The sequence below is a fragment of the Myxococcus llanfairpwllgwyngyllgogerychwyrndrobwllllantysiliogogogochensis genome, assembly GCF_006636215.1.
In the GTDB taxonomy this organism is placed as follows: Bacteria; Myxococcota; Myxococcia; order Myxococcales; family Myxococcaceae; genus Myxococcus; species Myxococcus llanfairpwllgwyngyllgogerychwyrndrobwllllantysiliogogogochensis.
This window is the reverse complement of record NZ_VIFM01000069.1, coordinates 1-46,379: the sequence shown is the minus strand read 5'-3', so window position 1 is coordinate 46,379 and position 46,379 is coordinate 1. Positions and strand designations below refer to the sequence as shown.

Annotated in this window: 37 protein-coding genes and 2 pseudogenes; 12 read left to right on the top strand and 27 right to left on the bottom strand. The window is 69.3% G+C overall.

The features are described from left to right. The 3 genes and pseudogenes from FJV41_RS18885 to FJV41_RS54615 all read right to left on the bottom strand — a co-directional run. Positions 1-360, bottom strand: a pseudogene (locus FJV41_RS18885) (hypothetical protein); the annotation flags it as partial. Positions 361-513: 153 nt separating this feature from the next. Next, positions 514-771 (bottom strand): hypothetical protein, encoded by a 258-nt coding sequence (locus tag FJV41_RS18880; protein WP_141643904.1) that lies wholly within the window; start codon positions 769-771, stop codon positions 514-516. Between the two features lie 165 nt (positions 772-936). Then, positions 937-3,774 (bottom strand): fused MFS/spermidine synthase, encoded by a 2,838-nt coding sequence (locus FJV41_RS54615; RefSeq protein WP_281291448.1) that lies wholly within the window; start codon positions 3,772-3,774, stop codon positions 937-939. A gap of 78 nt (positions 3,775-3,852) precedes the next feature. Here FJV41_RS54615 and FJV41_RS18870 point away from each other — a divergent pair, with 78 nt between their 5' ends. The 3 genes from FJV41_RS18870 (at position 3,853) to mrpC (ending at position 7,303) form a co-directional block, all read left to right on the top strand. Then, positions 3,853-4,827, top strand: a complete 975-nt coding sequence (locus FJV41_RS18870; protein ID WP_141643902.1) for a sensor histidine kinase — start codon at positions 3,853-3,855, stop codon at positions 4,825-4,827. A 13-nt stretch (positions 4,828-4,840) separates the two neighbouring features. After that, the gene (locus tag FJV41_RS18865; protein ID WP_141643906.1) at positions 4,841-6,292 is read left to right on the top strand and encodes a sigma-54-dependent transcriptional regulator; all 1,452 of its coding nucleotides are present in this window, start codon (positions 4,841-4,843) and stop codon (positions 6,290-6,292) included. Between the two features lie 264 nt (positions 6,293-6,556). After that, positions 6,557-7,303, top strand: a complete 747-nt coding sequence (gene mrpC / locus FJV41_RS18860; RefSeq protein ID WP_015351149.1) for a Crp/Fnr family transcriptional regulator MrpC — start codon at positions 6,557-6,559, stop codon at positions 7,301-7,303. A gap of 175 nt (positions 7,304-7,478) precedes the next feature. Here the strand turns inward: mrpC and FJV41_RS18855 are convergent, their stop codons facing one another. Continuing rightward, a complete protein-coding gene (locus tag FJV41_RS18855; RefSeq protein ID WP_141643901.1) occupies positions 7,479-9,050 on the bottom strand; it encodes an aromatic amino acid hydroxylase in 1,572 nt (523 codons plus the stop codon). A gap of 106 nt (positions 9,051-9,156) precedes the next feature. Beyond that, positions 9,157-10,065, bottom strand: coding sequence for a LysR family transcriptional regulator (locus FJV41_RS18850; RefSeq protein WP_141643900.1), 909 nt, complete (start codon positions 10,063-10,065; stop codon positions 9,157-9,159). Positions 10,066-10,302: 237 nt separating this feature from the next. Between FJV41_RS18850 and FJV41_RS18845 the strand changes: the two genes are divergently transcribed. After that, positions 10,303-12,219, top strand: coding sequence for a sulfatase-like hydrolase/transferase (locus tag FJV41_RS18845; protein ID WP_141643899.1), 1,917 nt, complete (start codon positions 10,303-10,305; stop codon positions 12,217-12,219). Positions 12,220-12,276: 57 nt separating this feature from the next. Here FJV41_RS18845 and FJV41_RS18840 read toward each other — a convergent pair whose 3' ends face one another. The 3 genes from FJV41_RS18840 to FJV41_RS18830 all read right to left on the bottom strand — a co-directional run bounded on the left by FJV41_RS18840 (position 12,277) and on the right by FJV41_RS18830 (position 14,921). Next, on the bottom strand, positions 12,277-12,870 hold the full coding sequence (locus FJV41_RS18840; protein ID WP_141643898.1) for a hypothetical protein: 594 nt from the start codon (positions 12,868-12,870) through the stop codon (positions 12,277-12,279). Further along, a complete protein-coding gene (locus FJV41_RS18835; protein ID WP_141643897.1) occupies positions 12,870-13,646 on the bottom strand; it encodes a metallophosphoesterase family protein in 777 nt (258 codons plus the stop codon). The genes FJV41_RS18840 and FJV41_RS18835 overlap by 1 nt, the downstream gene beginning before the upstream one ends. A gap of 180 nt (positions 13,647-13,826) precedes the next feature. Continuing rightward, a complete protein-coding gene (locus FJV41_RS18830) occupies positions 13,827-14,921 on the bottom strand; it encodes a vWA domain-containing protein (RefSeq protein WP_141643896.1) in 1,095 nt (364 codons plus the stop codon). 208 nt (positions 14,922-15,129) lie between these two features. Here FJV41_RS18830 and dgcN point away from each other — a divergent pair, with 208 nt between their 5' ends. The 3 genes from dgcN (at position 15,130) to FJV41_RS18815 (ending at position 19,399) form a co-directional block, all read left to right on the top strand. Next, positions 15,130-16,146 (top strand): N-acetyltransferase DgcN, encoded by a 1,017-nt coding sequence (gene dgcN, locus FJV41_RS18825; protein ID WP_141643895.1) that lies wholly within the window; start codon positions 15,130-15,132, stop codon positions 16,144-16,146. A 6-nt stretch (positions 16,147-16,152) separates the two neighbouring features. Next, positions 16,153-17,139 (top strand): N-acetyl-D-Glu racemase DgcA, encoded by a 987-nt coding sequence (gene dgcA / locus FJV41_RS18820; protein ID WP_141643894.1) that lies wholly within the window; start codon positions 16,153-16,155, stop codon positions 17,137-17,139. A gap of 418 nt (positions 17,140-17,557) precedes the next feature. Then, positions 17,558-19,399: a MutS-related protein gene (locus tag FJV41_RS18815; RefSeq protein WP_141643893.1), complete on the top strand. Its 1,842-nt coding sequence runs from the start codon at positions 17,558-17,560 to the stop codon at positions 19,397-19,399. A 103-nt stretch (positions 19,400-19,502) separates the two neighbouring features. Here FJV41_RS18815 and FJV41_RS18810 read toward each other — a convergent pair whose 3' ends face one another. Beyond that, positions 19,503-20,675 (bottom strand): thiolase family protein, encoded by a 1,173-nt coding sequence (locus FJV41_RS18810; protein ID WP_141643892.1) that lies wholly within the window; start codon positions 20,673-20,675, stop codon positions 19,503-19,505. Between the two features lie 77 nt (positions 20,676-20,752). Further along, entirely contained in the window at positions 20,753-23,143 is a 2,391-nt protein-coding gene (locus FJV41_RS18805; protein WP_141643891.1) for a 3-hydroxyacyl-CoA dehydrogenase/enoyl-CoA hydratase family protein, read from the bottom strand. Between the two features lie 125 nt (positions 23,144-23,268). Here FJV41_RS18805 and FJV41_RS18800 point away from each other — a divergent pair, with 125 nt between their 5' ends. Next, a complete protein-coding gene (locus tag FJV41_RS18800; protein WP_141643890.1) occupies positions 23,269-25,023 on the top strand; it encodes a M1 family metallopeptidase in 1,755 nt (584 codons plus the stop codon). A 30-nt stretch (positions 25,024-25,053) separates the two neighbouring features. Here FJV41_RS18800 and FJV41_RS18795 read toward each other — a convergent pair whose 3' ends face one another. The 13 genes from FJV41_RS18795 to FJV41_RS18735 form a co-directional block, all read right to left on the bottom strand. Continuing rightward, complete coding sequence (locus FJV41_RS18795; RefSeq protein WP_141643889.1) at positions 25,054-25,935, bottom strand: DNA-methyltransferase; 882 nt, start codon at positions 25,933-25,935, stop codon at positions 25,054-25,056. A 212-nt stretch (positions 25,936-26,147) separates the two neighbouring features. Then, positions 26,148-26,426: a 50S ribosomal protein L31 gene (gene rpmE / locus FJV41_RS18790; protein WP_141643888.1), complete on the bottom strand. Its 279-nt coding sequence runs from the start codon at positions 26,424-26,426 to the stop codon at positions 26,148-26,150. A 109-nt stretch (positions 26,427-26,535) separates the two neighbouring features. Next, entirely contained in the window at positions 26,536-27,471 is a 936-nt protein-coding gene (locus FJV41_RS18785) for a metallophosphoesterase family protein (RefSeq protein ID WP_181790753.1), read from the bottom strand. 78 nt (positions 27,472-27,549) lie between these two features. After that, complete coding sequence (locus tag FJV41_RS54610) at positions 27,550-27,681, bottom strand: hypothetical protein (RefSeq protein ID WP_256433693.1); 132 nt, start codon at positions 27,679-27,681, stop codon at positions 27,550-27,552. After that, positions 27,678-28,523: a tetratricopeptide repeat protein gene (locus FJV41_RS18780; RefSeq protein WP_141643886.1), complete on the bottom strand. Its 846-nt coding sequence runs from the start codon at positions 28,521-28,523 to the stop codon at positions 27,678-27,680. The genes FJV41_RS54610 and FJV41_RS18780 overlap by 4 nt, the downstream gene beginning before the upstream one ends. A gap of 83 nt (positions 28,524-28,606) precedes the next feature. Next, positions 28,607-30,406 (bottom strand): CheR family methyltransferase, encoded by a 1,800-nt coding sequence (locus FJV41_RS53735; protein ID WP_246137274.1) that lies wholly within the window; start codon positions 30,404-30,406, stop codon positions 28,607-28,609. Positions 30,407-30,443: 37 nt separating this feature from the next. Further along, a complete protein-coding gene (gene cheB / locus FJV41_RS18765; protein WP_141643885.1) occupies positions 30,444-31,502 on the bottom strand; it encodes a chemotaxis-specific protein-glutamate methyltransferase CheB in 1,059 nt (352 codons plus the stop codon). A 79-nt stretch (positions 31,503-31,581) separates the two neighbouring features. Next, positions 31,582-34,338: a response regulator gene (locus tag FJV41_RS18760; protein WP_141643884.1), complete on the bottom strand. Its 2,757-nt coding sequence runs from the start codon at positions 34,336-34,338 to the stop codon at positions 31,582-31,584. After that, complete coding sequence (locus FJV41_RS18755; RefSeq protein ID WP_141643883.1) at positions 34,335-36,152, bottom strand: methyl-accepting chemotaxis protein; 1,818 nt, start codon at positions 36,150-36,152, stop codon at positions 34,335-34,337. The genes FJV41_RS18760 and FJV41_RS18755 overlap by 4 nt, the downstream gene beginning before the upstream one ends. Beyond that, a complete protein-coding gene (locus FJV41_RS18750; RefSeq protein ID WP_141643882.1) occupies positions 36,149-37,939 on the bottom strand; it encodes a methyl-accepting chemotaxis protein in 1,791 nt (596 codons plus the stop codon). Before FJV41_RS18750 ends, FJV41_RS18755 begins: the two co-directional genes overlap by 4 nt. After that, positions 37,936-38,310: a protein CrdC gene (locus FJV41_RS18745; RefSeq protein WP_141643881.1), complete on the bottom strand. Its 375-nt coding sequence runs from the start codon at positions 38,308-38,310 to the stop codon at positions 37,936-37,938. Before FJV41_RS18745 ends, FJV41_RS18750 begins: the two co-directional genes overlap by 4 nt. 3 nt (positions 38,311-38,313) lie before the next feature. Further along, the gene (locus FJV41_RS18740; RefSeq protein WP_141643880.1) at positions 38,314-38,748 is read right to left on the bottom strand and encodes a chemotaxis protein CheW; all 435 of its coding nucleotides are present in this window, start codon (positions 38,746-38,748) and stop codon (positions 38,314-38,316) included. Between the two features lie 27 nt (positions 38,749-38,775). Continuing rightward, positions 38,776-39,528: an OmpA family protein gene (locus FJV41_RS18735; protein ID WP_141643905.1), complete on the bottom strand. Its 753-nt coding sequence runs from the start codon at positions 39,526-39,528 to the stop codon at positions 38,776-38,778. 219 nt (positions 39,529-39,747) lie between these two features. Between FJV41_RS18735 and FJV41_RS18730 the strand changes: the two genes are divergently transcribed. Then, positions 39,748-41,250: a sigma-54-dependent transcriptional regulator gene (locus FJV41_RS18730; protein ID WP_141643879.1), complete on the top strand. Its 1,503-nt coding sequence runs from the start codon at positions 39,748-39,750 to the stop codon at positions 41,248-41,250. Positions 41,251-41,316: 66 nt separating this feature from the next. Here the strand turns inward: FJV41_RS18730 and FJV41_RS18725 are convergent, their stop codons facing one another. After that, a complete protein-coding gene (locus tag FJV41_RS18725) occupies positions 41,317-42,417 on the bottom strand; it encodes a helix-turn-helix transcriptional regulator (RefSeq protein ID WP_141643878.1) in 1,101 nt (366 codons plus the stop codon). 759 nt (positions 42,418-43,176) lie between these two features. Between FJV41_RS18725 and FJV41_RS18720 the strand changes: the two genes are divergently transcribed. Both FJV41_RS18720 and FJV41_RS54605 read left to right on the top strand, forming a co-directional pair. Beyond that, positions 43,177-43,491 carry a DUF6289 family protein gene (locus tag FJV41_RS18720; RefSeq protein ID WP_141643877.1) on the top strand — a complete coding sequence of 105 codons (315 nt, stop codon included), beginning with the start codon at positions 43,177-43,179 and terminating at the stop codon, positions 43,489-43,491. Positions 43,492-43,611: 120 nt separating this feature from the next. Further along, a complete protein-coding gene (locus FJV41_RS54605; protein WP_256433093.1) occupies positions 43,612-43,737 on the top strand; it encodes a hypothetical protein in 126 nt (41 codons plus the stop codon). Positions 43,738-43,770: 33 nt separating this feature from the next. On the opposite strand, the gene FJV41_RS18715 is transcribed toward FJV41_RS54605, so the two are convergent. Next, on the bottom strand, positions 43,771-45,192 hold the full coding sequence (locus FJV41_RS18715) for a hypothetical protein (RefSeq protein ID WP_141643876.1): 1,422 nt from the start codon (positions 45,190-45,192) through the stop codon (positions 43,771-43,773). Positions 45,193-45,487: 295 nt separating this feature from the next. On the opposite strand from FJV41_RS18715, the gene FJV41_RS18710 reads away from it, so the two are divergent. After that, positions 45,488-45,751 carry a hypothetical protein gene (locus tag FJV41_RS18710; protein WP_141643875.1) on the top strand — a complete coding sequence of 88 codons (264 nt, stop codon included), beginning with the start codon at positions 45,488-45,490 and terminating at the stop codon, positions 45,749-45,751. A 51-nt stretch (positions 45,752-45,802) separates the two neighbouring features. On the opposite strand, the gene FJV41_RS18705 is transcribed toward FJV41_RS18710, so the two are convergent. Then, entirely contained in the window at positions 45,803-46,111 is a 309-nt protein-coding gene (locus FJV41_RS18705) for an AzlD domain-containing protein (RefSeq protein ID WP_141643874.1), read from the bottom strand. Beyond that, positions 46,108-46,379 (bottom strand): annotated as a pseudogene (locus tag FJV41_RS18700) (AzlC family ABC transporter permease); the annotation flags it as partial. The gene FJV41_RS18705 and the pseudogene FJV41_RS18700, both read right to left, overlap by 4 nt.

The window sequence follows — 46,379 nt, the reverse complement described above, 5'->3', positions numbered from 1 at the left end:
CCCCCAGATTTGATGCACCTCCGCCTGCCCCGCGACGATGACGGTGGCCTCATGCGTCCGGCGGTGGATGTGCAGCGGACACGCCTGCCCGCGCCCCATGACGTGCAGATGCACCGTGGCGCTGTCCGAGAAGAAGAAGGTGTCGGAGATGTCCGCCGCGTCGGGGTTCTTCTTCGCCAGCGACTCGAAGACGGCGGGCACGTCGAAGACCTCGACCTCCGGGTCCTCGGGCACCGTCATCGCCCGCTTCACGGCGAACAACACGCCCAGCAAGGACACCGTCAGCACCAGCGACAGCACCCGGTACAGCACCACCCGGCGACGCAGCAGCAAGAGGTCCGCGGAGGTGGGCTCGGTCACGGGGGCATCCTGGACTTCGCGCCGCGCCCCGGCCACCTGCCCTGCCGCCGAGCACGAGCGCACAAAGAAACATGGCGGGGCCCTCGATGAAGAGGACACCCGCCACGTGAGTAGAGGCACCGCCGTAAGGCGATGCATCCAAGACACGAAAGCTTAGTAGGCGTTGTTCTCGCCGAAGCTCTTCATGGTCTTCTTGTTCAGGGCGACGTTGGAGCTCTGGCCGTCGTTGGCGACGTTGGAGTTACCCGCCAGGGCCGCCGCGGAGGCGCCGAACAGCTTGCGAATGTTGTCGCCGAACAGCGTCACAACGCCGATGGCGGCGATCGCGATGAGGGCAACGATGATGATGTACTCGGTCATGCCCTGACCACGAGCCTTGCGGAGCTGGTTCTTCTTCGAGATCGCCTTCATGGGAAGTCTCCTGGGGTTCAGAACGGGAAAGACACCCTGTTACTCGGGGTTGAAAAGCACAGTACGGGAGATCCCACCTGCACCTCCATCCGTCATCGGGAGGATGGGGCCAATCCCCTGTAATTCCCGGCGGATAGCTCTTTTTCTCAGAGACTGGAAGGCCGCTCAGGGGCCAACCGGGGCTGCGACAGGCGTCTTCGAGGGGGCGCACGCCGAGGCGGGGAGAGCATCGCACAGGTTTCGCACGGCGCGTGCGAGTTCCGCGTCAGCGGGGAACTCGGAGGCCACCTGCCGGCCCAGCGCCAGCGCGGGGGCCGCGTCCACGGGGGTCCACACCGTCCGGGTCGCCCAGGCCCGCTCGGCGACGAGCTTCAGGTAGGCGGCGACCAGCTCCGGCTCACGCCCGCCCTTCGCCACCTCCGGCTCCAGGAGGGAAGCAGCCAGCGTCAAATCCTTCTGGGCCAGGGCGGCCTTGCCCAGCGCCACCGTCGCCTCGCGGCTGTCGGGCGCCACCGAGCGCCACAGCGTGGCCACGCCGCGCACCAGTGGATCATTCGCCGCGTGGTAGCGCTCCATGTTGCGGTACAGCCGCGCGGCCTCCTCGGCCGTGGGCGGGTGCTGGCGCAGGTAGTCCTCCAGGAACAGCCGCGAGCCGCCTTCGGGAGAGCGGCGCTCGTCCTTCACGCGCACGTCGATGTTCGCGACGAAGAACGCGATGGGCGAGGCGTACTCCAGCAGGTTGTGGTCATCCGTGTTGATGGGGCCCGGACCCGCGAAGGCGAGCTGCCCGTCCTCGCTGTGCACCTGCTTGGACAGGAGCGCGAAGACGTCCGTCAGCCCCACGCGCCCCATGTCCGCGCGAACCTCCGGCACCGCCATCCGCTGGGCCAGGCGCTCCGCGTCGAAGGCCAGCGGCTTGCGGCTGGCCACGAGCACCAGGTCATGCGGCCCCAGCCACGTCGTGGCATGCGGGAAGGTGTCGCGCAGCGTGCGGACCACCAGCCGGATGAGTTCGTCGTTGCTCTCGTAGGTGTGGATCCACTGCACCAGCACGCCGTCATCCGCGAGGTGGCGGTCCACCGTCTGGAAGAAGTCCCGCGTGAAGAGGCCTGACACGCCCGCCACCCATGGGTTGGAGGGCACGCTCACCACCAGGTCGTACTTGCGCTCGGCCAGCGCCATGAACGTCTTCGCGTCGTCGATGTGGACGCGCGTGCGGGGGTCATCCACCGCGTTGCGGTTGTCCTCCTTGAACAGGCGCGCGGCGTCGATGACCGCAGGAGCAATCTCCACCATGTCCAGCCGCTCCACCGGATGCGCCAGCACGCTGCCCGCGGTAATCGCCGCCCCCGCGCCCACGAGGAGCACATTCTTGGGCTCGCGCGGGTGCAGCAGCGCGCCCAGGTGTCCGGCAATCACCTGCGTCTCCACGTCGCTGCCGTTGGAGGCGTCAATCTTGCCGTTGAGCTTCATGAAGCGCAGGTGGTCCTGCGGGTAGTCGGCCACCATCACCGTGGCGAAGGTGTCGTCGCGGTAGAAGATGGGGTGGATGTTCTTCTCCGTCTCCTCCACCAGCTTCGCGTAGCTCTCCGGGGGCTTCTGGTGGGAGCGGATGGAGGCGATGCCCGACAGCCGGACGGACCAGCCGCTCATGCCGCCCAGCACCACCGCCGCCAGCAAGGCCACGGCGCCCACCGGCCACAGCGCTCGCACGGGGCTTGAGGGACGGCCCGGCAGCGCGTGGAAAGCCAGCGCGGCGGCGGCGAGGTTCGCCACCACGCCCGCCACGAAGTTGCCCTCCATGCCCCACCACGGCATCAGCACCAGGCCGCCCAGCGCGGAGCCCGTAATCGTGCCCACCGTGTTCCACAGGTACACGCCGCCCAGCTCACGGCCGACCTCGGACACCTTCGCCGTGGCCACGCGCGCCGCCGCCGGGAAGGCCGCGCCCATGAAGAACGTGGGCACCAGCAGGACGAGGCAGCAGAAGCCAAACGTCAACAACTGGAACAATGGCCAGGTGTCCACCGAGCGCGTCATCATCCACTGCGCCGAGCGGAACAGGTGCGGCAGCCGCACGTACAGCGGCAGGGCCACGCAGAGGCTGGCCACCAGCGCCACCTGCATCTGCCCGTACAGCTTCAGCGGGTCCGACTTCTGGGCGCGCGTCATCAGCCAGAAGCTGCCCAGGCCGATGCCCAGGATGAACGCGGTGAGGATGAGCGTGAAGGCGTACGTGGACGCGCCCAGGACGATGGACAAGAGCCGGATCCACGTCACCTGGTACAGCATGGACGTGAAGCCCGACAGCGCCACGCCCACCAGCGCCGCGCGCACCGCCACGCGGGGATAGGCCAGGTTCGCCGTGCTCTCGGACACTGGCGCGGCCTGTCCCGGCGCCAGGGCGGGAGGATGCCTGCGCGCGAGCAGCAGCGCCGCGACGGCCAGGAGCAGGTTGAGCCCCGCGGCCAGCTTCGCGGAAGCGGACAGGCCCAGCACCGGCACCAGCTTCGTGCCCGCGATGAAGACGCCCAGCGCCGCGCCCAGGCTGTTGACGGCGTACAGCCGCGCCAGCTCCCGCTGCACCCCGGAGAGGCTGTCCGCGAAGTGCCGCACCAGCGCCGGCAACGTGCCGCCCATCAGCAGCGTGGGCACCACCAGCGACACCGCCGCCACCAGCAGCCGGGGCCCCACCCGCCACCCTTCCGGCACGCCGGGCGCGACGGCCAGCCACAGGGCCCCCAGGGCATCCAGCACGTACGGGAAGGCCAGCGCGTACAGCGCCACGCCCAACTCGAGCACTCCGTACAAGGCCAGCGGGCTCTTCACCCGGTCCGCTGTCCTCCCGAAGACAGATGCACCGAGCGCCAGGCCGCCCATGAAGGTGGCGAGCACCACCGCGTGCGCCTGCCCACTGTTGCCCAGGACGTTCCCGAGATACTTGGACCAGACCAACTCGTAGACCAGTGCCGTACCTCCTGAAAGGAAGAGGAGGGCCGACACAAGGTTCTTCGGGAAACGCGCGATGAGGGACATAAGGGGACAGCGCGGAACCTTACTCGTTATGTTCGGGACCCACCAATGAACGCCCACCTCCTGCAAGCCGCATTGCTCGCCTGGTCTCCAGGCCTGCGGGTGACCCGCGCGCAGGGTGACTGCGCCGCCGTGCTCCGCCGCCCCGTCGAGGAGCTGCTCGACCGTCCTCTCCACCAGGTCCTCGGTGTCTCCGCCGAGCGCGCCCGCGAGCTGGACGCACGGGCCCGCGAGGACCGCCGCGCCGTGGAGTTCATCTCCTCGGCGCTGGGGAACGAGGACGCCACGCCCCTGCGGCTGACGCTCGGCCTGGACGAGGGCGAGGCCGGAGCGTGCGCCCAGGACCTCAACGTCCTGTTGGAAGGCGCCCCGCCGGTGCAGATCTCCCGACTGTCGAGCTCCCTCAGCCACGAGATTCGCAACCCCCTGTCCTCCGTGAAGATGGCGGTGCAGACGCTGGCCCGGAACACGGGCCTGTCGGACCGGGACAGGCGGCGGCTGACCATCGCCAACCGCGAGATTCGCACCATGGAGCGCATGCTCTGGCTCCTGTCCGAGTATGGCCGCGACACCACGCCCAACCTGGACGCGCACGTGCTGCGCTCGGTGATTCAAGAGGCCACGGGCATGGTGGCGCCCGAACTGGCCGAGCGCCGCATCGAGGTGCGCGTGGACGAGGAGGCGGAGCTGCCTCGCGTGCGGGTGGACCCCAACCGCCTGCGGCCCGTGCTGGCCCAGGTGCTGCTCAACGTGGCCATGGGTCGACCCGAGGACAGTCCGGTGGAGGTGGCCCTTCGCCGGGGCCCGCCGGGCCGCGTGCTGATGGTACTCAAGGACCCCGCCGCCGCCCTGCCTCCGGAGGAGAACGGCACCCTCTTCGAGCCCTTCGGCTCGAGGCTGGCGCGCGGCGCGGGACTGTCACTCGCCGCGCTGCGCCGGGTGATGATGGGACAAGGAGGGGACGTCGCCGCCGAAGGCAGCGCCGAGCCCGGCATGGTCTTCACGCTCACATTCGCCACCTGAGAAGGAAGCCATGATGGAGACCCTTCTCATCGTCGATGACGACGTGTCGCTCCTCGAGACGTTGAAGATGCACTTCGAGGAGATCGAACACGACGGCCAGCCACGCTACCAGGTGGCCACCGCCACCAGCGCCGCGGCGGGGCTGCGCGCGGCGCAGGACTCCATGCCCAGCGTGGTCATCCTCGACATGATGCTGCCGGACCGCACCGGTCTGGAGATCATCGAGGAGATGAAGGGGCTGTGCGGCGACGCGCGCATCATCCTCGTCACCGCCTACCACGACATGGAGACCACCATCCGGGCGATGAAGGCGGGGGCCTTCGACTACATCCACAAGCCCTTCCCGGACCCGGCCGCGTTGGACCTCGTCGTCGAGCGCGCGCTGGAGTACCGCCAGCTGTCACGCCGCGCGGACGAGGTGAACCGGGAGAACGCCGCGGTGCGCCTGGGCGACATCGTCGGCACCAGCCCCTCCATGCAGCAGTTGGTGAAGGAGATTGGCAAGGTGACGGGCAGCCACGCCACCGTGCTGATTACGGGTGAGAGCGGCACCGGCAAGGAGCTCATCGCCCGCGTCATCCACAACTACTCGTACGACGAGCCCCGGCCCTTCATCGGCATCAACTGCTCGGCCATCGTCGACACGCTGCTGGAGAGCGAGCTGTTCGGCCACGAGAAGGGCGCCTTCACCGGCGCGACGGCGGGCAAGCCCGGCAAGTTCGAGCTGGCCGAGGAAGGCACCGTCTTCCTCGACGAGATTGGCGACATGTCGATGATGCTCCAGGCCAAGCTCTTGCGCGTGCTCCAGGAGCGCGAGTTCGAGCGCGTGGGCGGCGTCAAGCGCATCAAGCTGCGCGCCCGCGTCATCGCCGCCACCCACCGCAACCTCTCCGAGGAGGTGGAGAACCTCCGCTTCCGCGAGGACCTCTACCAGCGCCTCAAGGTGATTACCCTCCTGATTCCCCCGCTGCGCGAGCGGCGCGAGGACATCCAGTTGCTCGTCAAGCACCTGCTCGAGCGCATCAACGAGAAGGTGCACAAGCGCGTCACCCGCGTGCCCACCGAAGTCATGGAGCGCCTGACGCGCCTGCCCTGGCGGGGCAACGTGCGCGAGCTGGAGAACGTGCTCACCCGCGCCGTGGTGCTCGCGCCGGGCGATGTGTTGCGCGGGGATGACCTGCCCACGCTGGACATCCCGCCCTCCCCGGAGTCGGGCCGCGTCGCCAGCAATACCCTCATGTTCACCGCCCCCGCGGTGGATGACGCCAGCCTCATCCCCACGCTCGAGGAAGCTGAACGGATGCTCATCGCCCGTGCCATGGCCGTCACAAAGGGGCACAAGGGTCGCACCTGCCAGATTCTTAAAATCAGTCGCCCCACCCTCGAGCGCAAACTGCAGAAGTACAATCTTTCACAGGGACAGAACCCTCTAGGGCACGGGTTCACCGTGAAAGACGACCCCTGAACACTGTCCGGGCCACGACAAAGGGCCCCACCCTTTGAACGTTTCGTTCAACATGATCAGACTGTTTGAACGTTCTGTTTCAGGTTTCGGACACAGACAGGTGGGTGCTACGGGCCTCTAGCGCTAAGTACCCGGCATTCTTGGATGTGTTCCCCCCGGAGCACTTCATTCCCCACTGGCACGTTCCTTGGAAAAGGTAAGCCCCGTTGCCGCTGAAGCAGGCGGCCGGTCCTACCCCCGATTGCTTTCCACGGAGTGAATGCCATGCACGGTTTCAATCGCCCCCTCGGCCCTATCGGTTCCAACGTCGTGGCGCCGCTCCAGGCAACCAGCTCCGGGATGATGGTCACCGCGAACAAGCTTGTTCCGGGGCAGGAGGCCATCGACTTCAAGGGCTACTTCAAGGTCGAGTCCTTCCCGCACAACTCGACCATCTACCGTCCTGGCGACAACACGGACCGCGTCTATCTGCTCAAGTCCGGCCGCGTCCGGCTGATGCGCATCGGGAAGAATGGCACCCGCTCGGTGGTGTCCATCCTCCGCCCCGGCGACTTGTTCGGCGAGCTGTTCCGCCCCGAGGGGACGCCGATTGAAGAGATGGCCATCGCCGCGGGCGAGGCCGAGGTGTGGAGCATCGAGGGCCGCGACTTCCGCGCGCAGCTCGAGGCCCGGCCGGCGCTGGCGGTGGACGTGGTGCGCGCCTACGCCGAGCGCGTGCGTGCCCTGCGCAAGCGCGTGCTGGGGCTGACCTTCAAGGAAGTTCCCGCGCGGCTGGCGGACACCCTGCTGACGCTGGTGGAGGCGCACGGTGAGCGCTGCCCCCACGGCGGTGAGACGGACCTGCGCGGAATCACGCAGCAGGACCTGGCGGACCTGGTGGGCGCGTCGCGCTCGTTCGTGTCCACGCTCATCAACGAGATGAAGCGCGAGGGCGTGCTCGGCAATGTCGGCCGCATCCTCTGCGTGAGGGACCAGAAGGCGCTGCGGAAGATTGCCTCCAAGGAGAAGTGAGCACGGCGGTCGTCCCCCGCGGATGTCGCGGGAGCACTGACGTCAACGACGGGCCTGACCACGTGACTCCTACGTGGTCGGGCCCGCGTCGTTTTCACGGGTGACGGCAAGCGAGGAGCGGCCACGCGGGGAGGCGCGGCGCTCGATGGAACGTTTCACTCCCCGGGACGCGACCTCAGGCCCGGGCCTTCAGCTCGTCGACCTCGGCGCGCAGCAGCCAGTCGTCCTGGAAGTCCGTCGCGGCGGCGGCGATCTGCGCCAGACGCTCCGGCTTCGCCTTCCCCGAGTCGCGCAGACCGCGCACCTCCCGGTAGAGCGCCGCGAGCGACGGGTGCAGGGCCAGCGCCTTGCGCTCGCGCGCCTTCGACTCGCCGTCACCTTCCGCGAACGCCCCCAGCTCGCCGAACCACCGGTCCCACGTCTCCGGGTCCGCCGGCCCACCCGCTACCGAGGGCAGGTGCGTGGTGACGAAGAGCTTCGTCACCGCGGGCACGTCCAGCGCGCGGCCCGCGAGCCGAGCCCGCAGCGCCAGCACCTCGCCTCCGCCCGCCGCGAAGCCCTCCAGCTCCAGCCCGCTGGCCAGTGACAACTTGAACGTTCCTCGCTCCGGGAGGCTGCCCGCACCGAAGGCCACCAGCGCCGGACCGTTCCACGGCCGACTCCCATCCCCCTTGCCACCGCGCGAGGTGAGGACCGGACCCTCCATCCGCACCAGCGCGGTGGTGAGCCCCGGGGCCACCTCGGCGGGCGCGGCCACCGTTTCCAGGACGCGCCCCGTCACCTCGCGGCCATCCGCCAGCACCAGGTGATTCACCGTGCGCGCCTGCCGGGCCACCTCCAGCCCGAAGTCGCCGCCGCGCTTCCACGCCAGCGTGGACTCGAACTCCGACAGCACCTCGAACAGGTGCTCGAAGTCCCGCGCCACGAAGAGCTGCGGCTGCATCCGGGTGATATCGAAGTCCATGTCCGCGCACGCCACGCCGAGCGGCAGCTTCCGCACGGCCGGCGTCAGACAGAGTGCCGCCTCGCCGATGCTCGACAGCAGCCCCGCGCCGTAGATGCGCGGCGACTCCAGGCCCCCGACGAGGCCGTACTCCGCGGTCCACCAGTACAGCCGCGTCGCCCGCGTGCTCTCACTCACGTACCGACGGCTGGCGCTCGCCGCCTCCAGTCGCGCCTCTGAGTGAGCGACCTCTTCCGGGCTCGCGTCCGGGTCTTCCTTCACCACCGACAGGTTGCGGATGGCCTCGAAGACGGCCTGGTCCTCCACGCTCGCGATGGACTTGAAGCCCACGAGGCCGCACGCCTTCAGGTACTCCGCGTACCGCCGGTTGGCGATGATGGGCGCGTGCCCCGCGCTCTCATGGACGATGTCCGGCGCGGGCGTGTACTCGATGTGCTCGTGCGTGCGGATGTCCGAGGCGATGGCCAAAACTCCCATCGACTGGAGTTCGGTGAAGACCGCCGGCGGAATGAAGCCGCGCACGCCCACGCACGCCCAGCCCAGCCGCGACAGCCGCTCGTTCATCTCGTCCAGGCTGGGGATGGACTCCAGGTTGATGCCCGTCGCCGACAACCCCTCCAGATAGACGGAGTGCGCCCGCTCCCCGAGGTGCCCGCGCAGCTTGCCCAGGATGTGCCGCCAGACGGCGTGGTCTCTCGGCGTATACGCGTCGTAGTCCTGGCTCACCACGTAGCGCCGCAGATGCGCGGGCAGGCGGGATATCGTCAGTTCCGTTGGCGTCATATCCGGGCACTCCTGGTGAAAACTTTCAGCCCAGAGAAGATACAGGCGCAGGAGGCTCCGGAAAACCGGCAGAATTCGACGTCTTCGTCGATTTAACGACGAGTATTCATACGCGCTGACGCAGTCCGTCGAGGACGGTGGAGGCACCGGGACTGAGCGCGCCGGAGGGCCAGAGGGCCACGACTTCCACGGCCTGGGGCTCATCCTCCTTGAGGGGCCAGGCGTGCATGTCGGGGGGAAAGGGGTGCATCGGCCGCAGGTCGGGCGTAATCGCGCAGGCGCTGAAGGCGCGCAGCAGTTCGTAGAGCAGCAGGAAGCTTTCGACTCGGGCCACCTCGGCCACCTTGACCCCATGGGCGGCGAAGCGCGCGCTGTTGGCGCCGCCGTAGGGGTCGTCTCGCAGCCAGTCCACGAAGGGCTGACCGTCCAGGTCCTTCACGTGCAGCGTCCGCCGGGACGAGGCCATGCTCGCCAGCGCGTTCCCCGGGCCGGCGAGCACGACGAAGGACATGCGCAGCAGGGACTCGGACTCCACGCCTTCGTGGGGCGGCAGCGGGGTGAAGTCCAGCGCCAGGTCGAGCTGTCGCGTCTGCACCTGCCGCGTCAATTCGTGCGGTCCGCCGAAGCTGAGCACCAGCTTGAGTCCGGTGGCGGCGGCGTCGCGGGCGACCTTCCCGAGCAAGGAGATGGACAGGGTGGGATTGAGGCCCAGGCGCACCACGGGCTCCGCGCTGGCCAGGTCGCGCAGCCGCTTCATGTCGAGTTGGTGCAGGGGCGTCTGGGTGCCAGCGAAAAGACGCTCTCCCCGAGCGGTGAGCTGGAGGCGTCGGCCGGGTCCTCGCTCCAGCAGCGTGGCGCCCTCCGCCAGCGCCATCTCCAGCGCGCGGATGTGCTCGCTCACCACGGAGCGGGCCACACCCAGGTGCTCGGCGGCGGATTCAATGCTGCCCGCCTCCACCGCCGCGGTGAAGGACTCCAGCCAGACGAGGTGTCGCACGAGCTTGCGTGGCGGCATGCTCCCATCCTGGCACCGCCGAGCCATCGGACACGAGACATGAGGTGCGGCTCCACCCGGCACCTCGTGCACGTGGCGCTTCACCTCCGCTCCCGGCACCGCTAAGCCGCCGGACACGAGACATGTGAGGCTCTATCCGACGCGTCGCGTGAGTGGGCGTGCATCCACTGCGAGGGGGCGGCCGGGCGTTCCTGTCTTCCTTGAACATCAGCCTGCGGCGGGCTAGCAGGAGGCGCGATGTCTCGGATGCCTCCCGCCACCGTCACTCCCGCCGAGAGGCTCCGCCCGCGCTTGGCCGACGCCCTGCCTTTGCTCGGCCCCGCGCTGCTCTGGTGCACGCTGCATGGGCTGCTCGCGCTGCTCTTCTTCGGTGCCCCCCTGCTCGACTCCGTGGGGAGGCTGGCCAGCTCCTTGCGTCCCGTGCTGCTGGTGGGCGGCATCGTCCAGGCGCTGTTCCTGGGGCTGCTCACCTTCGTGGCCACCCTGCCCCTGATACTGCTCGGGCGGCGCTATGCGCTGGCCCTGCCGGTGATGGTGGCGCTGGGCGTGGCCATGCTCGGCGTGGACGCGCTCGTCCTGTCCTCCCTGGGCTTCCACATCAACGGGCTGGTGCTAGCGGTGGCCATGCAGCCGCGCGCGCTCGCGGAGACGGGGCTTGCTCCCCATGAGCTGGCGCTCCTGGGCGCGGCGACGCTGGGCGTCCTCGCGCTCGATGTCTGGGCGGGCGTCCACTTCCTGCGGCGAGTCCCCCGTCCGCGCCACGTCGCCCGGCTCATCGCCATCCTCGTCCTCGTCACCGCGGTGGAGCGACTGACGAGCGCATGGCTCGTCTTCGCCCATGGTGGCGCCGTGCTGCACGCGGCCACCACCCTGCCCCTGCAACCCCCCGTGCGCATGAACACCCTGCTCACGCGGCTGACGGACAGGCCCCCCGCGTCTGGACTGCGGCTGGGCGTGAGCCCCGAGGCCGGCGTCCCCGCGTCGACCATCGACCCCGCCTCGGTGCGCTTCACGCGCCGGCCCGACATCGTCCTCATCCTCGTGGAGAGTCTGCGCGACGACTTCTTCCGCCCGGACGTCATGCCCCACCTCTGGCGCAGGGCGGAGCACGGCACACGCTTCCTCCATCACCACAGCGCGGCGAGCTCCACGGACTACTCGCTCTTCAGCCTCTTCTTCGGACTGGAAGCACAGCGCCGCGACGCGGTGGTCGGCGCCGGGCGCTCGCCCCTGCTCTTCCCGGCGCTCCGGGAGAATGGCTATCGCCAGGCCTTCTTCGCCGCGTCCTCCGTGGACTGGATGGGCTTGAAGGACACCGTGTTCCGCGACGTGCATGGCGGCCTGCGCACGGACTACGAGGGCCGCAGCCACCTGCGAGACACCGCCATGGTGAAGGATGCGCTGGACATGGCGCGCACGACACCCAAGGACACGCCGCTCTTCACCTTCGTGTTCTTCGCGGGCACGCACTTCGACTACGACTACCCGCCGCGCTCGGCGGTGTTCACCCCCGCCTGGGACGGCAAGGGAGGCCTGGCCACCGCGCGAGTCCCCGCCGAGCACCTCAAGGCCCGCGCCTGGAACTCCGCCTACGAGGTGGACACCAAGGTGGAAGAGCTCTTGAGCCAGTGGGAGGCCACACGCGGAACGCGCCCCCTGGTCATCTTCACTGGCGACCATGGCGAGGAGTTCCGCGAGCACGGCCGGGTCGGCCACGCCAGCGACGTCACCGAGCTGCAGCTCCATGTCCCCATGCTCGTCTTCGACGAGAAGCTTCCGACTGGGCAGGTCGAGGCCGTCACCGGCCACATCGACCTGGTGCCCACCCTGTTCGACCTGCTGGGTGACACCCACTCACCGGAGCAGCTCGGTGACGGGATTCCCATGAGCCGCCCAGACCCTCGGCGCTACCTGCTCACCACCATTGGCTGGGAGGCGCGCTATGCGCTCATCGGCCGGGACTTGAAGGTGCGCTTCGGCGCGGGACTCCCCGGCACGGAGCTCAGCGACCTGTGGGACCGCCCCCTTCCGGACGCCCAGGAACGCTTCGCCGCCGAAGCCCCGCGCATCCTGCGTCGGCTCCGGGGCGGTGGCGCGCAGACCGAGGCCGAGCCGACCTCACCTCCCGCCACGGCGACGCAGCCTCCACGCTGAAGGCCGCATCCACGCTGAAGGCCGCATCCACGCGGCCGCCGCTTCACACCGCGCGCTTCAGAAGCGGACCCGCGCACCGAGCGCGAGCGTGAACAGGCCCGTCTTCACGGTGCTCGGGTTCTGGAGGAACTGGACGATGCGGTAGTCCGTGGCCACCAACTCGTAGTACCCCTCCAGGTGCCTCAGTCCCAGCGACGGCACGGGCCGGCCCGCGCTCCCGCCCAGCAACAGCGCGGGCCTCAGCGCCGTCTTGAACCAGTAGTAGCCGGAGACATAGCGGTCCGGCAGCGTGAGGAAGTAGTCGTCGCCAAAGGTGTAGCTGAAGGCCGCTCCCACGGTGAACGGACGAAAGCTCCACTCGCGGTGGGTAACGTGGAACGGATGCCACTGGCCCTTGAGCGTCAGGGTGACGAAGTCCGCCCCCGCCACCGCCCGAGGCGCCCAGCCCACCAGCACCTCCAGCTCCAACTGCTCGTCCAGGAAGGCCCACCCTGGCCCCGCGGCCAACATGCCAATGGAGCCGGCGAACTGGAGCGCCGCGTGGTCCGGCACGTACCACGGCGCCCCCGCCTCCCTCGGCGCCGCGCGCACGGGATGCGCCGCGAGCAGCATCGACGCCAGCAGTCCACCCACGAGCCAGGAGCGCGCCATCAGAAGAAGACCTGCTCGACAGCCACGGACTCGCCCTCGACGGTGACGAGCAGGTAGCTGTGAAGCTCTATGGAGTCCGCGATGAAGTAGCGCACGCCCCGCCGCGCGTCGGTGCTGAAGCGGTGGGTGTGGCCGTGAAACGAAACCGTGACTCCGTGCTCCGCCTGGAGCTGCTCCAGCGGTTCCGTCAGCGACCCATCGAAGTCCGGGTGTCCGGGTGGCACATGCGAGAAGGTGAACAGGTGCCCGCCACCCGGCGCTTCGCCCAGTGCCGAGCGCAGTTGCTCCAGGTCCGGCACGTTGCCCGGGAACCCGTACTCACGGGAGTTGGAGTCGAAGAGGACGAACCGGCTCCCCCCATGCTCGAAGGCCAGGAACGTCGGCCCGAAGCGGTGGAGGTAGAGTTCCCGCCCCTTGCCGAGCAGGTCATGGTTGCCGATGACCGCCAGCGCGGGCACTGACGCATCCTCGAGCAGCCCCGCCACCCAGTCGTACTCCTGGGCGGAGCTGAACTCCGTCAGGTCCCCCATCTGCACGACGAAGTCGACATCGCGCCGCGCGAGGTCCTTCACGGCGTCGACGGAATCGTCCTGGTAGACGCCAATGTCTCCCAGCACCGCGAAGCGGAAGGACCCGCCGCTGACGTTCCGCTGAAGCCGCTCGAGCGCCCGGGCATTCGTGTCGCGCACGCCCCCTCGAATCTCATAGGGGTGCAGCTCGAAGACGTCGCAGCTGACGCAAAGCAACAGCAGCAGACATGGGACCCAGGACCTCACGGTCGTCCGAGGTAACGACGTGGTGCCACCTCTTCAACCCTTGGGTCGGGCGCTCCATGGCGCATGAAACATCCGCTCATGGAGTTCATCACGTGACCAACAGTCGACACGCACGCAACGAGAACCCCAGGCCGTTGACGCTGTTGTCTCCTTCGCCCTCGGCCCGTTTCGCCGGAGCACTCAGGCCGCGAGGGACTTGGCCCCGTCCCAGTCCTCCACCTCGTAGAGGAACTTCGACCCCTTCACGAGCTTGCGATTCGCCGAGGTGCTCTGCACGAAGACGACGTATTTCTCCAGGCTGGCGGGACGGATGCGCACCGTCTCCCCCGGCGGCAGCCCGAGCATCTCCCGCGCCCGCTCGCCGCTGTAGAAGTCGCCCGTCTTGCGGTCCATCAGCACCACTTCCTTGTGCCCCTGGATGGTCTCCGTCTTGGTGAACTCGTAGAAGCCCCGTCCCGTCTTGAAGCCCAGCCCGTTCTCCTGGACGAAGGCCTTGATGGGCATGTCATCGTCCACCTCCAGCGACTGGAACCGGCCGGGAGCCACGGCGCGCAGGTCCGTCTCCGCGTAATCCGACGACGTCTTTCGCTGGAGCATGGTGCTGAACATGGCGTTCAGCCCGCGGCTCATCCGCCCCTCCTTCGCGACCTCCGTCTCGTAGGCCTGGAGCCGCGCGTCGGACGACTGCTTGTAACAGACGGCCAGCAGCATGTCGGTGACGTGCGCGAACTGGTCCAGGCTCAGATGGAAGCCGCCCGACTTCTCCGCCAGCTCCTTGTAGAACGGCGTCGCATGGCGCCGCGCCAGCGCCTGCACCCCGTACACCGGGACGCCCATCCTACCCAGCGCGTCCACTTCCTTGCGCCAGTCCAGGCGCTTCGGGTTGTCCGACGGCGCATGCGGCACGTCATCACCAATCAGCACGAAGGCCCGCGTGTAGCCCACCGTCCATGACAGGGATTGCGCTTCGCGCAGCACCAGCTCATAGCACTCCGGCGCGTCACCGCCGCCCGTCTGACCCACCTTGTCCACGAACCGCACCACGGCCTTCGCATCGTCCGTGAGGTCCAGAATCTTCGTCACGTACGTCGAGCGCGCGTCGCAGTAGTCGCCGTGCGCGATGACGCCGATGCGGATGCCCGGAATCTCCTTCATCAATCGGGACACGGTGCCATGCAGCTTCTTTCGCACCTGCGCGAGACACGGATACATGCTGCCGGTGGTGTCGAAGCTGAAGACAATCTCGACGCGATTATCAATCACTGACGCGGCCATTTTTCGTTCCCCTCGTGTGCGGCGACGGAGAGAAGAATACGGGGCGGGTCTGACATTTTCGGGCCTCCCGGAGGGCCTACGCGTGGGGTGGTTCCAAGGGGTTGGAAGAAACCCTCCCAGCAGGCTTCAGCGATGTCCTTGCGGGCCTGTCGGGGGCGTGCTGAAAAGCCTCGCCACAGCCCCAGACCGGGGCGCGGGGAGGACCTTGGTGGAGATCCAGAAGCCCTACCTGTTGTTCCTGGGGGATGTACCCGACCAGCTCGCGGCGAAGACGGCCCACGGCATCGTCGACTGGCGGCCCGAGTGGTGCGTGGGCCAGCTCCGACTGCCGGGCTGCGGGGCGGACTGCGGCCTGACGGACCTGGACATCGCCCAGGCCAGGGCCCGGGGCGCCCAGACGCTCATCGTCGGCGTGGCCAACGCGGGCGGCGTGCTCCCCGAGCACTGGGTGAGCAAGCTGGTGGAGGCCCTGGACGCGGGAATGGACGTCGCCACGGGGTTGCACAAGCGCCTGTCCTCCTTCCCCGCCATCGCCGAGGCCGCCGCGCGCAATGGCCGCAAGCTGCACGACGTGCGCATCCCCGACATGGACTTCGCCACCGGCAAGGGCACGAAGCGCCAGGGATTGCGCCTGCTGACGGTGGGCACGGATTGCTCGGTGGGCAAGAAGTACACGGCGCTCGCGCTGGAGAAGGAGATGCGCGAGCGGGGACTCAAGGCGGACTTCCGCGCCACGGGACAGACGGGCATCTTCATCTCCGGCCGGGGTGTGGCCATCGACGCGGTGGTGTCTGACTTCGTCGCGGGCGCGGCGGAATGGCTGTCACCCGCCAATGACGCGGACCATTGGGACCTGGTGGAAGGCCAGGGCTCGCTGTTCCATCCCTCGTTCGCGGGCGTGACGCTCGGTCTGCTGCACGGTGCGCAGCCCGACTCCTTCATCGTCTGCCACGAGCCCACCCGTACGAAGATGCGCGGCGTCCAGCACGCCCTGCCCTCCATCCAGGCCGTCATCGACCGCACGGTGCTGGAGGGGCAGCTCACGAACCCGGGCATCCAATGCACCGGGCTCGCCATCAACACCGAGCACCTGGAGGAGAAGGACGCCCTCGCGCTGCTGGAGCGGACCGGCCGCGAGTACGGCCTGCCCTGTGTCGACCCCATCCGCACCGGTGTCGGCCCGCTGGTCGACGAGCTGGTGCGCCGCTTCCCGGCGAAGGGCTGACCGCGCATGCGCAAGCTCACCGTCAAGCACGAGAGCTGGCCCATCGCGGGCAGCTTCACCATCTCCCGAGGCTCGAAGACCATCGCCGAAGTGGTGGTCGTCACGCTGGAGGAAGGCGGCGCCGTGGGGCGCGGCGAGTGTGTCCCCTATGGTCGCTATGGGGAGACGGTCGACGGCGTGCTGAGGGCACTGGAAGCCGCGCGTCCGCGCATCGAGGGCGGGCTGGGACGCGACGAGGTCCCGGAGGCGCTGGAGCCGAGGGCCGCGCGCAACGCGCTGGACTGTGCGCTGTGGGACCTGGAGGCGAAGAAGACCGGCAAGCCCATCTGGGAGCTGCTCGGCATGTCGGAGCCCCAGCCGCTGGTCACCGCATACACGCTGAGCCTGGACACCGCCGAGGCCATGGGCCGGGCCGCCGAGAAGTCCTCGCACCGGCCACTGCTCAAGGTGAAGCTGGGACGCGGGAGCGAGGGTGACATCGAGCGCCTGCGCGCCATCCGCCTCGGAGCGCCGGCCAGTCGCCTCATCGTGGACGCCAACGAGGGCTGGAAGCCCGACGAGCTCCCGTCACTGCTCGCGGCCTGCGCCGAGCTGGGCGTGGTGATGGTGGAGCAGCCGCTGCCCGCGTCGGATGACGAGGCCCTGCGAGGCCTGCGGCGCCCCGTGGCTGTCTGCGCCGACGAGTCCGCGCACGACAGGCACGGGCTGGCCACCCTCGTCGGCAAGTACGACGCCCTCAACATCAAGCTCGACAAGACGGGAGGGCTCACCGAGGCCCTGGCCCTGGCGCGCGATGCACGTGGGCACGGGCTTCAACTCATGGTCGGCTGCATGGTGGCGACCTCGCTGTCCATGGCCCCGGCCGCCCTGGTGGCCCAAGGCGCGGAGGTGGTGGACCTGGACGGCCCCCTGCTGCTCGCGAAGGACCGTGAGCCTGGCATCCACTTCGAGGGCAACACCCTCTTCTGGCCGCCTCGCGAACTCTGGGGCTGACCCGCCATCACGGGCCTCGTGGCGGTTACGCGTCGCGTGACATCGAGCCACGGCACACCGGTGGAGGAACCGACGTTTCCTCCACCAGTGCCGCCCACGCGAGGAACGACTCTTGGTCGCGAGTGTCCTCGCCGGGGCCGGGTTCGACATGGACGCGAAACTCTCGGGAACACCCTCCCGCCGGTTCAACTCAGGGGTGAACCACCGGGATGGCCTTGGGCCGTTCTACCTCGTTGGCCCCCCACCCTCCGCTGACCCATGAAGCGCCCGCCCCGGAGGGCCTCGCCTCGGGCCTGCGCACCAGAGGCCACCGCCCCCTCGGGCAACGACTCCCAGCCCACCTCCGTCATCCCGACACCATCTGAAGACAGGCGGCCCTTGCCCTGAACGGGCCGGAGGCACAGCATGCGCGGCCACAGTGTCCGCGAACGCCCCGAGCCCGAATCCCCACCACACGTACACCGAGCGCCGTGCCGCCGCTGAGGCGGAGCTGGCCGCCCTGGACCGCGTCAGCGCCCGCTACGCCAACCTGCGCACCCTGGCCTTCCTCGTCGCGGCCGTCGTCTCGGGGCTCATCGTCACAGGCAGACTGCCCAAGACCTGGTGGTGGGGCACGGTGGCCGCCGTCGTCGTCTACGGCCTCCTCGCGGTCCTCCACCACCAGATCTTCCGCCGCGAGGCGCGTCAGCGGCTGTACGTCACGCTCAACGAGCGGGGCCTCGCGCGCCTGGGCCACGGCTGGCACGAGTTCACCGAGCGCGGCGAACGTTTCGCCTCCCCCGCCCACCTCTACACGCCGGACCTGGACGTCTTCGGACAGGGCAGCCTCTTCCAGCTCCTGAACGAGACGGCCACCCGCGCGGGCGAGGAGCGACTCGCCGCGTGGCTGTCAGCGCCTGCTCCGGTGGACGTGGTGCAAGCACGTCAGGGCGCGGCGCGTGAGCTGGCACCGCTCGTGGACTTCCGACAGGACCTCTGCGTGGAAGCGCGCACGGTGGCGAAGGAGAAGGCCGACCCGAGCCTCTTCATCCAGTGGTCGGAAGCCGGGCCCGCGTTGGACTCCATCCGCTGGTCCCTCCCGCTCGCCATCATCCTGCCGCCGGTGACGCTGACGCTCTTCATCCTGGGCGAAGTCGGCGTGCTGCCCGGCGCCTCGGTGTGGGCGGGACTTGCCGCGCAGCTCGCGGTGGCCGTGGCCACCCGTCGCACGCTGCGGAAGATGGACGAGGGCGTGGAGAAGGGCGAGCAGGGCTTCGTCCGCTACGCGCCCATCTTCGAGCGCGTGGAGGGCCAGCGCTTCGAGCATCCCCTCCTGCGTCAGCTCCAGTCGGGCCTCCAGCAGCAGGGCGAGCCGCCCGTCTCGAAACACTTCCAGCGCTTCAGCCGACTGTTCTCGCTCATCGAGTTCAAGCGGCACCAGTTCCACCCGCTGGTGCACTGGCTCACGCTCTGGGACATCCATGCGCTGTTCGCACTGGAGCGCTGGCGCGCGAAGCATGGCACGCAGGTGCGGCACTGGTTCGAAGCGCTCGCGGAGATGGAGGCCCTCTCCTGCGTGGCGGGCCTCGCGCATGACCGACCCGCCTTCGCCTGGCCCACGCTGGAAGCGACGGGGCCCCTCGTCGAGGCGAAGGTCATGGGCCATCCGCTGCTGGATGCCCCCGTGCCCAATGACGTGTCCCTGCCGGGCCCCCGACAGGCACTGCTCATCACCGGCTCCAACATGAGCGGCAAGACGACGCTGATGCGAGCGCTGGGCACCAACGCGGTGCTGGCGCTCGCCGGAGCGCCGGTGTCCGCGGCGTCGTTCCGCCTGTCTCCGCTGCATGTGCTCACCAGCATGCGGGTGAAGGACTCGCTGGAGCGCGGCGTGTCGTACTTCTACGCGGAGGTGCAGCGCATCAAGGCGGTGCTGGACGCGGCGCGCGCGGCGAACGGGCAGGCGCTGTTCCTGCTCGACGAAATCCTCCTCGGCACCAACACGCGAGAGCGGCAGCTCGCCTCGCGCGAGGTGCTCCGGCTGCTGCTGTCCACCGGGGCCTCGGGCGCGGTGACGACGCACGACTTGTCGCTGACGTCGCTGGCGGAAGAGACGCGTGACGCGCACGTCCGCAACGTCCACTTCAGGGACCACCTGGAAGCTGGGGAGATGGTGTTCGACTACAAGCTGCGCGAGGGCGTGGTGGACACGACCAACGCGCTGCGAGTCCTGCGCCTCGCCGGTGTCCCCGTGGACGACCCCGAAGCCCCCGTCTCCTGACGTCGAGCATGAAGGGCCGGCGCCTGGCCGAGCCCCGCAACGACACGGGCCCCGGGAAGGACTTCCCCGGGGCCCGCGAACTTTCAGTCGGTGAAGCGGGCGACTACTTCGCCAGCTCGATGAGCGCCGCGGCACCCATGCCGCCACCGATGCACATGGTGACGACGCCGTAGCGGCCGTTGCGGCGCTTCAGCTCGCGCAGAATCGTCGCGACCAGACGCGCACCGGACACGCCCAGCGGGTGGCCCAGGGCGATGGCGCCGCCGTTCGGGTTCACCTTGTCCATGGGGATGCCCAGCTCACGGATGCAGTACAGCGCCTGCGGAGCGAAGGCCTCGTTCAGCTCGAAGACGTCGATGTCCTTCACCTCGAGCTTGTTCTTCGCCAGCAGCTTGCGCACCGCCGGAACCGGGCCGATGCCCATGACTTCCGGAGCCACACCCGCGACGGCGAAGTCCACGAAGTAGCCCAGCGGCTTGACGCCCAGCTCCTTCGCCTTCTCCTCGCTCATCACCACCGCCGCCGCCGCGCCGTCCGTCAGCGGCGACGCGTTGCCGGCCGTCACCACGCCCTTGGCGTTGAACGCCGGGCGCAGCTTGCCCAGGCCCTCGGCCGTCGTCTCCGGACGCAGGATGGTGTCCACGGACACCGTCACCGTCTGCGCCTTGCCCTCCTCGTCGTAGACGGTGGTGGTGACGGGGACGATCTCCTCGCTGAACTTGCCCGTCTCCCGCGCGGACGCCGCGCGGCGCTGGCTCTCCGCGGCGAACTTGTCGGAGTCCTCACGCGACACGTTGTGACGGGAGGCGATGTTCTCCGCCGTCACACCCATGGACGAGTAGATCTCCGGGTGGTTCGCCATGATGTCCGGGTTGGCGCTGACCTTGTTGCCACCCATGGGCACCATCGTCATCGACTCGGTACCACCGCCGATGCCGACCTGGATGTGCCCCGCCTGGATGGCCGCGGCAATCTGGGCAATCGCCTGCGTCCCGGAGGAACAGAAGCGGTTGATGGTCATCGCCGGTACTTCCACCGGCAGCCCCGCCAGGAGCGTGGCCTGACGGGCCACGTTCATCCCCTGCTCGGCTTCCGGCATGGCACAGCCCAGGACGACGTCTTCCACGTCCGACGGCTTGAGGCCGGGGACCTGGGCAACGGCCTCCTTGATGGCGATGGCGGCCAGCGTATCCGGCCGGGTGTCCTTGAACTCTCCCTTGTGAGCGCGGGTGAACGGCGTGCGGACCGCGCTGGCAATCACGACTCGACCAGGCATCTTGATGTCTCCTTGCCCGGGGAGCACCCGGGCATGCAGCGAAATTTATGTCGTAGCCAATGGATACCGGCCGGCCGTCAATTCCGCAGCGGCTTGCCCTTCTCGATCATGAACGTCAGGCGGTCCTGGGTCTTCTCCTCGCCGCACAGGCTCAGGAAGGCCTCGGCCTCCAGCTCCAGCAGCTTCTCCTCGGTGACGAGCGCCGAGGTGCTGGTGTCGCCGCCGGTGAGCACGCGCGCGAGCTTCTGACCAATCTTGCGGTCGTGCGCGCTGACCTGCCCGTTCATCTCCATGTCGTACAGCATCATGTCGATGGTGGCGTAGCCGCTGGGGCCGCCCAGGCGGAAGCGCGTGGGACGCGGCGCGCGGAAGCCCGCGTCCGCCATGCCCAGCACCCGAGCCTTCGCGTCCGACAGCAGGAAGTCCCGGTTGGCGCTGATGCCGTCCGTCAGGGACAGGAAGCCCAGCTCTCGCGCCTCCTCGGCGCTGGTGGCGACCTTCGCCGTACCGATGGCCAGGAACACCTTCTTGAGGAAGGGCAGCGGATCGAAATCCTTGTCCGTGGAGTACGCGCCGTAGACGTTGCGGAGCAGCTGCATGTTGCCGCCGCCGCCGGGGATGAGGCCCACGCCGACCTCGACGAGGCCCATGTACAGCTCCGCGCTCGCCTGCACCGCGTTGCCGCCCATCGTCACCTCTGAGCCGCCGCCCAGGGTGAGGTTGAAGGGCGCCGTCACCACCGGCACCGGGCTGTAGCGCATGCGCTGGTTCACCGCCTGGAAGCCGGTGACGAGCTTGCGGATGTCCTCGTACTGGCCGCTCTTCGCCGCCCACACCAGCGCGACGATGTTGGCGCCCGCGGAGAAGTTCGAGCCGTCGTTGCCGATGACCAGGCCCTTGAAGTTCTTCTCCGTCTCGTCCAGCGCCGTGTTCATCATCTCGATGATCTGGTCATCGATGGAGTTCATCTTCGTGTGGAACTCCAGCAGCGTGGCGCCGTCGCCCAAGTCCCACAGGGTGGCGGAGTCGTTGCCGGCCACCTTCTTGTTGCCGCGCTTGAGGTACTCCACGCGCTGCGTGCGGGCGTTCTCCGGCACCACCTTCACGGACTTCGTGGGGATGTCCCAGTACGTGTCCTTGCCGCCCTCCACGCCGTAGAAGGACTCGCGGCCCGTGGCCACCATGTCCTCCACCCACTTCGCCGGCTTGAGGCCCAACTCCTTCATCCGCGCCAGGCCCTTCTTCACGCCGTACGCGTCCCAGACCTCGAAGGGCCCCAGGTCCCAACCGAAGCCCCAGCGCACGCCGCGGTCCACGTTGACCACGTCGTCGGCAATCTCGGGGATGCGGCGGCTGGTGTACGCCAGTACGTCCAGCGTCACCTGCTCGGCGAACTTCGCGGCCTTGTCCGTGCCGTTCAGCACGACGGCGACGCGCTCCTTGACGTTCTCGACTTCGCGGGCGGCGCCGAGCGACTCGAAGCGCACCTTGCCCTGCGCGCGGTACTCCAGCGTCTTCAGGTCGAGCGCGAGGATTTCCTTCCCGCCGCTGCTCTTGTCCTTCTTGTAGAAGCCGCCGCCGCTCTTGTCGCCGAGCATGCCCTTCTCCACCATCTTCTGGAGGAAGCCGGGGATGGCGAAGACCTCACGCTCCTCGTCCTGCGTCAGCGTGTCGTAACAGTTCTTCGACACGTGGACGAAGGTGTCCAGACCGACGATGTCCGCGGTGCGGAACACGGCCGACTTGGGACGGCCCATGGCCGGACCAAAAATCTTGTCCACCTCTTCGATGGACAGCTCCGCGGGGCCCATGGCGGCGATGGTCCGCATCATCCCGTACACGCCGATGCGGTTCGCGATGAAGTTGGTGGTGTCCTTGCCGTAGACGATGCCCTTGCCGAGCACTTCCTCGCCAAAGCGGTGGATGGTCTTCATCACCGCCGGGTCCGTCTCCGTGCCGGCGACCAGCTCCAACAGCTTCATGTAGCGGACGGGGTTGAAGAAGTGCGTGACGAGGAAGTTCTTCTTGAACGCCGCGCCCCGGCCCTGCGTCATCCCGACAATCGACATGCCGGAGGTGTTGGAGGAGATGATGGCGTCCTTGCGGGCGTGCTTCTCCACCTTCTCGAAGAGGGCCTGCTTGACGGTCAGGTCCTCCTTCACGACTTCGATGACCCAATCGCAGTCGGCGATCTTCGCCATGTCGTCATCGAAGTTGCCCACCTCGATGGCGGTGAACACCTGCTCGGACATGATGGGGCTGGGCTTCTGCTTGCGCATGTTGGCCAGCGCCCCGAGGGCGAACTTGTTGCGGAAGGCCTTGGTCGAAGTGTCTTCGCCCGGTGCGGCCTTCGGCGGAACGATGTCCAGGAGGAGCGCGCGCACGCCCGAGTTGGCCAGATGGGCGGCGATGCCGCTGCCCATCACTCCGGCGCCCAGCACAGCTACCTTGCGGATCCGCGTCGTCATTGGAAGAGGCTCCCTTGAGGGAAGAAGGGACTGCACAAATGTAGGCGATTGACCCGAAAGTCAATCTGTTCGGAAGGTGGGAGCACTCGCCATGGGTCGTCCCAAGGACTACAAACCGGACCTCCATGGCTCGCCCCGACCCGCACTCCTACAACGACAGCACGCAGCCTGAGACGGAAACCCTGGACTGGAAGGCTCGCGTCGACTTCCGGACCCGCCGCCTGCACGCGGAGGCCACCCTGACGCTGAAGGAAGCGTCCGCGGGTCCCCTGGACCTGGACACGCGGGATTTGGAGATTCTCAGAGTCGTAGACGGCAATGGTCGCCCCTTGCCCTACATGCTCGCCCCACCAGAGCCGATTCTGGGCAGTCGGCTGAGGGTGGAGCTGCCCTCGGGGGTGCGACAGCTCACGGTGCACTACCGCACCTCGCCCACGGCGAGCGCGCTGCAGTGGCTGACGCCCTCGCAGACGGCGGGCGGGCAGCACCCGTTCCTGTACAGCCAATGCCAGGCCATCCACGCGCGCAGCGTGGTGCCGCTGCAGGACACGCCTCGCATCCGCATCCGCTACCGCGCGTCGCTGCGAGTGCCCAAGGCGCTCAAGGCCGTCATGGCGGCCAGCTTCGTGCGCCGCGAGGAGCACGGCGTGGAGGCGGAGGAGCACTACGAGATGCCGCAGCCGGTGCCTCCATATCTCCTGGCCTTCGCGGTGGGCAGCCTGGCGCCCAAGGAGCTGGGCCCCCGCTCGCGCGTATGGGCGGAGCCGGAGCTGCTGGAGGACGCGGCCGAGGAGTTCTCCGGCGTGGACGACATGCTGCGCGCCGCCGAGTCGCTCTTCGGGCCGTACGACTGGGAGCGGTTCGATTTGCTCACCATGCCTCCGTCCTTCCCGTACGGCGGCATGGAGAACCCGAGGCTGACGTTCCTCACGCCCACGTTGATTGCCGGGGACAAGAGCCTGGTCAACGTGGTGGCGCACGAGCTGGCGCACTCGTGGACGGGCAACCTCGTGACGAATGCGTCCGCGGAGCACTTCTGGCTCAACGAGGGCTTCACCGTCTTCGCCGAGCGCCGCATCCTGGAGGCGCTGGCGGGGCCGGAGGTCGCCGCGCTGAACGCGGCCCTGGGGCGGCGGGCGCTGGACGAGGCGCTGCACCACTTCCGCGAGCACCCGCACCTGACGGCGCTGCGCACGCACCTGACGGGCGTGGACCCGGACGAGGCCTTCTCCCAGATTCCGTACGAGAAGGGCTACCTGTTCCTCCGGGCCATGGAGGACGCCGTGGGGCGCGAGGCCTTCGACGGCTTCCTGCGCCGCTATCTGGCCACGTACCGCTTCCGCGCCCTCACCACCGAGGAGTTCATCGCCTTCACCGAGCGGGAGCTGCCCGGGGTGCTGGCGAAGGTCGACGCGGAGGCCTATCTGCAGCGGCCCGGCGTGCCCGCGAGCGCGCCCTCGCCGCGCTCCAGCCGGCTGGAGGCCTTGCAGCGCGCCCGGGGCACGGTGCCATCGGTGGAGGCGGCCAAGGACTGGACGCCCGCGGAGTGGCAGCTCTTCCTGGAGTGGATGCCCTCGGACGCGCCCAAGGACTTGTTCCGTCAGCTCGACGAGCGCTTCGCCTTCACGCGCAGCCGTAACTCGGAGGTGCTGGTGGCGTGGCTGGTGGCGGCGCTGCGCGCGGGCTGGGAGCCGGCGGTGGGGCGCACCGAGGCGTTCCTGGGCGAGGTGGGGCGCATGAAGTACCTCAAGCCCCTGTACGGAGTGCTCGCCGCGTCCCGGGAGCACCGGGCCCTGGCGCGCTCGCTCTTCAAGCAGTACGGAGAGCGCTACCACCCCATCGCCCGTCAGGGCGTGGAGCTCATCTTGTCCCGCGCCTGAGAAGCGGCGCGGGGACTCGCGGCACGGGGACTACTTCGCCGACTGCGCCACGAGGCGCTTCTCGGCGAGGTCCAGGTACTTCTCGTCCATGTCGATGCCCACGTAGCGGCGGCCCAGCTTGAGGGCCGCCACGCCCGTGGTGCCGCTGCCGTTGAAGGGGTCCAGAATCAGCGCGTCCTCGGGGGTGCTCGCCTCGATGATGCGCTCCAGCAGGGCCACGGGCTTCTGCGTGGGGTGGCTGCCGAAGGCCTTCTCCTCGCCGCCGCGCGGGACGGTGAGCGTCCACAGGCGGCCCTCGCCGTCGGCGGTGACTTCCGCGTCGCCAGAGGGAGGAAGCGCCCAGGCATCACGCATCTGCTTGCCGCCGTTGTCCGCCTTCATCTTCGAGTAGTTGAAGACGTGCTGGAGCTTGCCGCCCGACTTCGGGGAGGCCCAGATGAGCAGCTCCGTCGAGTGGGTGAAGTAACGGCACGCCAGGTTGGGGCTCGCGTTGGGCTTGAACCAGGTGACGGTGTTGAGCAGCTTGTAGCCGAGCTTCTGCATGGCGAAGCCGGCGTTGAAGATGACGTGCTGCGTGCCGCTCACCCAGAGGGTGCCGGTGGGCTTGAGCAGCCGCTGGCAGGCGGCGAGCCACGCGGTGGTGAAGGCGTGGTCCTCTTCCACCCCGCGCGACACATCCCAACCGCCCTTCGCCACCGACACGCGCTTGCCACCCTTGCAGGTGGTGCCGCCGTTGGAGAGGAAGTACGGCGGGTCCGCGAAAATCATGTCGAACGTCTGGGGCTCGAACTGCTTCAGGAGCTCCAGGCTGTCCCCTCGCAGGAGCGTCCAGGCGTCGCCCTTCGCGTGCACGCTCTCGTTGAGGGAGCGCCGGACAACCTTCAGGTTTGGGGCAGCAGCTTCCGCGAACATCACGCCTCCGTCGGACTCTTCGTCGTGGGACGCGGCGGAATGTGCCTCAACAGGCTGCTACAGCAATTTTCTGACCTGTAGCACCCTGAAACTTGACGAGTGACTCAAGTCGTAGAAACACCGCGAGCAGGGCGGGAGCGCCTCTCTTGGAGGCTCTCCGACACCCTGCTCGACGGTGCTGCTTCAGTGGCTACGAAGCGCGACGGCCCGACTCAGGCCTTGGCCTTCTTGGCCTTGGCGACGGGGACCGCGATGTTGCCCTCGACAGGAGCAGCGTCGGCGCCCTTCGTGGGGTTCGCGGCGTACTTCTTCTTGAAGCGGTCGATGCGACCGGCCGTGTCGATGAGCTTGTACTTGCCCGTGAAGAAGGGGTGGCAGTTCGAGCAGATTTCCACCGAGAACGAGCCGCGGGTGGAGTGGGTCTCGACGACGTTGCCACAGGCACAGGTGATGCGGGACGGCGGATAGACGGGGTGCAGTTCCGGCTTCATGACGCTCTCCAAGGTGCCTTGCCCCCAACCGCCAACGGCTGGGAGGTCCGACACTGTAATGGCCGGCGCTTATAACGGCGCGCCGACCGGGGCACAAGATCCGCCCGGGCTAGTGGGCCGCCGAGCCGGGAGGCTCGATGCGTTCCACCGCTTTCTGAACGGCCGGGTCCGCCGGCACGTCGCTCCCAAGCTGGATGTACGACAATAGATGCGTCCGGGCCGCGGGCGTTGCGCCCCCCGCCACCGTCTTTTCGAGCGCCGTGCGCCGGGCTTCCAGGCTGGCGACCGCTGACTCGAGCGAGCGCTTCTGAACCTCGTCGGTGGACTTCGCGAGCCGCTCCCTGGCCTTGGCCAGGTTGGTCTCGACGATTCGCAGGCCGTCCCGGGTGCGAGCCACCTCGGAGTTGTCCACGAACCGGCCGGGGCCGCTGATGGACAGCTCCAGCTTCGCCAGCTGCCGCCCCCGGTCTCCCGGCGGGACAATGGTGGTCATCGCCATGCGCTGGGGGATGCCGGAGCCCCGGCCTTCGTGGGACTGCATCACGAAGTCCACGCCCTCCACCTCGTTGGCCAGCTTGAGCACCTCGTCGTAGGGCACGGCGGCGAGCAGCACCACCAGGTCCACGCGCTCCTTCTGGCGCAGCCGCTTCGCCTCGGCGGCCACGGCGGGAGCCACCGGAAGGCCCTGCCGCATCACCCCTGCCGCCTTTCCCTGGGCCAACGGCTCCATGGGCTCGGGCTGGGTCGTCGCCGGGGAGGCGCCCACCACGCCGACCTTGAGCCCGCCGACGTCCACCACCGTGGAGGCGGGGAACAGAAGCGTGCCCTTCGCGTCCACGAGGTTCGCCGACAAGAGCTTCAGCTTCGACTTGCGCGTCTGCTTGCGCAGGAAGTCCACGCCGAGGTTGAGGTCTCGCGCGCCCACGGCCATGGCGGTGGTGCCCTGCGCGTCCATCTGCGCGAGCAACAGCTCCGCGCGTGCGCGTGCGTCCGGGGCGCCGCCGCTGTCCCGGCTCCTGAAGAGCGCGTTGCCCGCGTCCAACACGAGGACCGGTACGCCCTTGGCGCGCTCCTGCTCTATCGTGACTTTTCTTCTGGCCAGACCGCCAGACGGGTTGTGTCGTCAACCACAGGGGGCGATTTCGCCCCCATTGTCTCCGGTGAAGAGCAGCACCAACTGCTTGGGCGCCGCGCCCGCGACAAAGGGCACGAGCAGGAGCGCCAGCGCGGCGAGCCGCAGGGGACGGAAGCTCACTTCTTGCCGCCCTTCTTGGCGGGGGTCTTCGCCTTGTCCAGCTCGGCGATGCGCTCCTTGGCCGTCTTGGCCGCGGAGGCCTTGGGGTAGCTCTTCACCAGCTCCTCGAGCGCCATCCGCGACTCGTCCTTCATCTTGAGCTGAGCGAAACACTCGGAGGAGCGCAGGTAGGCGTCCGGCGCGGACGGCGTCTTCGGGTGGTCCTGCACCACCTTGCCGTACTCGAAGAGGGCCTCGCGGCACTTGGACTCGGTGAAGTAGGTCTCACCCAGGCCGTAGTGGGCCTCGCCCACGAGCGGGTCCTTGGTCCACTTCTTCATCAACTCGGTGAAGAGCTGGCGTGCCACGAGGACTTCGCCGGCCTTCGCCCGCTCCTGCGCGAGCGCGAGGAAATCCTTGGGGTTGGTAGGACGCTGGAGCTCCTCGGCCTTCTTCTTGGCCTCGGCCTCCTTCACGGCGGCCGTGCCCTGCAGGGCGAGCAGCTTCTGGTCCTGGGCGCCGAGGGCCGTCTCCAGCTCGGTGATTTTGTGGAGGTAGGTCTCCACCTGGCCTCGCAGCTGGGACAGGTCCTCCATCGTCTTCTGGAGCTGGACGCCGATGTCCGCGTCCTTGCGGCGCGCGGCGGTGTCCAGGCCATCCAGGGCCTTGGTGACCTCGGCGACCTTCTCGTCGATTTTCGGCAGGGTGGCGGCGAGCTGCTCGCGCGCCTCCTTCAGCTCCGCCTGCATCTGCGCGGAGTCGGTGCCGAGCCGGTCGACCTTCGCCTCGAGGGCGCGGCCACGGTCAGCGGGATAGAAGCAACCAGGGAGCGCCAGCAGCGCGAGCAGGACGAGCCTTCGCATGGGGCCGGCATCTTACGGCCAAATCGGCGCTTCGTCCGGACTTCTCGCAAGCCCCTGGCATCCCGGCCCGGCCGCCTGCCCTGTCAGCGACTGCCGCCGAGGGGGGACAGGCGTCCGGCGGCGTGTGCGCAGGCCACGCGGAGCCGGCCGGGGTTGAGGAAGAAGGGGACCGTGCGGGCCCTGCCTTCCTCCAGGGATTCGAGGGCCCGGCGGTACTCGACGGCGGCCTCGAGGGGGCGACGGCACTGCTCCAGGAGCAGCCCCAGCAGGTAGCGCGCGGCGGCGTGGTCCGGGTCCAGCGAGAGGCAACGGCGCAAGTCCCGCTCCGCCACCGCGTCGGAGACACCCGAGGCGGCTCCGTCGAGGACACAGGCGAAAAGCAGATCGGCTTCGACGGAGGCTGGCGAGGGCAGTGCGGTGACACGGCTGGCGTCGAGGGGATTCGAGGGCTCCCGACCCGCTCCCGACGCGGACGTCCGTCCCGAGTCGAGAGGGCTCGACGGCTCGCGGCCCGCTCCCGACGCCAAAGAGCGCCCCGCGTCGCTGGGATTCGCAGGCTCCCGGCTTGCTCCCGACGCGGACGTCCGTCCCGAGTCGAGGGGGCTCGATGGCTCGCGGCCCACTCCCGACGCCGTAGCACGACCCAAGTCGAGGGGGCTCGACGGCTCGCGGCCCGCTCCCGACGCGGACGTCCGTCCCGAGTCGAGAGGGCTCGACGGCTCGCGACCCGCTCCCGACGCCGACGAGCGCCCCGCGTCGCTGGGCTTCGCAGGCTCCCGGCCTGCTCCCGACGCCAAAGAGCGCCCCGCGTCGCCGGGATTCGCAGACTCCCGGCCTGCTCCCAACGCGGACGTCCGTCCCGAGTCGAGGGGGCTCGACGGCTCCCGGTCCACTCTCGACGCCGAGGCCCGACCCGCCTCGATGGGAATCAACGACGCTCGGCTCGCTCCCGACGCCGAGGTCCGGCCGGAATCCCGTGCGCCAGACCGCACTGCGCCCTCGGCCGCCGATGACCGGCCTGGAACACCAGGGGCCGCGGCCTTTCCGAAGGAAGCCACCGGGACCTCGTTGCCAGGATGCGGCGCCCCCTGCCCTGCTCCGGATTCTTCGACGCGGACGTGAAAGAATGCCGCCGCCGTGCGCTCCACCCGCAGCGTCGGAGGCACCTGGAGCAAGGGCTCCGACGCGGACAGCACCAGCGTCCCCCCGGGCGCGAGGCTGTCAGCCAGCGTCGCCACCGTCCGGTGGAACGACTCCACCGTGAAGTAGATGAGGACGTTGCGGCAGAAGATGACGTCGAAGCGCCTCTCGCCCACCGGCCGGGGATAGGGCACGTCCATCAGGTTGTGGACCTGGAAGCTGGCGCGCTCACGCAGCGCCGACACCAGCGCCAGCCTCGAGCCCATGGGCACGAAGTAGCGCTCACGCAGCCCCGCGGGCACCCGGCGCAGATGCTCCGGAGCGAACGAGAGCGCGCACGCCCTCCGCAGCGCCGCCTCGGAGATGTCCGTCCCCAACACCGTGCTGCCAGGACTGGCGCCCGCCTCCGCCATGAGGACCAGCAGCGTCGCCACTTCCTCGCCCGTGGAGCAGCCCGCGCTCCAGATTCGGAGCGGCCGTCCCCCCGCGCGCGCCACCAGCGGCGCCAGCACCCGCTCCCGGAAGTCGGTGAGCTGGACCTCGTCTCGGAAGAGGTCCGTCTTGTTCACCACCACCGCGGAGATGAGCCCCTCCAGCTCCGCCGCGCCCGACGGCGACTTGAGGAAGGCCAGGTACTGGTGCGGCGTCAGCCCGCGACACCGCTCCGCCAGCCGATCATCCAGGCGGCGAATCTGAGGTCCGCTCAAGGCCATGCCCGTACGCGCCGTGAGGAAGGCGCGCACGGAAGCCCATGGCGCGCCCGGAGCACGCACTGGCGGCTCAGCGCCCCACTGCGAGCGACTCACCCCGGGCCAGTCGCGCCAGCGTGGCGGCGACTTCGTCCCCATGGATGAGGTGGTCCACCGCCTTGCGCTCCACCGCCGCGCCGGGCATGCCGAACACCACGCAGGACTCCTCGTTCTGCGCGAGCGTCAGCCCTCCCGCCTGACGGATGGCCAGAAGCCCCTCCGCGCCGTCCGCGCCCATGCCCGTCAGCACCAACCCCACTGCCCGGCGGCCGTAGGTCCTGGCCGCGCTCTCCAGCAGCGTCGTCCCGGACGGCATGTGCCCGTCCCGCTCCACGCCCGCCTTGAGCGCCACGCGCCCCCGGAAGGGAATCATGGTGTGCAACCCCGGCGGGGCGATGAGCACGTGCCCCGGCATCAGCGGCTCGCCGTCCTGCGCCAGCCGCACCTTCAACCGGCTCGTGTTGCCCAGCCACCCCGCCAGCGACTCCGCGAAGGCGGCGTTGATGTGCTGGACGATGACGATGGGCGCCGGGAAGTCCGGCGGCAACTCGGAGAGCATCCGGTACAGCACCTGCGGCCCGCCCGTGCTCGCGGCCACCACCACCACGCCCATGGACACCGCGGGCAGCACCGACGTCGTCACCCGAGGAGGGGTGATGTTCCCCTTCTGGGAGCGGCGCAGGTGGCGGATGACGCGCACCGAGGAGAGCAGCTTGATTTCCCGCACCAGGTTCCACGCCTCGGGGCCGGCGTCGATGGCGGGCTTGATTTGCAGCGCGAGCGCGCCCAGCTCCAGCGCGCGGTACGTCAGCTCCGGCGCCTGCGAGCGCGGGTCGGCCGTCAGCACCAGGATGGGGGTGGGGCACTCGGCCATGATGTGCTCGGTGGCCGTCAACCCGTCCATGACGGGCATGTCCACGTCCATGGTGATGACGTGAGGGCGCAGCTCCTTGGTCATCTCCACGGCCTGCTTGCCGTCCGCGCAGGAACCGACGACCTCGATGTCGGGGTCCTTGCTCAGCGCCTCGCAGATGAGCTGTCGGCAGATGAGTGAGTCATCGACCACCAGCACCGACACTTTCTTGCCCATGCCCTGTCCATACCCCGTACGCGAGGTGGCGAGTATAGCCAATGCTCGCCCTGTCCTCAGGAGGTTGAGAGGGGACCCTTCAGGACAAGAGCCGGCCCACCACATCCACCAGGTCCTGGCGCACCAGATCTCCCTTGGTGATGTAGCCGTCCGCCCCGGCCGCCAGCCCACGCCGCCGGTCCTCCTCGCCACCACGGGTGGTGAGGATGACGACGGGTAGCCGGGCCTGGGTGGGGTGCCCCTTCAGGCGCCGGGTCAGCTCCAGGCCGTCCATCCCCGGCATCTCCAGGTCCGTCACGACGAGGTCCACCGACGCCCCTTCCAGGGCGTCCAGCGCGTCCGCACCATCGGCGGCCATCACCGTGTCATACCCCACGGCCTCCAGGAGGTTGGAGATGAGCTCCCGGGTGAGCGGCGAATCGTCCACGACGAGGATGCGGCGTCGCCGGGACTCAGCCCCGGGCACGGCCGAGCGGGGCAGCTTCAGGGGGGAGGTCCCATGCGCGCTGGCGGTGAGCCAGGCGGCGGACAGGACCATCGCGAGCCTCCCGTCCGCCAGGGACGTGGCCCCCGCCAGGTGGCCGAACCGGGCCAGCACGCCACGCAGGGGGAGGATGGCCTGGACACGCTCCTCCAGGACCCGGTCCACCACGACGGCGGCGGCGCCGCTCTGGCTGCGCACCACCAGGACGAGCTCGCCCTCGCGCACCTCCCGCTCCGGAGCAAGACCCAGGAGCGAGCCCAGGGAGGCCAGCGGGAGCACCCTGCCCTCCACCAGCAGCGAGGGCCGGCCGGCCACCTCGCACAGGTGCACGGGCTCCACCTTGAGCGCTCGCGAGACGTGGGTGGCGCTCAGCGCGAGCGTCTCCTGGCCCACCTGGACGAAGAGCAGCGGAGCCACGGTGAGGGAGACGGGGACGCGCAGCTCGAAGATGGTGCCCCACCCGGGCGCGGACTCCACGCCCACGTCCCCGCCCAACCCCTGGATGGAGGCGCGCACGGCATCGAGCCCCACGCCCCGACCGGACACGTCGGTGACGACCTCGCGCGAGGTGAAGCCGGACAGGAAGATGAGCTCGCGGGCCGCGGCATCCGACAGGGCGTTGGCGGCGCTCTCGTCCAGAGTGCCCCGGCGCACGGCGACCCGGCGCAGCTCGGCGGGGTCCAGGCCCAGGCCGTCGTCCTCGACGCGGAGGATGATGCGACTGCCCTCTCGCGCGGCGCGCAGCGTGAGGCACCCCCGAGGGTGCTTGCCCGACGTCACCCGGTCCACCCGCGTCTCCAGGCCGTGGTCCAGGGCGTTGCGCACCAGGTGCATCAGCGGCTCGCGCAGCGCCTCCACCACGGCCCGGTCCGCGCGCGTGTCCTCTCCGTCGACGACGAGTTCCACTTCCTTGCCCAGGGCGCGCGACAGGTCGCGGACCATGCGCGGGTAGGGCTCGAAGAGGACGGACAGCGGCAGCATCCGCAGGCCCTGCACCTCCTCCACCACGAGGCCCAGGTCTCGGAGTTCCTCGTTGGACAGGAGCTTGGACTCGCGATGAAGGTCGGCGGCCAGTTCCTTGGCCGTGCCCAGACGGGCCACCAGGGCCACCGCCGCCGGGCCCAGGTCCTCCGCCGCGCGGGCCAGTTGCCCGAGCTCCCGGGCCAGGGCCAGCCGCCGAGCGTTGGCGCGCTCACGTCGCCGCGCCACCTGGGCCAGGTTGGTCACCGCGCTCGTCAACAGGTCCAGGCTGGCCACATCGATGCGCACCGCGTCCATGCGCGTCTCGGGCTGACGGGACACCGCCGTGGCACCGCCTTGCTGCCCTCCAGCGGGAACAGGAGCACGAGTTCCCGTGCTGGATGAAGTCGCCGGCGAGGCCGTCAGCAAGGCCCCTGCGCCGGGACCGGCCCGAGAAGGGCTCGCGGCGGGAGCACCCTCCGGACGGGGCACGGAAGGCCAGTTCCGTGCGCGCGACGACGCAGACGTGCCGCCCGTCGGTAGCTGGGTTCCCGCCGTGGTCCGAGGCGGGCTCTCCAGGGGCGCGCTACCACTGACCCGCCACATCCCCGTGCCCGAGCCACGCCGAGGAGTTCCCTCTCCGGAAGCGCCTCCTCCGACACGCTCCATTCCGCTGCCCGACTCGCCCCGCGCAGTCCCATCGACGGAAGCGCCGCCGCCCGCCCTTCCCATCCCGGTGCCCGTCGATTCGCTCCGAGGAGGTCCATCGAAGGAAGCTCCTCCGACACGCCCCATCCCAGTGCTCGGAGACGATGTGTCGCGAGTTGCCCCAGGAGTCGCGACGCCCTTGCCCTCCGCGCCCCCCGGAAATGAACTCGCGGAGCTCGACTCGGAAGCCACGGCGGCGGCTCGGGCCAGCGCGGCCAGCGACTCGCCCGCGTCGACTCGACGGGACACCGAGGACTCCTGCCTGGCGGCCTCCGTCGGGCTCCCCACGGCCGGCAGCCCTTCCGCCTCCGCGCGAGTACACGTCTGGAGCCAGACCACGAGCCGCCCGACCTCGGGCGACGCCTCGGCCGAGGGCTGGGCACCCGACAGCACCAGCACCACGTCCGCGGCGCTGAGCAACGCGTCCGTGGAGTCGGCCGACAACGCATACCGCCGAGGCTCCGTGCAGCGGACCAACTCCTCCATCTCGTGCACCAGCACGTTGATGTCGTCGAAGCCCATCATCCGGGCCTCGCCCTTGAGCCCGTGCAGCTCGCGCAGCGCGCCCCGGCCCGCCTCCACGCTCGCCCCCGCCTCCAGCTCCATGAGCGCCCGGTTGATGCGCTCCAGGCGCACCGTCACCAGGTCCCGGAACTGCCTGAGGAGGCGCTCGCTCGGGTTCACCCGCCCTCCTCCCGCAGCGTCTCCTGCCCAATCTGGAACCGCTCCACCACTTCCCGCAAGTCACGCGCCAGCACGAGCAGGTCCGTGTTCGCGCTGCTCACCTGCTTGGTGGCATTGAGGCTCTGCTGGGTGATGCGCAGGATGTCCGCCATCGTCTCCGCGAGCTGGTCGGTGCCCGTCTGCTGCTGCTGCGTGGCCAGGGAGATGCTGCGCACCGCGTCCGACGTCTTCCCCGCGAGCTTCGTGATTTGCCGCAGCGACTCCGACACCTGCTGCGCCAGCGTCGTCCCCGTCTCCACCGCGCGCACGCCGCCTTCCGTGGCGGACACCGCCGCGGCCGAGGCCTCGCGGACCTCCTCGATGAGCCCCTCGATTTCCTTGGTCGACTCCAGCACGTTCTCCGCCAGCCGCCGCATCTCCGCGGCCACCAGCGAGAAGCCCCGGCCCACCTCCGCCGACTTGGTGCCCTCCAGCTCCGCGTTCAGCGCCAGCAAGTCCGACTTGTCGGCCACGCCGTTGATGAACTCGACAATCTTGCCAATCTGCTGGACGCGCTTGTTGAGCCGCACCACCGCGGAGGCGATGGCACCGTTGTCCTGGCGCATCCGCTCCATCGACCCCAGGAACGACTCCGCGCTGCGCTGCCCCTGCTGCGCCGCCCCCAACGTGCGCTGGGCAATCTGCGCCACCGAGCCCGCGTTCTCGGCGATCTGCCGCGCCGACCGTGCCAGCTCCTCAGTCGTCGCGCTCGTCTGGTCCAGGGAGCTGGCCTGCTCCGCGGCCCCCATCTCGTAGCGCCCGGAGGTGGTGAGAATCTCCTCGGTGGTGGCGGAAATCTGCGCCCCGGCCCGCTGCAACTGCGACATCACGTCCGCCAGGTGCGCGCGCATGGTCGTGAAGGCGGCGGACACGTCCCAGATTTCATCCTCCGCCGGCACCACGCGCGGGCTCGCCAGGTCACCCTCGGCGATGCGCCGCGCCTCGCTCGACAGCTCTCGCAAAGGCCGCCCCAGCAGCGTGCCTCCCAGGTACGCCGTGGTGAGCGCCAGTCCGAAGACGAGCAGCACCAGCGGCCCTCCCGAGGCCAGTGCCTCCAGACGCAGCGCCGAGGCCAGCGCCGCCGTGGGCTCGCCATACGCCACCAACTGGGCCAGGGCCCGCTCCCCCAGCGCAGAGGAGAGCTGCACCGACAACACCGCCGGAGTCACCACGGAGATGAAGGCGAAGGCCACCAGTCGCGCGCGAATCTCCGCCCGCCGGGGCATGGCCGCGATGAGCTGCGAGTGCGTCATGCCCAGCTCCGCCAGCCACAGCACCACCTTGCGCGAGCGCAGGATGACCAGGCAGTGGACGAGCAGCGCCGTCAGCGGGCCGAACAACAGCCCCAGCCCCGCGATACGTCGGGACATGTCCATGTCCGCGCCCGCCAGCCCCCACAGCGAGGCACCCAGGCCCACGGTGGTGAGCAGCCACAGCCCCAGCGAGCCCAGGAAGGCCTCGTCCGGCGCACGCGTCACCTCCAGCACCGCCGCCTTCAGGGACTCCGGCGTCACGGGGACATCCCCGCGCTCCAGCCCGCGCAGGGTGCGCAGCCGGCCCAGCGCCGCCGCCGCGCCCACCGCCATGGCCACCCCGCACAACAATCCGCCCAGTTGGAGCAGCCATGACAGCCGCCCCTCCTCCGCCAGCGCATCGGAGAGCGTGAGCCGGGCGTAGTGCAGCCCGAGCGCCGCGCCCATGAGGTTGGCCAGCGGCACGGGGAGCATCAGGTGCCGGCTGAACGAGGCCCGCCGGGAGCCACCGCGCGCGCTCATGCGTCCTCCCCGGCCACGACGTGGAAGCGCTCTACCACGCGCTTGAGGTCCCTCGACAGGGTGGACAGGTCCGCGTTGGCCACCGCCATCTGCTTGGTGGCCGCCGAGTTCTGCTCGGTGACGCGCAGGATGTCCCCCATGGCGGCGGCGAGCTGGTCGGTGCCCGTCTGCTGCTGCTGCGTGGCCAGGGAGATGCTGCGCACCGCATGGGACGTCTGTCGCGCCAGCTCCAGGATGAGGCTCAGACTCTCGTCCACCTCGGCCGCCAGCACCGTGCCCGCATCCATCGCCTTCAGCCCTGCCTCGGTGGCCATCACCGCCGCATGGGTGGCGTCGCGAATCTCCGCGATGAGCTGCTCAATCGCCTTGGTGGACCGGATGACGTTCTCCGCCAGCCGCCGCATCTCCGCGGCCACCAGCGAGAAGCCCCGCCCCACCTCGCCCGCCTTGGTGCCCTCCAGCTCCGCGTTGAGCGCCAGCAGGTCCGACTTGTCGGCGATCTCGTTGATGAACTCCACCACCTTGCCAATCTGCTGCACGCGCTTGTTGAGCCGCACCACCGCGTCGGCGATGGCCTGGTTGTCCTGCTTCATGCGCTGCATGGCGCCCAGGAAGGCGGCGGCGCCCCGCTGGCCCGTCTGCGCGGCGGCGAACGTGGACTCGGCGATGGTGGACACCGACTCCGCGTTGCCGGCGATCTGCTGCGCCGAGCGCGCCAGCTCCTCCGTCGTCGCGCTCGTCACGTTGAGAGAGCTGGCCTGCTCGTCCGCGCCCGACTCCTGCTCGCCGGACGTGGCGACGAGCTGCTCCGTCGTGGTGGAAATCTGGAGGCCCGCGCGCCGCAGCTGCGTGAGCGCCTGCCCGAGCTGCGCCTGCATCTGCGCGAAGGCGGCGGACGTGGCCCACACCTCGTCCTCGGCGGCGATGACCCGAGGGGGGCGCAGGTCGCCCTGGGCGATACGGGTGGCGTCCTCGGTGATGGCGCGCAGGGGCGCCGCGATGACCGTGCCCCCCAGGTGCGCCGTCAGCAGCACGAGGATGGCGACGAGCCCCGCCACCGCCAGCCCCCGCCCGTCATCCGCCCGCCGCAGCGCCGCGTCCTGCTCCAGCGGCGAGCGGGCCAGCACCACGTCATCCATGGCGCGCAGGGTGCGGGTGACGGTGGCGTCGAGGATGAACAGCGACGGCGTGAGCACCGCGATGGCGGTGAAGAGCACCATGCGGCGGCGGATGTGCAACCGCCGGGGCGGCGCCGTGGCCACCACCTCCAGCGGGGAAAGGCCACGGGCCGCGATGAGCTCCACCGCCTCCCGGCAGCGACGCACCACCAGCAGATAGATGAGCAGCGCCGTCAGCGAGCCCAGCGACGCACCGACGAGCAGGATGCGCGGCCCCAGCGACAGCGGCGCATCCGCCCAGGGAATGAAGACGAAGGCCACGACGACGGCGCCCACGAGCCAGCTCTGGAGGGCGAAGGAGAAGCACCGCTCGGGAAAACCCCGGGCCTCCAACAGCGCCGACTTCAGATGCTCCGGCGTGGCCTGCAGCTGCCCGGCTCCCACGGCATACAACACCCGCAGCGAGCGCCTCGCGTGCTGCTGGATGAGCCACAGCGACAGCGCGGTGACGACGACGACGAGCACCAGGAAGCGCATCCACGAAGCGACGGGAAGTGCATCCGTGAGCAGGCCATGCAGCAGCGCCAGGGAGATGCCCAGGGTGCTGGCCGGCGCCACCGGACGCGCCAGCCACCGGGCCAGGCCCCGCAAGTCCGTGGGCGCCGTCATGCCGCCCCCCGGGCCACGCCCCGCAGGAAGCGCTCGAAGTCCGCCAGCCCCAACAACGGCCACAACACCCCACGCGCCAGCACGAAGCCCCGCAGACTGCCGCCCGAGGCATGCACCGTCACACAGGGCGCGGGCAGCACCGGATGCGACTCCGCGTCGATTTCGAGCGTGTCCACCCCCACCGCGCCGCCCGAAATCGCCACCAACACCCGGGTGGCACCCGCCGGCGCGTGGAAGGCCAGCCCGGCGGAGGCCGCGTCCGCCTCCTCGCCCGGCGAGGTGATGGACAGCACCTCATGCGCGGCGAAGGCGAGCCGATGCGGGCCCGCATGGCAGAGCAGCATGCCCCGGACGGGACTGGCTGGAGCCATGGGTCAAGCCCCCTGGCTGAGATGGTCGAAGAGCCCTTCGGGGTCGATGACGGCCACATCCCGGGGACCACTCTTCGCGGGGCCCTTCAGGTGGACCTGGACGCCAGCGGAGCCCAGCGGCTCCAGCGCGCCCGTCACCGGGGAGACCCCCGCGACCGTGCTCGCCGTGAGGCCGAGGGTGCCGCGCGGCAGCCGCACCAGCACGGCCCGCCGCGAGGATTGGCTCACCCCCGCCACCAGCAGGCCCATGTCCACCACCGGGATGACCTCTCCTCGGTGGGCGAACACGCCCAGCAGATGGGCAGGGGAGCCCGGTACCCGCGTGAGCTCGGGGAAGGTAACGACCTCCGCCGCGCTCTCCGCGGGCACCGCGTACCAGCTGCTACCGCAGGCAAAAACGAGATAGGACTGCCGCGCTTCCGGCTCGTGGACGGCCATGTGGCGCACAGCCTACCCCAGCCTCAACTAGCGCTGGAACTCGACGCGGCGGTTCTCGGACCAGGCGTCCTCGGACGAGGTGTTGTTCGCCGGCCGGGTCTCACCGTAACCCACCGTCGTCACCGCGTTGGACTTCACGCCCAGGTCCGTCAGGTAGCGCTTGACGGCCTGCGCACGGCGGTTGGACAGCTGGAGGTTGAACTCCTCGGTGCCGCGCTCGTCGGCGTGGCCCGCGAGGGTCAGCTTGCCCTGCTGGCCCGTCTTCAGGCACGTGGCCAGGTCGGACAGGCGCTGCTGGGCCTCGGAGGTCAGCGAGGACTCGTTGAAGCCGAAGCGCACCGGGCTCCAGTCGCACTTGTCCGCGGAGGCCGTCACGCAACGGCCAGCGCTGCACTCCTGACCCTCACCGCAGTCGGAGTTGGACGCGCAGGTGTCCGTGGGGGCCTGGCAACGGCCCGCCTGGCACTTGCCGCCGGAGGGGCAGCTGGAGTCGTCCTTGCACTGGGCCTCGGCGCACTTGCCGGCCTCGCAGATGCGGCCATCACCGCACTGGTTGTCCACCGTGCACTCGGGGGGCTTGGGCGCGCACTTGTTGCCCTGGCACGTGAAGCCCTCCTTGCAGTTCGCGTCGGTGGCGCACTCCTGGCACTGGCCCTGGACACAGACCTCGCCCTTCTCGGAGCAGGTCGAGTCATCGTTGCAGTTGGGGTAGCTGGGGGGGCAGCCGGTCAGCACGGCCATGGCGAGGCCGAGGCCCGCCCAAAGAGAAATCCGACGCATCATTCCTCCCGAAAATCTTGAAGACGAAATAAGCACCCGCAGGGGGCGGGTATTCGGGTCGCGTGTAGTCGCAGTCGCCAGGGTGAGTCAAAGCATTTGTCCCTTTCGAGACACGCCTCGGCGCGCCGAAACCCTTGAATGTCCAAATAATTTCCATGAGATTGTGACCCTTGCCCGTGAGTGGCCGCGTGACGTGGCCCCAGGCCGGGAGCGCCCCACATGCCCGCATCCGTCCTCATCGTCGATGACGAGAAGAACATTCTGCTGACACTGAGCCAGTCGTTGCAGCTGGCGGGGTATCAGACACATCTGGCGGCCAGCGGTCAGGTGGCGCTCGACGTGGTGAGCGCGCGTCCGGTGGACGCGGTGTTGATGGACGTGAAGATGCCGGACATGGATGGGTTGACGGCGCTGGCCCGGCTCACGGAGCTCAAGCCGGAGCTGCCCGTCATCATGATGTCGGGACACGGCACCATCGACACGGCGGTGAAGGCGACGCAGTTGGGGGCGCGCGACTTCCTGGAGAAGCCCATCGCCCGGGAGCGGTTGCTGGTCGCGCTGCGCAACGTGCTCAAGCACCAGGCGGCGATGGAGGAACTGCGGGAGCTGCGCGAGCAGTTGGGCCGCTACGACATGGTGGGCAGCGGCCCGGCCATGCAGCGCATCTTCTCGCTCATCCAACGCACGGCGCCCTCGGAGGGGCGGGTGTTGATTACCGGTGAGAACGGCACGGGCAAGGAGCTCATCGCCCGCGCGCTGCACCAGCACTCCCGGCGCAAAGCCAATCCCTTCGTGAAGCTCAACTGCGCGGCGGTGCCCCACGAATTGATTGAAAGCGAACTATTCGGCCACGAGAAAGGCGCCTTCACCGGCGCGGTGAGCGTGCGGCGCGGAAAGTTCGAGCTGGCGCACGAAGGCACGCTGTTCCTCGATGAGATTGGGGACATGCCGCCGGCCATGCAGGCCAAGCTCCTGCGCGTGTTGCAGGAAGGCGAGCTGGAGCGGGTGGGCGGCGCGGAGACGCTCAAGGTGGACGTGCGGGTCATCGCGGCCACGAACAAGAATCTGGAGAAGGAGATCTCCGCCGGGCGCTTCCGCGAGGATTTGTATTACCGCATCAACGTCGTACAGATTCACTCGCCGCCCCTGCGCGAGCGGCGCGAGGACCTGCCGGACCTCATCGGGACCTTCCTGCGCGAGGCCTGCGCGAAGAACGGGCGCCGCCCGCTGACGCTGTCGCCGGATGCGCTGTCGGTGATGAGCGCCTACGACTACCCGGGTAACGTGCGCGAGCTGCGCAACCTGGTCGAACGCCTGGCCATCCTCTGCGAGGGCCCCATCGTCACCCGGACGGACGCGCTGGAGCTGTTGCCTCGGGGACGCGGGGGCGTGCCTCCTCCGGTGGTGGAGACGTCAACGGCGTGGACTCCGCCTCCGCCTACCCTGGACTCTGCCGTGGTGGCGGCGGCCAGCACTCCGGCTCCGGCCCTGGTGGCGCCCCCTCCCCCGCTTTCGGCCCCGGTGCAGGCGGGCTTCCATCCGCGCGCGGACAAGACCTTCCGCGAGCAGGTGGAGGACGCCGAGCGGGAGATCATCCTGTACGTGCTCGCGCATACGCACGACAACGTGACGGAGGCGGCCCGGCTGCTGGACCTCGAGCGGGGCCACTTCTACAAGAAGATGAAGGCCCTGGGCCTTCGGCGCGGCCAATCCGAGACATAGCGTCTGCTCCGTGGCGGAGGCGGGCTCGAAATCCTCACACGGAAGCCACACGGGACACGGCGCGCTTCATGCTCCTCGCGCCGTGACACCCGCCGGAGCCTGGCCCGCCGAGGTGCCCACGAGCCGGGCGATGAACTCACGACGGCTGCGCACCCCCGCCTTGGTGAAGATGGACTTCAGGTGGTCCTGCACCGTCGCGGGGGTGATGAACAGACTCTGCGCGATGGTGCTGGTGTTGTTCCCTCGGGCAACGAGGATGGCGACGTCCTGCTCTCGGGCGGTGAGCCCCAGGCTCATCAACGCCATGGGCAGCACCTCCGCCGGCGTGGCGGGCGTCACCACGATGGCGACCTGACCATCGGGGCGTCCCTCCAGCAACGAGGCATGCAGCGTGAGCCACTGCCCCGTGCTCGTGCGCACCCGGGAGCGCGACGGCACGTCCCTGCGCCCCGCGGCGCCCAGTCCTCGCGCATGTTCGGCGACGGTGATGAGTCCGGACGGCACGCCCGTGGACGAGGGTGACGTCTCGGCGAGCTCCGCCAGCACGGCCTCGGCCCGAGGGTCCGCGGACATCAACTGCCCTCGCGGCCCCAGCACCGCGATGCCCGGGAGCGGCTGCCCCTCGCCCTGGGGCACGGTGCCCCGGTAGGACCGCCACAACATCTGACCGATGTGCGAGGAGAACCGGTCCATCATCCCGACCTCTGCCTCGGTGTAGGCGCCCCGGTCCTTCGCGCGCAGGAACGTCGCCGCGCCCCAGCACCCCGACGGCAGGTCGAAGTTGACGCGCATCTCGTCGCCAAAGCCAAACGGGGCGATCAGCTCCCGGTAGCGCGCGCTGTCGTCGAGCTTCCCCTTCGCCGCGTGACTCAGCGAGTCCACCCGCTTCCCCAGCGCCCGCAGGCCGGCGAACGTCAGCGGCTCCGGCGCCCACAGCTCCAGATAGGCCGCGCGCTCGAAGCCTCGCGGGTCCAGGTTCTCCATCACCGTGGACGTCACCATCCCCGACGCGGGGTCCGTCCCATGCCAACAACTCGCATCGATGCCCAGCGGCTCCTTCAGCAACAGGTTGAGCTGGGTGAACAGCTTGCCCAACGGCAGCTCCGCCGCCGCCAGGTCCCGCAGCACACCCAGCAACTCACGCTCCATCCGCGAACGGGTCACCATGCCTGGAGCCAATCACACCCATCGCTCACTTATTCCAGAGAATCCCACTTTTCTGGGATAGACCTGCCCGGCTCGTCCCGCCCACCCTGTCCGCGTTCGGCACTGTCCTGGCGCGTAGGGAGGGCCCCTTGGAGACACGAACCCGTGGTCGCCTGACTGTCCGCGTCATCGCCCTCGGGGTGCTGCTTGCCGAGGCCCGGACCGCGCGTGCGGGCGAAGGCCCGCTGACAGTCCTCCATCAGCAAAAACAGCAGTACTGCTTGATGCCCTCCACGCAGCGGCCCGGCGGGGTGGGCCCGGCGCCCTGCCATGCCCCCGCGCTCGACTGGGAGCTCGCGCCCGTGTCTGGCGCTCCCGCGCGCTGGGAGGTCATCCGGGAGGGCGAGTTGTGCCTGAGCGCACAAGGCGGACGTCTGACCGCCGTGAGCTGCAATGGCGGGCTGGAGCAGCAGTGGGTCCTCACGCCCTTCGAGGCCGTGGGGGCCGCGCCTCCGCCGGGCTTTCGAGGGGTCCAACTGAAGAACGCGGCGACAGGCGCGTGCGTGGAGGGTGCTCCGGAGCCTGTCGCTGACGGCGCGCGCATCACCCTCCGGGCGGACTGCCAGCCCAGTCCCTTTCAGCAGTGGAACATCCATCGCTCCGCCTTCGAGCGCCTGCGGGCGAGCGACCTACAGGGGCCACACCGGGAAACACACTGGAACCGTCATCAACGCCCTGAACGCGAACCTCGGGACTCAACCCCCGGGAGGAAGAAGCACGATGACGTTCGACAGGAAGCGCCGCGCCCTGCCCCTGGTTTTCGTGTCCGGACTCCTGCTGAGCGCGTGCACCAGCGCCCCCATCGAGGAGGGAGCCGGAGCCCTTGAAGTCAGACAGGAGCGGCCGACGGCGGGGAGTGCCCGCAGGGAGGAGCGCTATCAATACTTCGCGGACCAGGGCCACACCGTCCTGGTCGGCTGGCGCAGCCAGAACTGCCAGGGCCAACACGCCTCCTGGGGTGTCCGCTCACGACATGAGACGTACACCACCTCCGCCTGCCGCGATGGAGCACCGGAGACGCGGCCGAGAGAGTAGCGGCGTCCGCGAGAACTCGAGCACCCCAAGGCCAATGATGCCTTCGGACTCGTCTGGGGACGTCACGCCGGACGTCGCATCCTCTGGTACGCCGGTGGGGACTGGGGCTTCAGCAGCGACATGGTGCGCTTCCCCGACGACGGGCTCACCGTCGTGTGTCTGTCCAACCGGGGCAACGGCCACGCCGACAACTTCGCCATGAAGGTCGTCGACGTGCTGCTGCCCGCCCCCGCTGGAGGCCCGTGACGGACGTTCGTCACGGGGCCTCGAAGGAAAGGCTCAGAGCGGCTCGGCCGTCGCGCAGCTCGGAGAGGCGCTCTCCGCCACCCCGCGCGTCAGTGACTTCCTGCTCGCGTCGGTGAAGGGGGAGACGCCCAGCACCAGACACGTCCGGTAGAGCAGCGTCTTGCCCACGGGGAAGGCGTTGATGGACGTGCTGAAGTCGGGGTTGAAGTACACGGAGGAGAGCGCCGAGCCGTAGAACGGGCTGGAGCCCCATGCGAACTTCTTTCCCGTCACGCCCGTGTTCGCGTTGAGCCCGCTGTACTGCGCGGACTGGAAGGGCCACTCGCCCGCGGAGAAGTCCCCGCTCAACAGCGCCCGTCCCGTGGCCGCCTTCGTCGTTCCGTTGTTGGTGCTGTAGCCGCCATAGACGAGGCCCGGGTCCTGCCCCAGCTTCAGCTCGACGAGGCCCAATTCGTACAACACGCCCGTGCTCGAGTGCCGCGCGAGCAGGCTGTGATACTTGCGCGTGGTGCCGATGGGCTCGTTCCACGTCCAGCCCGCCTGCGTCGTCAGCGGGTTCGCCACGGGCGCCTGCGTCGTGCAGTGGTTGCGCGTGTCACCCCACTGCACGTTGCTGAGCGCGGCCTGGGTGTCCGAGTCCGCGAACTCCACGACACCGTAGGGCCCGCGCATGTCGAACGAGAGCTGCCCCGCCACCGCCTCGCCCAGGTCCATCCGGGTGTCGAGGCGCGGGAAGTCCATGCCCTTCTGAAAGACCCACCGGAGGGTGAGCGGCACCATGAACTTCTGATGGGCCGCCGACGCCGCGGGAGTGCTCGCCGTCACATCCGCCATGGCGACCCGGGTGCCCCACTTTGGATAGGCCGTGGTGAAGGTGTGGCTCGCGAACGTGGAGCCCGGGAGGATGGCCGAGTGCGTGCCCTGCACCGCGAAGCCATACCCCAGCGGTGAGTCATCCTCTCCATGCAGCCCCGCGATGGTGCCGGACGAGCCGTTGTCGAACTGCCGGTACAGCTCGTGCCCGACGAAGTAGCCGAAGCCACTCTCACCGCCGGCCGTGCCATCCACCGTCACGGTGCGCCAGTCTCCGCCGGCCCTCACCTGATAGGTCGACTGGACGGCGTAGCCGCCATTGCCCGCGGACGTCTGCCGCTTCAGCGACACCGTGCGCGGACGGCCCTGCGAGTCCGTCCATGTGTAGCGGTCCACCGCGATTCCGCCCACCGTGGTGGACTCGCGAGAGACGCCGTCACCTTGCTCGAAACCGGGGTCCGTGGGGCCGCCGTCAGGGCCCGCGTCGCTGACGCCCGCATCCGAGCCACCCGCGTCCGCCGTGCCGGCGTCACTCACGCCCGCATCATCCGGACCCGGGTTGTCGTCATCCGAGTCACAGGCCGCCAGGCAGAGGGCTGTCGTCAGCAACGTCAATTCGAGCCATCGTCCGTTGGTTCGCATGTGTCGCAGCTATCACGACCCACGGTGTCTGGCTCCACGACGGTGGCCCGATTCGTCAATCACGAACCGTTCCCACTCGAAGCACGCGCGCAAACTCGTGAGGACTTCGCCTTCGGACCGTACTCAGGGCGGGGAGTTATCGGGACGCTGTCGTCTAGACAGGCTGAAGCTTTCGTCCACGGCTGTCTGAAAGCCCGGGCGCGCGCTGCGTCATCGGAGGCGTGGTTTCAGCGATGAGTTCAATGACCTAGTCTCGAAGTGCAACACGCACCTGAGACCCGTTCCTGGAGGACGCATGCGAAGCATTCTCGGAGGACTGCTGGCGGCGGCGCTGTTGGTGGGCTGCGGTGGTGGCAACGAAGGCGGAGACGAAGTCCCCTCGCCCGAGGGTGAGGTGTCCGCACAGGCCATCTGCGAGAGCCAGTACGTCATCAAGTACTACGACAAGACCTATACGACGGTGCTCGGCACGATGCAGTGCGCCTGTGGCGCGGATCCAGTCTTCACGGGCACCCTGACGCCCTATCCCAAGCGGTACAACCAGGGCACCTGTCCCTGAGTGGCTCACGGCCCGCTCCCTGTCCTGGAGCGGGCCGTCTTCCCCTCGGAGTTACCGCACTCCGAGCAGGCGCAGCCCCGCCGCGGTGACGGCCGCCGCGACCACCACCGCGATGAAGGGCAGCCTCCGCCAGGCCAGGAGCGCGCCGACGAACACCCCCGCCGGCCGCGACCACCCCACGAAGCCTCCCTGCGCCACCAACGTCGCCGTGGCCACGAGCGCCGCCAGCATCGCGATGGTCGCCATGGACATCAGCTCCTGCACCCTCGCGGACAACTGGAGCCGCTCGCTCAACAGCGGCCCGGCGATGCGAAAACCAAACGTCCCCAGGGCCAGCACCAGAATGGGCAACAGCGTCATCGCAGGGCCACTCCCACGGCGAGAATCGACAACAACACCGGCACACCCGCGGGCAACAGCGGCGTCGCCACCAGCGCGATGAGCGCCCCCACCAGCGCCACCCGGCGCGCCTTCGTGGCCCTGCTCTTCGCCGCATCGGACGCGTCCGCCTCCTTGGGAGGAAGCAGCGACGGGAGCAGCAGCGCGAGCATGCTCGCGGGGAACGCCGCGTCGAGCCCCAGCAGTTCGGGATTGCCCACCGCGCCGGGCAGGAGGTCCGAGCCGATGT

What these genes read in the sequence shown, in the direction of transcription:
- FJV41_RS18880 (WP_141643904.1), bottom strand. Translation starts at nt 771, where the DNA reads ATGAAGGCGATCTCGAAGAAGAACCAGCTCCGCAAGGCTCGTGGTCAG.
- FJV41_RS18870 (WP_141643902.1), top strand. Translation starts at nt 3,853, where the DNA reads ATGAACGCCCACCTCCTGCAAGCCGCATTGCTCGCCTGGTCTCCAGGC.
- FJV41_RS18865 (WP_141643906.1), top strand. Translation starts at nt 4,841, where the DNA reads ATGGAGACCCTTCTCATCGTCGATGACGACGTGTCGCTCCTCGAGACG.
- mrpC (WP_015351149.1), top strand. Translation starts at nt 6,557, where the DNA reads ATGCACGGTTTCAATCGCCCCCTCGGCCCTATCGGTTCCAACGTCGTG.
- FJV41_RS18855 (WP_141643901.1), bottom strand. Translation starts at nt 9,050, where the DNA reads ATGACGCCAACGGAACTGACGATATCCCGCCTGCCCGCGCATCTGCGG.
- FJV41_RS18850 (WP_141643900.1), bottom strand. Translation starts at nt 10,065, where the DNA reads ATGCCGCCACGCAAGCTCGTGCGACACCTCGTCTGGCTGGAGTCCTTC.
- FJV41_RS18845 (WP_141643899.1), top strand. Translation starts at nt 10,303, where the DNA reads ATGTCTCGGATGCCTCCCGCCACCGTCACTCCCGCCGAGAGGCTCCGC.
- FJV41_RS18840 (WP_141643898.1), bottom strand. Translation starts at nt 12,870, where the DNA reads ATGGCGCGCTCCTGGCTCGTGGGTGGACTGCTGGCGTCGATGCTGCTC.
- FJV41_RS18830 (WP_141643896.1), bottom strand. Translation starts at nt 14,921, where the DNA reads ATGGCCGCGTCAGTGATTGATAATCGCGTCGAGATTGTCTTCAGCTTC.
- dgcA (WP_141643894.1), top strand. Translation starts at nt 16,153, where the DNA reads ATGCGCAAGCTCACCGTCAAGCACGAGAGCTGGCCCATCGCGGGCAGC.
- FJV41_RS18810 (WP_141643892.1), bottom strand. Translation starts at nt 20,675, where the DNA reads ATGCCTGGTCGAGTCGTGATTGCCAGCGCGGTCCGCACGCCGTTCACC.
- FJV41_RS18805 (WP_141643891.1), bottom strand. Translation starts at nt 23,143, where the DNA reads ATGACGACGCGGATCCGCAAGGTAGCTGTGCTGGGCGCCGGAGTGATG.
- FJV41_RS18800 (WP_141643890.1), top strand. Translation starts at nt 23,269, where the DNA reads ATGGCTCGCCCCGACCCGCACTCCTACAACGACAGCACGCAGCCTGAG.
- FJV41_RS18795 (WP_141643889.1), bottom strand. Translation starts at nt 25,935, where the DNA reads ATGTTCGCGGAAGCTGCTGCCCCAAACCTGAAGGTTGTCCGGCGCTCC.
- rpmE (WP_141643888.1), bottom strand. Translation starts at nt 26,426, where the DNA reads ATGAAGCCGGAACTGCACCCCGTCTATCCGCCGTCCCGCATCACCTGT.
- FJV41_RS18780 (WP_141643886.1), bottom strand. Translation starts at nt 28,523, where the DNA reads ATGCGAAGGCTCGTCCTGCTCGCGCTGCTGGCGCTCCCTGGTTGCTTC.
- cheB (WP_141643885.1), bottom strand. Translation starts at nt 31,502, where the DNA reads ATGGGCAAGAAAGTGTCGGTGCTGGTGGTCGATGACTCACTCATCTGC.
- FJV41_RS18755 (WP_141643883.1), bottom strand. Translation starts at nt 36,152, where the DNA reads ATGAGCGCGCGCGGTGGCTCCCGGCGGGCCTCGTTCAGCCGGCACCTG.
- FJV41_RS18750 (WP_141643882.1), bottom strand. Translation starts at nt 37,939, where the DNA reads ATGACGGCGCCCACGGACTTGCGGGGCCTGGCCCGGTGGCTGGCGCGT.
- FJV41_RS18745 (WP_141643881.1), bottom strand. Translation starts at nt 38,310, where the DNA reads ATGGCTCCAGCCAGTCCCGTCCGGGGCATGCTGCTCTGCCATGCGGGC.
- FJV41_RS18740 (WP_141643880.1), bottom strand. Translation starts at nt 38,748, where the DNA reads ATGGCCGTCCACGAGCCGGAAGCGCGGCAGTCCTATCTCGTTTTTGCC.
- FJV41_RS18735 (WP_141643905.1), bottom strand. Translation starts at nt 39,528, where the DNA reads ATGCGTCGGATTTCTCTTTGGGCGGGCCTCGGCCTCGCCATGGCCGTG.
- FJV41_RS18730 (WP_141643879.1), top strand. Translation starts at nt 39,748, where the DNA reads ATGCCCGCATCCGTCCTCATCGTCGATGACGAGAAGAACATTCTGCTG.
- FJV41_RS18725 (WP_141643878.1), bottom strand. Translation starts at nt 42,417, where the DNA reads ATGGTGACCCGTTCGCGGATGGAGCGTGAGTTGCTGGGTGTGCTGCGG.
- FJV41_RS18720 (WP_141643877.1), top strand. Translation starts at nt 43,177, where the DNA reads ATGACGTTCGACAGGAAGCGCCGCGCCCTGCCCCTGGTTTTCGTGTCC.
- FJV41_RS54605 (WP_256433093.1), top strand. Translation starts at nt 43,612, where the DNA reads ATGGTGCGCTTCCCCGACGACGGGCTCACCGTCGTGTGTCTGTCCAAC.
- FJV41_RS18715 (WP_141643876.1), bottom strand. Translation starts at nt 45,192, where the DNA reads ATGCGAACCAACGGACGATGGCTCGAATTGACGTTGCTGACGACAGCC.
- FJV41_RS18710 (WP_141643875.1), top strand. Translation starts at nt 45,488, where the DNA reads ATGCGAAGCATTCTCGGAGGACTGCTGGCGGCGGCGCTGTTGGTGGGC.
- FJV41_RS18705 (WP_141643874.1), bottom strand. Translation starts at nt 46,111, where the DNA reads ATGACGCTGTTGCCCATTCTGGTGCTGGCCCTGGGGACGTTTGGTTTT.